51 protein-coding genes are annotated in these 49918 nt (G+C 41.9%); 34 read left to right on the top strand and 17 right to left on the bottom strand.

All coding sequences use genetic code 11. The features are described from left to right. From Q7U33_RS12040 to Q7U33_RS00805, 27 genes are all read left to right on the top strand, one after another. Window positions 1-133, top strand: a 133-nt coding sequence (locus Q7U33_RS12040; protein WP_370651969.1) for an ExbD/TolR family protein, incomplete at its 5' end; no start/stop codon positions are given. Then, window positions 130-837, top strand: a complete 708-nt coding sequence (locus Q7U33_RS00930) for a TonB C-terminal domain-containing protein (protein WP_370651968.1) — start codon at window positions 130-132, stop codon at window positions 835-837. The genes Q7U33_RS12040 and Q7U33_RS00930, both read left to right, overlap by 4 nt. 31 nt (window positions 838-868) lie before the next feature. Beyond that, window positions 869-2599 carry a putative porin gene (locus Q7U33_RS00925; RefSeq protein ID WP_304857636.1) on the top strand — a complete coding sequence of 577 codons (1731 nt, stop codon included), beginning with the start codon at window positions 869-871 and terminating at the stop codon, window positions 2597-2599. Window positions 2600-2615: 16 nt separating this feature from the next. Next, window positions 2616-3290 (top strand): hypothetical protein, encoded by a 675-nt coding sequence (locus Q7U33_RS00920; RefSeq protein WP_304857634.1) that lies wholly within the window; start codon window positions 2616-2618, stop codon window positions 3288-3290. Window positions 3291-3395: 105 nt separating this feature from the next. Beyond that, a complete protein-coding gene (locus tag Q7U33_RS00915; RefSeq protein ID WP_304857632.1) occupies window positions 3396-4070 on the top strand; it encodes a CAAX prenyl protease-related protein in 675 nt (224 codons plus the stop codon). Then, window positions 4070-5263 carry an XrtB/PEP-CTERM-associated polysaccharide biosynthesis outer membrane protein EpsL gene (gene epsL, locus Q7U33_RS00910; RefSeq protein WP_304857630.1) on the top strand — a complete coding sequence of 398 codons (1194 nt, stop codon included), beginning with the start codon at window positions 4070-4072 and terminating at the stop codon, window positions 5261-5263. Before Q7U33_RS00915 ends, epsL begins: the two co-directional genes overlap by 1 nt. A gap of 118 nt (window positions 5264-5381) precedes the next feature. Then, a complete protein-coding gene (locus tag Q7U33_RS00905) occupies window positions 5382-5984 on the top strand; it encodes a PEP-CTERM sorting domain-containing protein (protein ID WP_304857628.1) in 603 nt (200 codons plus the stop codon). A gap of 364 nt (window positions 5985-6348) precedes the next feature. Beyond that, window positions 6349-7365 (top strand): EpsD family peptidyl-prolyl cis-trans isomerase, encoded by a 1017-nt coding sequence (locus Q7U33_RS00900; protein WP_304857626.1) that lies wholly within the window; start codon window positions 6349-6351, stop codon window positions 7363-7365. 51 nt (window positions 7366-7416) lie between these two features. Next, window positions 7417-8487, top strand: a complete 1071-nt coding sequence (locus Q7U33_RS00895; protein ID WP_304857623.1) for an SLBB domain-containing protein — start codon at window positions 7417-7419, stop codon at window positions 8485-8487. 8 nt (window positions 8488-8495) lie between these two features. Then, entirely contained in the window at window positions 8496-9893 is a 1398-nt protein-coding gene (gene epsF / locus Q7U33_RS00890) for a chain length determinant protein EpsF (protein WP_304857621.1), read from the top strand. A gap of 9 nt (window positions 9894-9902) precedes the next feature. Next, window positions 9903-10784, top strand: coding sequence for a chain length determinant protein tyrosine kinase EpsG (gene epsG / locus Q7U33_RS00885; protein WP_304857619.1), 882 nt, complete (start codon window positions 9903-9905; stop codon window positions 10782-10784). 9 nt (window positions 10785-10793) lie between these two features. Further along, window positions 10794-11702, top strand: coding sequence for an exosortase B (gene xrtB, locus Q7U33_RS00880; RefSeq protein WP_304857617.1), 909 nt, complete (start codon window positions 10794-10796; stop codon window positions 11700-11702). Beyond that, entirely contained in the window at window positions 11699-12373 is a 675-nt protein-coding gene (epsI, locus tag Q7U33_RS00875; RefSeq protein ID WP_304857615.1) for an exosortase-associated protein EpsI, B-type, read from the top strand. Before xrtB ends, epsI begins: the two co-directional genes overlap by 4 nt. Window positions 12374-12480: 107 nt before the next feature. Beyond that, the gene (locus tag Q7U33_RS00870) at window positions 12481-13989 is read left to right on the top strand and encodes a hypothetical protein (protein WP_304857613.1); all 1509 of its coding nucleotides are present in this window, start codon (window positions 12481-12483) and stop codon (window positions 13987-13989) included. Then, window positions 13989-15530, top strand: a complete 1542-nt coding sequence (locus tag Q7U33_RS00865; protein WP_304857611.1) for a lipopolysaccharide biosynthesis protein — start codon at window positions 13989-13991, stop codon at window positions 15528-15530. Before Q7U33_RS00870 ends, Q7U33_RS00865 begins: the two co-directional genes overlap by 1 nt. Before the next feature lie 86 nt (window positions 15531-15616). Continuing rightward, window positions 15617-16612, top strand: a complete 996-nt coding sequence (locus Q7U33_RS00860) for a nitroreductase family protein (RefSeq protein ID WP_304857609.1) — start codon at window positions 15617-15619, stop codon at window positions 16610-16612. Further along, complete coding sequence (locus Q7U33_RS00855) at window positions 16613-17125, top strand: serine O-acetyltransferase (protein ID WP_304857607.1); 513 nt, start codon at window positions 16613-16615, stop codon at window positions 17123-17125. Between the two features lie 11 nt (window positions 17126-17136). After that, window positions 17137-18375, top strand: a complete 1239-nt coding sequence (locus tag Q7U33_RS00850; protein WP_304857605.1) for a polysaccharide pyruvyl transferase family protein — start codon at window positions 17137-17139, stop codon at window positions 18373-18375. Beyond that, window positions 18372-19382 (top strand): glycosyltransferase family 2 protein, encoded by a 1011-nt coding sequence (locus Q7U33_RS00845; protein ID WP_304857603.1) that lies wholly within the window; start codon window positions 18372-18374, stop codon window positions 19380-19382. Before Q7U33_RS00850 ends, Q7U33_RS00845 begins: the two co-directional genes overlap by 4 nt. 26 nt (window positions 19383-19408) lie before the next feature. Beyond that, window positions 19409-20512, top strand: a complete 1104-nt coding sequence (locus tag Q7U33_RS00840) for a hypothetical protein (RefSeq protein WP_304857601.1) — start codon at window positions 19409-19411, stop codon at window positions 20510-20512. 11 nt (window positions 20513-20523) lie between these two features. Further along, on the top strand, window positions 20524-21720 hold the full coding sequence (locus tag Q7U33_RS00835; RefSeq protein WP_304857598.1) for a glycosyltransferase family 4 protein: 1197 nt from the start codon (window positions 20524-20526) through the stop codon (window positions 21718-21720). Continuing rightward, on the top strand, window positions 21717-22838 hold the full coding sequence (locus Q7U33_RS00830; protein ID WP_304857596.1) for a glycosyltransferase family 4 protein: 1122 nt from the start codon (window positions 21717-21719) through the stop codon (window positions 22836-22838). The genes Q7U33_RS00835 and Q7U33_RS00830 overlap by 4 nt, the downstream gene beginning before the upstream one ends. After that, complete coding sequence (locus Q7U33_RS00825) at window positions 22831-23130, top strand: hypothetical protein (protein ID WP_304857594.1); 300 nt, start codon at window positions 22831-22833, stop codon at window positions 23128-23130. The genes Q7U33_RS00830 and Q7U33_RS00825 overlap by 8 nt, the downstream gene beginning before the upstream one ends. A 12-nt stretch (window positions 23131-23142) precedes the next feature. Beyond that, on the top strand, window positions 23143-23499 hold the full coding sequence (locus Q7U33_RS00820; protein ID WP_304857591.1) for a VanZ family protein: 357 nt from the start codon (window positions 23143-23145) through the stop codon (window positions 23497-23499). A 125-nt stretch (window positions 23500-23624) separates the two neighbouring features. After that, a complete protein-coding gene (locus tag Q7U33_RS00815) occupies window positions 23625-24803 on the top strand; it encodes a glycosyltransferase family 4 protein (RefSeq protein WP_304857589.1) in 1179 nt (392 codons plus the stop codon). Between the two features lie 434 nt (window positions 24804-25237). Then, complete coding sequence (locus Q7U33_RS00810) at window positions 25238-26737, top strand: choice-of-anchor I family protein (RefSeq protein ID WP_304857587.1); 1500 nt, start codon at window positions 25238-25240, stop codon at window positions 26735-26737. A 243-nt stretch (window positions 26738-26980) separates the two neighbouring features. Beyond that, window positions 26981-27652, top strand: a complete 672-nt coding sequence (locus tag Q7U33_RS00805; protein WP_304857585.1) for a lamin tail domain-containing protein — start codon at window positions 26981-26983, stop codon at window positions 27650-27652. A 377-nt stretch (window positions 27653-28029) separates the two neighbouring features. Here Q7U33_RS00805 and Q7U33_RS00800 read toward each other — a convergent pair whose 3' ends face one another. The 7 genes from Q7U33_RS00800 to gloB form a co-directional block, all read right to left on the bottom strand. Then, window positions 28030-28707, bottom strand: a complete 678-nt coding sequence (locus Q7U33_RS00800; protein WP_304857583.1) for an IS1595 family transposase — start codon at window positions 28705-28707, stop codon at window positions 28030-28032. Window positions 28708-28787: 80 nt separating this feature from the next. Further along, complete coding sequence (locus Q7U33_RS00795; RefSeq protein ID WP_304857581.1) at window positions 28788-29573, bottom strand: enoyl-ACP reductase; 786 nt, start codon at window positions 29571-29573, stop codon at window positions 28788-28790. A gap of 98 nt (window positions 29574-29671) precedes the next feature. Further along, a complete protein-coding gene (locus Q7U33_RS00790; RefSeq protein WP_304857579.1) occupies window positions 29672-30517 on the bottom strand; it encodes an ABC transporter permease in 846 nt (281 codons plus the stop codon). 22 nt (window positions 30518-30539) lie between these two features. Next, entirely contained in the window at window positions 30540-31562 is a 1023-nt protein-coding gene (locus tag Q7U33_RS00785; protein WP_304857577.1) for an ABC transporter permease, read from the bottom strand. 5 nt (window positions 31563-31567) lie between these two features. Next, on the bottom strand, window positions 31568-33226 hold the full coding sequence (locus Q7U33_RS00780; RefSeq protein WP_304857574.1) for a peptide-binding protein: 1659 nt from the start codon (window positions 33224-33226) through the stop codon (window positions 31568-31570). A gap of 63 nt (window positions 33227-33289) precedes the next feature. Continuing rightward, window positions 33290-35044 (bottom strand): LysM peptidoglycan-binding domain-containing protein, encoded by a 1755-nt coding sequence (locus tag Q7U33_RS00775; RefSeq protein ID WP_304857573.1) that lies wholly within the window; start codon window positions 35042-35044, stop codon window positions 33290-33292. A gap of 106 nt (window positions 35045-35150) precedes the next feature. Further along, window positions 35151-35954 (bottom strand): hydroxyacylglutathione hydrolase, encoded by an 804-nt coding sequence (gloB, locus tag Q7U33_RS00770; RefSeq protein ID WP_370651967.1) that lies wholly within the window; start codon window positions 35952-35954, stop codon window positions 35151-35153. Window positions 35955-36021: 67 nt separating this feature from the next. Here gloB and Q7U33_RS00765 point away from each other — a divergent pair, with 67 nt between their 5' ends. Continuing rightward, window positions 36022-36813, top strand: coding sequence for a class I SAM-dependent methyltransferase (locus Q7U33_RS00765; RefSeq protein WP_304857568.1), 792 nt, complete (start codon window positions 36022-36024; stop codon window positions 36811-36813). A 48-nt stretch (window positions 36814-36861) separates the two neighbouring features. On the opposite strand, the gene Q7U33_RS00760 is transcribed toward Q7U33_RS00765, so the two are convergent. The 3 genes from Q7U33_RS00760 to Q7U33_RS00750 form a co-directional block, all read right to left on the bottom strand. Further along, window positions 36862-37878, bottom strand: a complete 1017-nt coding sequence (locus Q7U33_RS00760) for a GTP-binding protein (protein WP_304857566.1) — start codon at window positions 37876-37878, stop codon at window positions 36862-36864. Between the two features lie 240 nt (window positions 37879-38118). Then, a complete protein-coding gene (locus Q7U33_RS00755) occupies window positions 38119-38577 on the bottom strand; it encodes a Fur family transcriptional regulator (RefSeq protein WP_304857564.1) in 459 nt (152 codons plus the stop codon). 9 nt (window positions 38578-38586) lie between these two features. Further along, a complete protein-coding gene (locus Q7U33_RS00750) occupies window positions 38587-40173 on the bottom strand; it encodes a YdiU family protein (RefSeq protein WP_304857561.1) in 1587 nt (528 codons plus the stop codon). Between the two features lie 106 nt (window positions 40174-40279). On the opposite strand from Q7U33_RS00750, the gene Q7U33_RS00745 reads away from it, so the two are divergent. From Q7U33_RS00745 to Q7U33_RS00725, 5 genes are all read left to right on the top strand, one after another. Further along, window positions 40280-42184: a ribonuclease catalytic domain-containing protein gene (locus tag Q7U33_RS00745; protein ID WP_304857558.1), complete on the top strand. Its 1905-nt coding sequence runs from the start codon at window positions 40280-40282 to the stop codon at window positions 42182-42184. Then, window positions 42184-42990 carry a polyamine aminopropyltransferase gene (locus Q7U33_RS00740; RefSeq protein ID WP_304857555.1) on the top strand — a complete coding sequence of 269 codons (807 nt, stop codon included), beginning with the start codon at window positions 42184-42186 and terminating at the stop codon, window positions 42988-42990. The genes Q7U33_RS00745 and Q7U33_RS00740 overlap by 1 nt, the downstream gene beginning before the upstream one ends. A 3-nt stretch (window positions 42991-42993) precedes the next feature. Beyond that, window positions 42994-44229: a class I SAM-dependent RNA methyltransferase gene (locus Q7U33_RS00735; RefSeq protein ID WP_304857552.1), complete on the top strand. Its 1236-nt coding sequence runs from the start codon at window positions 42994-42996 to the stop codon at window positions 44227-44229. Between the two features lie 9 nt (window positions 44230-44238). Continuing rightward, the gene (locus Q7U33_RS00730; protein ID WP_304857549.1) at window positions 44239-44589 is read left to right on the top strand and encodes a nucleotide pyrophosphohydrolase; all 351 of its coding nucleotides are present in this window, start codon (window positions 44239-44241) and stop codon (window positions 44587-44589) included. A 249-nt stretch (window positions 44590-44838) separates the two neighbouring features. After that, on the top strand, window positions 44839-45330 hold the full coding sequence (locus Q7U33_RS00725; protein ID WP_304857546.1) for an aminoacyl-tRNA deacylase: 492 nt from the start codon (window positions 44839-44841) through the stop codon (window positions 45328-45330). Between the two features lie 386 nt (window positions 45331-45716). On the opposite strand, the gene Q7U33_RS00720 is transcribed toward Q7U33_RS00725, so the two are convergent. From Q7U33_RS00720 to Q7U33_RS00695, 6 genes are all read right to left on the bottom strand, one after another. Next, window positions 45717-46139 carry a signal peptide prediction gene (locus Q7U33_RS00720; RefSeq protein ID WP_304857543.1) on the bottom strand — a complete coding sequence of 141 codons (423 nt, stop codon included), beginning with the start codon at window positions 46137-46139 and terminating at the stop codon, window positions 45717-45719. Window positions 46140-46193: 54 nt separating this feature from the next. Further along, window positions 46194-46328 carry a hypothetical protein gene (locus Q7U33_RS00715; protein ID WP_304857541.1) on the bottom strand — a complete coding sequence of 45 codons (135 nt, stop codon included), beginning with the start codon at window positions 46326-46328 and terminating at the stop codon, window positions 46194-46196. Continuing rightward, a complete protein-coding gene (locus tag Q7U33_RS00710; RefSeq protein ID WP_304857539.1) occupies window positions 46303-46809 on the bottom strand; it encodes an HPP family protein in 507 nt (168 codons plus the stop codon). Before Q7U33_RS00710 ends, Q7U33_RS00715 begins: the two co-directional genes overlap by 26 nt. Window positions 46810-47066: 257 nt before the next feature. Then, window positions 47067-47765, bottom strand: coding sequence for a hypothetical protein (locus tag Q7U33_RS00705; RefSeq protein ID WP_304857536.1), 699 nt, complete (start codon window positions 47763-47765; stop codon window positions 47067-47069). A 95-nt stretch (window positions 47766-47860) separates the two neighbouring features. Beyond that, window positions 47861-48175 (bottom strand): hypothetical protein, encoded by a 315-nt coding sequence (locus Q7U33_RS00700; RefSeq protein ID WP_304857533.1) that lies wholly within the window; start codon window positions 48173-48175, stop codon window positions 47861-47863. A gap of 81 nt (window positions 48176-48256) precedes the next feature. Further along, the gene (locus tag Q7U33_RS00695) at window positions 48257-48697 is read right to left on the bottom strand and encodes a tetratricopeptide repeat protein (protein ID WP_304857530.1); all 441 of its coding nucleotides are present in this window, start codon (window positions 48695-48697) and stop codon (window positions 48257-48259) included. Between the two features lie 197 nt (window positions 48698-48894). Between Q7U33_RS00695 and Q7U33_RS00690 the strand changes: the two genes are divergently transcribed. Further along, on the top strand, window positions 48895-49167 hold the full coding sequence (locus Q7U33_RS00690) for a hypothetical protein (protein ID WP_304857527.1): 273 nt from the start codon (window positions 48895-48897) through the stop codon (window positions 49165-49167). A 116-nt stretch (window positions 49168-49283) separates the two neighbouring features. Here the strand turns inward: Q7U33_RS00690 and Q7U33_RS00685 are convergent, their stop codons facing one another. After that, the gene (locus Q7U33_RS00685) at window positions 49284-49781 is read right to left on the bottom strand and encodes a hypothetical protein (RefSeq protein WP_304857524.1); all 498 of its coding nucleotides are present in this window, start codon (window positions 49779-49781) and stop codon (window positions 49284-49286) included. Between the last annotated feature and the right edge of the window lie 137 nt (window positions 49782-49918).

The raw sequence follows: 49918 nt of genomic DNA, 5'->3' as shown, positions 1-49918 counted from the left end.
AGATCCTGAGTTTTCTGTGATGATTCGTGGTGATGCGAACGCATCCTACGCAGGTGTCATCAGCGTGATAGATCTGGTGACAAGAATGGAAATTACAAATGTAGGGCTTGTCACGGGCAAGATTGGTACATGATGCAAAACTTTAATATCAACGAGGATGATGAGCAGAAACCTACGGCAAAATCAATTTGGATTAAGCGAGTTGTAATTTCACTCGTGGCAATCATTGTGTTGGGTGGGCTAGGCTATATGCTAAAAGGCTTATTTTCAGGGGGGTCAACAGGTAAAAAAGCAGTGACGACAATCAAGCTGCTTCCTGACACGCCACCGCCACCACCGCCGCCACCTAAGGAACCTCCAAAAGAGCAACCTAAGGAGCAACCGAACGAAATAAAGGAAGTCCCCCAACCGAAGCCAGAGGAGACACCGCCAGCAGAAGTGTTAAAAATGGAAGGTGCTGCTGGTGATGGACCAAGCCCATTTGCCGCAGGGGCTGTGAGCAATGAATATAAAGGTGGTGATGTCGGTACGAAGATCGGTGGCGGTCCTAGTAAGTACCAGTTTGCTTGGTATACAGATTTAATCAAAAACAAGATTGAAGGCGCAATGGCTAAAGATAAGGTGCTTGCAAATGGCGCATATAAAGTCGTTGTTAAAATTTGGGTGGCATCAAATGGTCGTATCGAGCGATATGAATTGGTGGGTTCAAGCGGTGATCCTGAGAGAGATGTTTTGCTTAAAAAGGCATTGGATAGTATGCCACCATTATCTGATCCTCCGCCAAGTGATATGCCTCAACCAGTCAAATTGAGAGTGACCGCACGAACTGTCGGTTAACGAATACAGCATAAATATTGCGAATGAAATAATGAATTTAATTAAAGATGAAATGGAAATTAACATGATACGAGTCAATCAGTTCACGGATGCGTCTCATCAACAAAAGCGTAATTCAAGTGATGCCTTACATCATGCGCGGATGACCTATAAACCGATTGCTTTGGCCATTGCAACACTTTGTTTTGGCACAATCATGACATCAGCAAGTGCAGGTGAGCGTGAGTCTTTGGAGCAATTACGATCTACTACGGTAAATTTGGTTAATCTTCTTGTAGAAGAGGGTGTGCTCAGTAAAGGAAAAGCTGATGATCTTTTAAAACAAGCAGCACAAGAGGCAGAAAAAGCCAAACAAAAAGACACTATTGCCGCGGAAGCCACTCAAAATGAAGATGCTGTAGATAAAGCCGTTAATGAAAAAATAGTCAGAGTTCAATACGTCCCTGAAATCGTCAAGAAAGAGATGAAGGAAGAAATTAAAAAAGAAGTAATGGCTAAACTTAATTACAAGGCAGGTGAGCGACTTGGTTTGCCTGAGTGGATTGATCGATTTACCTTTGAGGGTGACATACGTCTGCGTTATCAAAACGACAGGTTTGGGGATGATAATCCTTCACTCGTAGATTTTAACAACGCTAATGGTTCCGACAATATATTCAATACCACAGAAGACCGCTCTCGTGCACGTGTTCGCGCACGCTTAGCGACAAAAGTGAAAGTGAATGATTGGATTAATGGAGAAATGCGAATTGTTACTGGTAATTTGAACGACCCAGTATCACCCAACCAAACGCAGGAAACGCGAAGCGCTAAATATACCATTGGTTTGGATAGAGCTTATTTAAGTGCAGATGTAACCCCTTGGTTAAATGTTGTCGGTGGTCGCTTCCCCAACCCTTTCTTTTCAACTGATTTAGTGTGGGATGGCTCTCTACATTTTGATGGCATCGCGGCGAAATTGAAGCCTAAATTTAATAATAGTTGGTCTGGCTTCGCGACCATTGGAGCTTTTCCGCTGGAAGATGTTGAAGGCTCAGATTTGAATAAAGCCAAAAGTAAGTGGATGTATGGTTCGCAGGCAGGCATCAAATGGACATCAGTCAACCGGTCTTCAGCCAAGCTCGGCGTTGCCTTGTACGAGTTTGATAACATTGAAGGTATATCAAATGGCGCGAATACTCAACTCCCGTATAACGCAACAATTCCAGCATTCAGACAGAAGGGTAACTCGGTTTTTGATATAAATCTAGGCGTGCCTGGATCAACAACAGAAAGATTGGGGTTGTTATCAAAGTTTAGGAACCTAAACATCACAGGTGAAGTAGATATTGCGGCTTTTGATCCAGTGCATATTACGTTAACAGGTGATTACGTTAGAAACATTGGCTACGATAAGCAGGAGATTTTAAAAAGAATTGGTTCTGCAAGTATAAATGATTTCGGTTTTGATGAAAAACAAGTGGATGCCTACCATGTGAAACTTGCAGTTGGTATGCCTACGACCACCAAGTTACATGATTGGCAAAGCTTTGTAGCTTACAAACGTTTAGAAGCCGATGCGGTTGTTGACTCCTACACCGACTCAGACTTTCTGCTAGGTGGTACAAATGCAAAAGGCTGGATTTTGGGCGGAAGCTATGGCATAGGTAAAAATACTTGGTTAACGGCAAGATGGTTTAGCGCAGATGAGATCAAGCCAAGAGCTGCTTTAAAACCACTTTCAGTTGATGTGCTGATGTTAGAAATGACGTCTAATTTTTAATTGACTGGAGATGGTAATGAAATTGATAATAAGTCATAAAGTACTGTGGATATTGATTGCATCGCTGGCAATTGGTTTCGCATATCCAGACAATGCGATTGCAGCGGAAAAAAATGATAAGGCTGCTAGGCGTGCTCAGCAGATGCTGCAAAAAGCCAGACAGGATATGGAACAAGAAAAAGTTAACATGCAGACACAGTTTGATTTAGAGAAGAAAGAGCTGGAAGAGCAAATTAAAATAAATGATGAGCAATTAAAAAAGCGCAGTGCTTCTTTAGGTGCAGTCCAGCGTAAACTTGGTCAAATAGAGACTGAAAAAACCGCTTTGGAAAGTAAACTTTTGGAAACTCAAACTCTGTTGGAAATGGCGCAAAAAAATCTGGAAGATTTGACAATACAACATAAGCAAGCGCAATTAGATCTAAAAATTAATGATACTCAGCGTAAAACGTTGACCACAAATCTTGCAAGTACAAACCTTTCACTTCGCACCTGTGAGCAAAAAAATAGCAAATTACATCAATTCAGTACCGATTTGATTAAGATTTATGACAAGCCAAGTATTTACAATTCAGTGATGCGAGATGAGCCTTTTTTTCAACTTAAACGTGTTGAGCTTGAAAATATACTTCAAGATCAGCAAGATAAAGTTGATGATGAGAAGGTTTTTTATAAAAGGTCTGGTACTTAAGGTGAAATTAATGATTATGTTAGCGCTATCTGATTGATCAAATGCGCTTAGAAATAATCCCGTAATATTCAATCCGTATGATGTCATTACCTTAAGAGTAAACACATGACAAATAAATACGCCATCTTTTCAAGAATATTGCCTTTTGCTCTTTACATATTGTTTATAGCTTTAGGCGATTACTTTACCTTACTACTTAATGCTGTTGGTTTAGATGAAAAGTTGGTCTATGGCATCAAAGTTATTTCAGTGCTTGCTTTGTTGTTTTACTTTTGGGGTGCTTACACAGAACTCGCCATTAGACCAAAGCTAATTCAGCTTTTTAATGCGTTTGTCGCAGGTATAGCTGTATTGCTGGTTTGGATATTACCTTACCCCGAGTGGGCTACTTTAGGAGGGGATGTAAAAGGCGTTAATCCATTCCTTACTGGTGATTCATTTTCGGCTTACATTTGGCTATCAATGCGCATATTTGGTGCGGCCATGATTGTTCCTTTAATGGAGGAATTATTCTGGCGTTCTTTTCTGATGCGTTGGTTAGTCAATCAGGACTTTCTCAGTGTGAACCCAGCCAAAATTTCAGCATTTGCGATAATCATAAGTGCATGTGTATTTGCGCTAGAACATCACCTCTGGCTTGCTGGTCTCTTTTCTGGTCTTGTCTATGCGCTGTTGTATAAGATTTATAAAAACTTATGGGTGCCGATTTTTGCCCACGCGGTAACGAATGGATTGCTGGGGTTGTGGATAGTAATGACAGGTAATTGGTGGTACTGGTAATGGTTAATCCCGCATATAAAATTACTATGATTGCGGTTTTGTTCATTTCATCCACGGCACAAGCTGAAGGTATGATTGACATTACTCCCTACGTTGCCGCAAACATTGCTTATGATGACAACGTATTTAGATTCAGCAATTCTGAGCAAGCAAAGGCTGCATTTGGTTCAGATGTGACATCAGATGTCATCAAAAGAGTTGATCTGGGTGTGAATGTTAACGTTAGGTTAAGCAGGCAATTGTTTACGCTAGCTTCGAGCATTAATGAGAGTCGTTATAACAGGTTCGCTATCTTGGATAATACAGGTAAATCAAACCGCGTGGGTTGGAATTGGCGTTTAGGTAATCATTTATATGGAGAGTTGAATGCTAGTGAAAGTGAGGCAATCGCAGGCTTTACTGAAATTAGACAGCCAGTTAAGAACTTAAGAACAACTAGTAGCCAGAATGGCAGTTTGCATTGGAATTTACATCCCGATTGGACTATCGACGCATCAGGTGGACAGAGTAAGATTGAAAATGAATTAAAGAACTTTAATTTTGCAGACAGGGAAGATGAATTTTTAGAAACGGGTGTGCGCTATAAAAATCCACGGGGTACACAGTTAGGCTTAGCCTATCGTATTTTGGATTCAGATTTTCCTAATAGATCATCATCAATTCTGGGCGATGAAAGTACAAGAAAAGATGTGATTATTCAAGCTGCGTGGCAGCCAACTGCAAAAACAAAACTGGCTGTACGCATTTCACATGTGGATATTAAGTTTAAGGATACGCCTCAACGAGACTTTAAAGGTGTGAGTCAGCGCTGGGATCTAGACCACTTATTAACTGGTAAAACGATGATTAATTTTACTGCGTATCAAGATGTTGCTCCTGCCGAGGCTGCGCTTTCCAACTATATAGAATCCAAAGGTTTTGGCGTTAACCCTACTTGGAATCCTACCAGCAAGATTTCTGTACGCGCTGGTTGGGGATATGAAGAGCGAGATTTTCTGGGCAATCCTGGCGTTCTGTTAAATGATAGCAATCGCTACGATGAGTCAAAGATTGCTAATCTATCATTATCGTATCTGCCCACGCGTAAATCATTGATCCAAATTCAGTATCAAGGCCAAAATAGAAAATCTAACGTTACAAATTTCGCTTTTAAATTCAATACTATTAATTTAATGATGCGCTATGACTTTTAGCGGCGCGAAACTTCTACCAGCATTCACTAGTCCGAATGGATTATAGAAATAATACTTCCTGTCACTCCTGTCACCAACAATAGCAACTGTAGAAATTTTATCTGTGAGAGGAAGTATCATGAAAAAAATCGCATTATTATTAGCACTTACATCTTTGCCTATGTTGGCAAATGCTAATTTAGTAACCAATGGCTCTTTTGAGGCTGATGTACAAGCCAATGGCACTTGGGGTATTTATAGCAATTTAACAGGTTGGACAGGGGCTAGTGAAGTCGAATTACGAAACAATGTTGCTGGTATCGCTTCTGAGGGTGTGAACTATGTTGAGCTGGATACAACATCCAATAACTCAATATTCCAAATGATCAGTACAACCGTTGGTGACGTTTACGATTTATCGTTTGATTACTCCCCTCGCATGGGGGTATCAAGCCAGTCCAATCCAATCCAAGCCTTTTGGAATGGTTCATTGTTAACACAAGTGACTGGCAGTGGTGTTGGTAAAACAGGTAATAACTGGTACACACTTAGCTTTTCTGTAATTGGCACTGGTAGTGATAAACTTACATTTTCAGCGGCTGGTATTAGCGATAGTTTTGGCGGTAGTTTAGATAATGTGAATTTGGTGAGTTTGGTTCCAGAGCCTGGTATTTGGAGTTCATTGTCAACAGGTTTGATGTTGATAGGTTTTATGGCATTTCGCCGTAAAAAACCACTTTAATGGTTTTTGTTGCAAAGCTGCTTGAAAACATCAATTGCATGGCTTGGCGGAAACTGCTTAGCCATGCTCTTTTCATTTTGGAGCCGTGCGCGTCTCTAACATATGAGCCAGTCCGTGCAAGAAAGTCTAGGTTAAGTCATGTTCATAAACCTCAAGAATATGCGCTTTGTGGCTGGCATTCGATTTAACTCACCGATTAAATCAACTAATCCATTGATTGTCATTTGATTGATTGTCATTTGATGTTTTCTGTTGCTTTTTTCAATAGAAAATTGCGTATCATAAAAACTACGCATATCTGACATATTAAATTCACATTTCTTTCTTATAGTGATATTTCTTTAGATCTACATGAAAGATAGATATGCATTTCGCAAACAAATACTTGCTACTGCCATTAATAGTGACAACTTCCTTTATCACAGCCTGTGGGAAACAAGATGAGGCTGAAAGCAAAAAACCAGAAACGCAGGTGATAGCGAAAGTAAACGGAGATGAAATATCTATTCATCAGCTTAATTATCAACTTGCACGCATGGGGCAGGCAAGCGAGGAGCAAAGCAAACTAGCTTCAAAGCAAATTCTTGCGCGTCTTGTAGATCAGCAACTGTTGAAGCAGCGGGCACTAGAAGAAAAACTAGATCGTTCCCCAAAGACTCTGCAAGCAATTGAGTCATCTAAAGATGAAATATTGGCACAAGCCTATATGGACCAGCTCATGTCAAAAGCTGCCAAACCTTCCAAAGCGGAAATAGAAGCCTTTTATCAGGATAACCCAGAGTTGTTTGCAAATCGTCGCATTTACCGCTTGCAAGAACTGGTAGTCGATATCAACAAAGATAAGTTTGCAGAAGTACAAGCAGGCCTGAAAGACATTAAAACCATGAATGAAGTTGCTGTCTGGTTAAAGGAAAAAAATCATCCATTTACAGCAAACAGCAATGTTAGAGCAGCTGAGCAGTTGCCTTTAGAAATGTTGAAAAAATTGCATCCAATTAAAGATGGTGAATGGATTGCAGTTCCAACTGAACGCTCTCTTAATATCGTACATTTGGCAGCATCTCAATCAAAACCAATTTCGCGTGATGATGCTACACCATTTATAGAGCAGTATTTCTTAAATCAAAATAAGTCAAAATTGGCAAAAAATGAAATGGAAACACTTAATTCAAATGCAAAAATTGAATATGTTGGTGCCTTTTCCGACATGAAAAAATCCTCAACGGATTCAGCGATTACGATAGATGCAAAAAGTGATCCGTTGCAAGAGAAATCTGAGCAAGTGAAGAAAATGCAAACAGATAAAACCGAAAGTGCAACTCCAAGCACAAAACCATCCACTGATCAGCCAAGCATAGATAAAGGTTTGTCAGGCCTGTAAATTATTGTCACTCATCTGACAGCAACTAAATCTAAGAAAGTTCTACTCGATATGTATAGTGAAAAGCGCTTAGCACCAAGTAAGTACATTAAAAAACTACTTTTTGGCTTGATGTCCATGTTCTTCATTTTAATGGCTCAAATGGCGCTTGCTGAAGAAGCTAACTATCTGCTTGGCCCAGGTGATGTGCTAAAAATCTCTGTTTATAACAATCCAGATTTGACCATTGAGACACGCGTATCTGAAGCTGGAAAGATTAGTTTTCCATTGATTGGTGAAGTAGCAGTAGGAGGCTTTACTTCGACGAATGCGGAGAAAAAAATCGCAGAAATGCTAGAGAGTGGTGGATATGTTAAACAACCTCAGATCAATGTCCTTGTGGTTCAGTTTCAAAGCAAAATGGTGTCAGTATTGGGAAGTGTTTATAAACCAGGCAGATATCCATTAGAACGAGCGACAAATCTTGTTGATTTATTGGCGTTGGTTGGCGGTACGACACAGGATGGATCGGATATTGTCACAATCATCAATCAGTCAGGTAAAACACAATACGATTTGCATCGTATTGTGTTCGAGGGAGATGGTGTACAGAATATCCCACTCAAGGGTGGTGAAATTATTTATGTTCATGCTCGCGACGTAGCTGTTATGGGACAGGTCAATAGACCTGGAAAGTATGCTGTATCTGGCGGTGTTCGTAATGTCGCCGACTTTCTAAGTGTTGCTGGCGGCGCAAATCCTGCTGGGTCTGATACTGCTACCGTTACAACTTTCCGTGATGGAAAAATCAATCGTTTTGAAGTAGATATCGACACTCTATTTAGAACTGGCGACAATAGTTTGAACATCTCCTTGATGAGTGGCGACAGTATTTATGTTCCACGAGCCCCGATGGTCTACATCTACGGAGAGGTGCAGCGTCCTGGTTCTTTCCGCATTGAACGTAACATGTCAGTTATTCAAGTGCTAGCTCAAGGCGGCGGTCTAACTGCACGTGGCTCACAAACCAACATACAACTACACAGAAGAAATGCCAAGGGTGTGGTTGAAAAATTATCGCCAGCGATGACTGACCCTGTAAAACAGGATGACGTATTGTATGTGCAAGAAAGCCTATTCTAGGAATCCATATGAATTTCACTCAACTTCTGCTTATCCTGAAAGCGCGCTCCAAAATTATTCTGATTGCTTTTGGCCTGACAGTATTAACAACGCTTATTGTTAGCTTGTTGCTACCAAAGAGTTATACAGCAACGACATCGTTGGTGCTTAATTATAAAGGAATGGATCCTGTCACTGGTCTGGCGTTGCCTGCACAGTTGATGCCAGGCTATATGGCAACACAAGTTGACATCATTACAAGCAGAAATGTAGCAATAAAAGTTGTAGATCAGCTTAAGTTTACAGAGAGCGAAAAAGCAAAAGAACAATTTAATCAAGCCACTCAAGGGGTAGGTGATATTCGGGCATGGTTTGCTGATTTGCTATTACAAAATCTTAATGTGAAACCTTCTCGTGAAAGTAGCGTGCTAGAGATTTCTTTTAGGGGATCCGACCCAGAGTTTGCTGCGATTGTTGCAAACGCTTTTGCAAAAGCGTACCAACAAACAAATATTGAACTTAAAGTTGAACCTGCTCAGAAGGCATCTGAGTTCTTGGGTGAGCAAACAAGAATGCTTAGAGAAAATCTTGAAGCAGCTCAGGCCAAGCTGTCTAAATACCAGCAAGAAAAAGGATTAACCAGTGTGATGGGCAATCTTGATGTTGAGAGCGCCCGACTAAATGATCTCTCTTCACAGTTAGTAATGGCCCAGTCACAAGCTTATGAAGCCAATTCACGCCAGCAGCGTACGCGTGGCACTGGTGATGATTCTCCAGATGTTGCCGCTAACCCTGTAGTTCAGAACTTAAAGATTGATATTGTTCGGGCTGAATCTAAGCTTTCTGAATTATCGCAGCGTGTGGGTTTAAGTCATCCACACTATCTATCGGCGAACGCAGAATTAAGTAAACTTAAAAGTCAGTTGCTAGAAGAAACCAGTAAAGCTTCTCGAACTATTGGTGGTACAGCACACATTCACCAACAGCGTGAAGCTGAGCTAAGGGCTGCATTGGCAGCACAAAAGGCAAGAGTGCTAGAACTTAATCTATCTCGTGATCAGTTAGCAGTGCAACAACGTGATGTGGAAAATGCACAACGTGCACTCGATGCAGCAAGTCAGCGCCTTACACAGACGACACTTGAAGGCAATGTGAATCACACTGATGTCGCGGTGCTAAACCCTGCTATTCCACCACAAGATCACTCAAGTCCAAAGATTATGTTGAATATGCTGTTGTCAATTTTCCTAGGCACGATGCTTGGTGTTGGTTTTGGATTGTTAGCCGAGATGATGGACAGAAGAGTAAGAAGCCGTGAGGATGTCAGCGAGTTACTTCAAATACCTGTTTTTGCTTTGATTGAAGTTAACCAAGCAAAAAATAAGAAATTTATGTGGCTCTCGCGCAATCTGTTTAAGGTGGCTTAAGGAAAATATATGTTAAATGACACGCAAGTTCAGTCCGACACCACTGTGATAATGAATCCAGCACGCGAGAGTTCAATTGGAAAGCTGCTTCTGCATCTTGGGAAAATAACACCAACCGATGCTGAAAACATATTATTGGCTCAACAAAAGCAAGGTTTACGTTTTGGAGATGCTGCAATAAAGCTTGGTTTAATTACCGAGGCAGACATTCGTCAGGTGCTGGCACTACAATTTGACTATCCGTATCTGCAAGCAGGACATGGCAATTACAGCAACAAGCTAGTTGCTGCTTACCAGCCTTTTACACAGCAGGTAGAGACTTTGCGCGCGCTTCGCAGTCAACTCATGATGCGATGGTTCAGTGAAGGTTACAAATCAATTGCCATTGTAAGTGCGAGTGCTGAAGAAGGCAGTAGTTATCTTGCTGCCAATCTAGCCATTGTCTTTTCTCAATTGGGTGAAAAAACCTTATTGGTAGATGCTAACTTGAGGAGCCCTAGTCAGCACACTATTTTTAAGTTAAAAGAAAATCGTGGTTTGTCAGATATTCTTGCTGGCCGTGCAAGTCTTGACATTGCTACTAAAGTTGACGCTTTTGTTGATCTTTCCGTATTAGGTGCTGGCACACTGCCGCCCAACCCTCAAGAACTGCTAAGTCGTGCAACGTTTACTAGCTTTATGAATCAGGCTATTGCTCAATATGATGTAGTACTCGTAGATAGCACACCTGCCGCCAATACGGCAGATGCGCAGGCTACAGTAGCGCGTTGTGGCGGAGCGCTGTTGGTTTTAAAACTTAACCATACACGCATTACAGATTTATCTGCAATGCGTGATCAATTATCTCTGACTGGTGCTCAGGTGGTTGGTGCTGTCATAAATGATTTCTAGGTTGCAAATATGATCAGCACTTTATTAAAACAGCGTAATGCACTATCAGCCAATTTATCTGAGTGGTGGCCAATTTTACTTGGCTTAATCGCGCTTTACATTCCAACTTATTATGCGCTTAGCAAAAGCCTTTGGAACAATGATGATCAAGCACATGGCCCCATTGTATTAATGGTCGTGCTGTTTTTGTTTTGGCAAAACCGTGAATCTTTAAAGCATAATCTTAACGCAGAAACCAAGCCCATACTGGGTAGCTTGAGTCTTGGTTTTGGCTTGTTATGTTATATGTTAGGTCGTTCACAGGATATATTTATGCTGGATATTGGGTCACAGATTCCAGTGTTAGCTGGCATATTGTTACTTACACGTGGAATGCACGTACTCAAGGCCATGTGGTTTCCATTGTTCTTTATACTTTTTATGATTCCCTTGCCAGGCGTTATTATTGATGCAGTCACCTTACCAATGAAGATGGCTGTTTCTTACGTAGCTGAGAATGTCCTATTTTGGGTAGGTTATCCAATAGCACGGGCTGGCGTAATTTTGCATATAGGGCGATATCAGTTGCTTGTGGCAGATGCATGCGCAGGTATGCATACGCTAATCTCTTTAGAGGCGTTAGGTTTACTTTATCTGAATCTGGTTAAGCATGATTCGCTGTTTCGTAACATTACGCTCGCCTTATTGATAATTCCAATTTCATTTACAGCTAACGTTATACGCGTCATTGTACTCACGCTGGTAACTTACCATTTCGGTGATGAGGCAGGGCAGGGGTTCATTCATGGATTTGCTGGAATGGTCTTGTTTATGGTCGCCTTAATTTTGATTATGAGTGTTGATTCTATTTTGCAATACGTTTCTTCGTATTGGCAAGGACGCAACGTTAACTCATACCGCGGAGTGTTGAATAAATGAATAGCATAATTAGAAATATTATTATAGCTGTGCTTATGTTTATTACATCTGGCGTAGCGCTAGCGTTAAGGCCTACAGAAAGAATTGCTGATGAGGGGCCAGCAGTTGATCTTGAAACTATCATTCCAAAGCAGTTTGGTGATTGGCAAGAAGAGCCGTTAAGAGTATCTCAAATAGTCAACCCGCAGCAAAAACAGGTGCTAGATGAAATATATACACAAATCTTGTCACGTACTTACATAAATAACAAAGGTGAGCGCATTATGCTCTCTATTGCTTATGGTGCAGATCAAAGTGATGCTAAGCAGTTACATTACCCTGAAGTATGCTATCCAGCACAGGGGTTTCAGATTATTTCTTCAAAATATGACGAGGTGATAACAAGTGTTGGAAATGTTCGCGTAAAACGTATGATGGCAATTTTAGGTGATAGGACAGAGCCTGTTACCTATTGGAGTACTGTTGGTAATAAGGTCGTAGTAGGCGGCAAAGAAACCAAGCTTGAGCAGCTGCGTTATGGATTTAAAGGGAAAATTCCTGATGGTCTCTTGTTCAGGGTTTCTTCTATTAATAACGATCCTGCTGAAGGATACATGCTTCAAGATGATTTCTTAAATCAAATTGTCACTTCAATGCCTATCAACAATCGTTTACGTATAGCTGGAATTTAGCTTGCTGCAATGTTAATTAAATTATCTAAATATAATTTGATAATGAAAATCAAGATAAATAATCACTGCCAGATTAGCTATTTATGGTTTTTCATGTCAGGTCGTTCATGATGCAATCATTTCTGAGCGATCAATCAAAAATGAAAGCGGTATTATTTTTTTTGCTTTTAGTAATTCCCATTTCTATCCTGACTGGTTTTATCACTGGGCTAGGTATCAAACAGTTTGATATGTTGTGGATTGCTGCATTAGGCGGCGTTGCATTATTAGCGCTTAGTAATGAGACTTTAATATGGGGTATTACAGTAATTGCCCTATTAGTAGTTGGTCAAGCGATGTATTTTGCAGGATTGAATCAGGCAGTATGGATTCCTTTCGGACTTGGGATGCTATTTTTCCTGAGAATGCCCATGATATATGCTAATAGCCAATTTTCAAGAATAAGCATTACTCCACCATTGGTATTTCCTGTATTAATTTTTATCGGCGCAGTTTTGCTATCGATGTTAATTAATACATCTCAACCTTTCCAAGCATTTCGCGCAGCTAAAAGCTACATATTTTTGTGGAGTGTATTTCTCTTAATTGCCTATTTCGGTGTAAAGCTTGATACGTTAAATAAAATATGGCGTTTTTGTATCTTGGTTGTATTTATCCAATTACCATTGGTACTTTATCAATATTTATTTGTAGCATCTAAAAGAAGCAATCTTGGTGGTTTGCATGGGGTAAGTTGGGATGCAATTGTGGGTGGCTTTGGTGGAGATCCGATGGGTGGTGGGGCATCTGGCACCATGGCGTGGTTTCTAGTTTTTGTCTCGGTGCTTTGCGTTGCACTTTATCGACGAAACCTGATAAGCAAATGGCTACTGGCTGGAGTGCTTGCTATTAGTGCAATTTGCATTGGCTTGGCTGAGGTGAAGGTGGTCGTTTTGCTAATACCACTTGGTATGGCCGCAATTTTTGCTCCCTATCTTAAAAAAAGCCCATTCAAGGTGGGATTAGCACTGTTAGCCAGCATTTTTTCGGCATTTGGCGTGCTTGTGCTCTATAGTTTTTTACGAAGCAAAACTGGCAGCTTTGATTTAGATGTTATTGAAATTTTGAATGATGCTTTCTGGTACAGCCTTGACCCAACTTATATTAACTTTGTTACTGGCGAAATTGGCAGAATGGCCAGTTTCGTTCATTGGTGGCAAGAAAATGGTTTTAGTGACCCATTGCATACTTTATTTGGCCATGGGCCTGGCTCTAGTAGTTCATCTGGTGTTTTTGGTGTGGGAGAAGTTGCACGTAAATATTCGTTTGATATTAACAGATCAACGCTAAGTATTTTTCTTTGGGATATCGGTCTTGTTGGTGTGTTCAGCTACTTATTTATTATATTCAAGGCATTGTATTTTGCCCTAAAGGCATCAAAAGCATTAAATATTGAACCATTTCAGGCTGCTGTATTAGAAGCCGTATTTGGTGGCTTATTGATGGTTTTAATGATGTTGCCTTATGGTAAAGATGTCACAGAAGTTCCTGCACTTGGCGTGCTACTCATGTTTTTTCTTGGGTATGTTTCACAGAGTGTTAGCAAATTAAAGATTGAATCTAAAGTAAGAAAGTGATGATGCAAACTAATCATCCATATAGTGCATACCAAGTTAGAAAAAGTTTAATACACTTTATTTTTGGTAAGGGTGCAACTGCAATTATTGGCATAGCGCTTTTACTTTTTGTGGTTAGAGCTTTGCCAGTTAATGACTACGGTATTTATATTGCGTTGCTTGCTGTATTGGAGATAACCCAGCTTGCAAGTAATTTAGGTCTTTTTGCAGCAGCGTATCGATACGTACCTGAGCTTAGGTCACAAAACAAAGGCGCCGCATTACATAGCTTATTACTTAGGTTATCAGCTTTGCGCTTACTCACATTAATAGCAGCAGTTGCTATTATGGGTTTGTTATCTACACCAATCGTGGCGTTGTTAAACATAAAAACCTATGAGCAGGTATTTGTTTTATACGGCATGGTGATTGTTTCAGAAGGCTTTGCAAGATACTTAGATATTTTGTTTGACTCTTTATTGTTACAAAAATATTCACAAATTTCCTCACTTATTCGTAATGGCTTACGGTTAATTGGCTTGGTTATTTTAATGGCCTCTGTGGTTGGTGATATATCACTAATCAACTGGGTGAAAGTTGAATTGTTAGCAAGCTGTATAGGCGCCATTACTTCAGCATTAATACTTTTTACTTATAGTTTTAATTTAAAGAAAAAGTCACCTGGCCTGAAAGGTGAAAGTGTAAAGCCAAACAAGTATCTGGTATTTGCTGGGCCTAGTTATTTGGCGCAACTAATAGGTTTAGCTTATGGCCCAGAAACTACCAAGTTAATACTCACCAAAATTTCAGGCGTTCTACAAGTGGGTGCTTTTGGTTTTGCAGCATCTTTCAGCGCAATGCTGCAAAGGTATTTACCCGTATTCTTACTGCTAGGCCTAGTCAGGCCATTGTTTGTATCTACTCATAATTTGGCTGATCGCAATATGCGATTGAATCAATTGGCTAATATTGTACTTAAGCTAAATCTATTTGTTTTGTTTCCATTAATAGCATTCATGCTGGCCTCTGGAGATCAGTTAGCGAGCCTACTTTCTGGCGGAAAATTTCCAGATGCGGGTAGCTTTCTTGTTATTTTAATGGTGTTGCTTGTATTTCAAACTTGGCATGCAGTATTGGGATTAGTGACATTGGCATTAGAAGATGGAACCTCAGGATTGTACGGAACTGTACTTGGACTATTAGGACTTTTTGCAGGGGTAGCATTTTTACCTAAATTTGGTGCTTATAGCCTTTGTGTGGGCTTGATAATAAGTGAAATGATGTGGTGCGGGTATGTGCTTTTATCGCTATATAAAAAAGGGATGAAATTAAAAAATGATTGGCTAGGTACTGGCAAGATATTTATTTTCAGCCTCGTTGCTTTACTGGTAGCTGAGTTAAGTCAACAACTATTCCAAGCCCCGCAACTACTTGCGATATGTTCAGATTTAATAATTATTGGTGTGGTTTTTACTTATTTAGCCTATCGAATAAAACCCTTTACCAATGATGAGCGCAACCTCATTAACAAAATACTGCCGCGCCCAGTATTTGTGTGGTGAGGCGTTACTTGATGAAAACATTCACAGCGTTTAATTAGAATATGACTATACGGAAAATTTTAAAGCAAAAACTTACCGAATTTCCAATGGTTTGGAATGCATATCAGGTAGTTAAAACGCAGATTAAGCGGCTGTGGTTGTTAAAGTATTTTTTATGCGACATCTCCAATGTTCATCGTAATATGTATTGGCCTTCAAGCAATCAATCTAATTTACAACTCACTTCTGAGCTTCTTTTTCAGTTTCATAAAATTGAAAAAGGCTTGGTAATGCCTGGCCCAAAGCGCTTCTTTGGACAAGAACCAGCTAGAGCCGTGATTAATTTGCTCAATACATGGCACATGAAGGGGTTGTCAGTAAATGACCCTGTTTATTTAGGCGCCCTTGAAACCTTGCATTCTTATATGGAAAGGTTGCAATCAGAGTTATTAGACAAAGACGACCGAGTTCTGTCGCATATTCGATCATTTTTAAATAACCATACAGCTAGAACTGAATTGCTTGCTACACCGTATTTGCTTGCTAGTATGAACGGAGATATAGCAAGCAATGTGCATCAGTTTGACGGGTTGGTTTCTATACGTAGAAGCGTTCGGTCTTTTACCTCTGTAGCAGTCCCTCTAGAGCTAATTAAGCATGCAGTTGGTTTAGCACAGCAAAGCCCATCGGCCTGTAACAGGCAACCATGTCGCGTTTATTTAGTAACAGAAGAACGTAAAAAAAATGCATTGCTTGCCTTGCAAAATGGCAATAAAGGCTTTGGGCACCTAATACCTACATTAGCCGTTATTACCTCTGATAGCGGCGCATTTTTTGATGCCAGTGAACGGCATGAGCCATACATAGATGGCGGATTGTTTTCAATGACTTTGATGTATGCCTTGTCAGCCCAAGGCTTAGCGACATGCTGTCTTAATTGGTGTGTATCCCCTGATAAAGATGTAGGACTCAGAAATATACTGCCTTTGACTGATAGCGAGCTAGTCATTATGTTGATGGCTATTGGCAATCCTGAACCAAACGTGTTGGTTCCAAGATCACCAAGAAAGCTCACTGAAAATGTTTTGATTGAGGTGTTTTAAATGTCAATGTTCTTCGATGATTTAAAGGTATATAGAGAAGGTCTGTTGGCCCAAGGATTTTGGGCCCTACAAATTTATCGATTTGGGCATGCTAGATTTAAATATGAATCTAAATTAATAAGATGGCCTTGGGGGGCAGCTCACACAGTTTTATCTAAGTTGTCTGAGATTTTTTTTGGGATATTTATTGGAGCGAAAGCAAAAATTGGTCGTAGATTAATTATTGAACATTTTGGGTCAATAATCATTCATGGCTCATGTGAAATCGGCGATGATTGCATTATAAGACAGGCAGTCACTATCGGAAATCGTCAATTAGATCGGCCATTAGATGCACCTAAATTGGGTTCTAGAGTTAATGTTGGGGCAGGTGCAAAAATACTTGGGAGCGTAGTTGTCGGGGATGACGTTGATATTGGGGCAAATGCAGTTGTAATACAAGATATCCCACCGTTTTATATAGCTGTTGGTGTGCCCGCAATAGCTAAACCAAAAAAATCAAAAAATATTTAGGTAATTATTCCATGAAAATCTTTCTTGCAGGGCAAAATAATTTTGGAAACCGTGGTTGTGAAGCATTAGTTAGATCAATCTCAACAATGATTCATTCTAAATTCAAAGACTCAATAGCTTACTGCCCATCTCATCTAATTGAATTGGATAAGAGGCAATGGCCAAACGCCCAATCCTCTGGAATTCAATTCGTTGACGCACCGTCATTTTCTAACAAGCTGAAATGGTGGGCACGAGCCTGTAAAGTAAGTCCTACTATAGAGTCGTTATACCGACCTAAATTTCCAATTGAGCAAAATAGTAAAATATTAATTGATCAGTCAAATGCTCTGATTATGACTGGTGGTGATGTAATCTCGCTAGATTACGGGGTAGCCTCTTTGTATTTTTGGGCAAATTTTGTTGATCGTACTATAGACTCAGGTAAGCCTGCAATTCTATGGGCTGCCTCAGTAGGCCCTTTCACGGCTAAACCTGCCGTAGAACGTGAGATGGTTAAGCATTTAAAACGCTATGCGGCAATCACTGTGCGCGAGTCTGCGAGTTATGAATATTTACAAGGGCTAGGCGTAAGTGGCGTTACACAGGTTGCCGACCCAGCTTTTACAATGTCGCCAGAAGTATTTGATGTTACTGACCTGACCTTTGGCAATAATTCAAATATTCTGGGTTTGAATGTCAGTCCGTTGGTAAGGGGATATAGAAAAGATGAGGCATCTAGGGCGCAACTTGATCGAGATGTGGTGGACTTCATTAAAGATGTTGTGACCAAAACTGATATGTCTGTGCTTTTGGTACCACACGTGGACCCATTAGATGGCTCTTCGGTCAACTCAGATTCATCATACATGCAAGGGTTACTGGCGCAATTGTCGCAGTATAGCGGTCGTGTCAAATTAGCGCCTCGTAACCTAAATGCAGCGCAGCTAAAGTATTTAATATCTCATTGCCGATTTTTTATCGGTGCTAGAACGCATGCCACTATTGGCGCCTTTTCAACGGGTGTACCTACCATATCAATTGCATATAGTGTTAAAGCAAAAGGTATTAACAAAGATTTGTTTGGTGATACTCGCTTTGTATTAGATACACCATTAGTAACAAGAGACACGCTGCATGACTCATTGAATTTACTTATTCAGGAGGAAGTTGCAACTAGGTCTTTGTTGCAAGATCGCATTCCAGTATTTCGTGAAAATGCCTATAAATCTGTAGATGCGTTGGCTTCAGTTTTGAAAGATTCCAGATGAGCACTAAGGTTAGCATCGTTATTAAGGCATTAAATGAGCAAGCTAATATAGCGCGAGTGTTACGCTCAGCCATAGCCGCTGCAAATGCTGTCAGTGGCGAAGTCATTCTTGCGGATTCATTTTCAACTGACGAAACAGTGGAAATTGCTAAAAACTTCGCAATTAAAATTGTTCAATTAATCGACCCTAATCAACGCTCATGCGGCATTGGTGCTCAGTTGGGGTATCAATATGCACAAGGTGAGTATGTTTACATACTCGATGCTGACATGGAGATTGAAATAGACTTTTTACGTCAGGCTATAGAACTGATGAATCAAGATAAGAGTTTAGGCGGAGTTGGCGGATTAGTTAAAGAAATGCACTTGGATGGGTTGGAATTTAAAGCTAGAGTCCAAAGAGCAGCTGATGATATGAGTGATGGAGTGGTCGATCACCTTGCTATGGGTGGCCTTTATAGGAGAGAGGCAATTAATCAAGTTGGCTACTTAACCAACAGGAATCTTCATTCCTACGAAGAGTTTGAATTAGGAATACGCTTAAGAACTGCTGGATGGCGATTGGTGAGGTTGCCTATCGTTTCCGTGAAGCACTATGGACACACTATGCCAGCATATCGCCTACTTAAAAGACGCTGGAAATCTCGCTATTCCCAAGGCTTAGGTGAGCTGATCAGAGCTTCTTTTGGAAAAGCTCACATGTCGTTGCTAATGAGGGAAATGACTGACATAAAACTATATGTGGTTGTCATATTTTGGTGGATAGCGTTATTAATGATACTTGCGGTGGTGCGACCTTGGTCAATCATGATGACGCTGTTTGTATCACTTTTAGCCTTGCCATTTTTCGCTATGGTCATTAAAAAGAGAGACTTTTCTCTTGGTGTTTATTCTGTAGTGGCTTGGCAATATCTCTCGGCAGGGATGATTCTTGGGTTGATGCAAAAGCAAACAAACCCAATAGAGCCAATTGCTAGTAATGAAATTAATTTAAAGCGAAATTCATAATTAAGCACTGAAATGTTGAAAAAAATATGAAAGTTTACTTGCTCATAATAATGTCGCTTTTTTTATGCTTTAAAGTTAGTGCAAATTCAGATGCTCTTGTTTTAAACTCTCCAAGCAAAGTGAATGTGTCTACTGTTGGTGTTAAGTGGCATCCTGGACATTATATTTCTCTTTATCCTAACCAAAAAGAGCCATACTATTTTCATTCTGTAATGATTGATTTACGCGGCAATCCTGGCTTTAAAGGGTTGCAAAAAAAATACTTTTGGAACAAGTTAGAACCAAGCTATGGCGTGTACGATTTTTCTGAAATTAGGTCTGATTTAGCTAACCTAGCAAGAATCAATAAGCGTTTGATAATAACGATTCAGGCTGAATCGTTTATTACTTCAGAAAAACTTGTACCAGCATATTTGCTTGCTGATGAATATGAAGGAGGAGTTTATCCCATTAATAGTGGCAAAGGTTTTAATGTTGCTTACTACAACTCAAATGTGCAAAACCGTATGGTTTTATTGCTCGAAGCACTTGGTAATGAATTTGATACTCATCCAAATCTTGAAGCGGTTAATTTAGAGGAGACTTCTCCAAGTAGAACAGAGCCAGAGTGGCACCGTCAATATATAAAAAAACATATTAACGGTATGCTTCGTGTTGCTGAAGCGGCAAAGAAATACTTTCCTACCACGGTTGTTATTCAATACGTTAACTATCCAGAATCATCACTTCCTTTAATTGTAAGTACGCTTAAGTCTTCTGAAATTGGTATGGGCGGGCCAGATACTTATCAAAATAATACGCATTTGGCTAAAGGAGTTTACGCCTATTATCCTCATCTAGCTGGGGTCATTCCTATTGGCATGGGGGTTGATTATCACAACTATCAATCTTCAGTTGGCGGTGGTGGGCCACTAGACAAACCCTCAATAGCGTCTATTCACCAGTTTGCAGTGACTAAGTTAAAACCAAATTATATGTTTTGGCTAAGGCGTACTAAAGAACCTGCCAACGGAACAAATTATTGGCAAGATGTACTAGATTATTTTAAAAAATCTGATTGGAAGCATGACCCATTTGGTGGTTTAAGTAACACTTGCCCAAGCGCAATTGCACCATGTAACGAAAATTGAAAGCATCTCATATGATATTCAGCTCTCTTGTTGTAGTTGTGCCTGAGTTGCTACCAGTTCCGCCAGTTAAAGGTGGCGCAGTAGAGCACTGGGTGGATGAGGCTAGTCGCCATATGAAAGCTACTGGCTGCAGGCTGGCAATTGTTTCACGCCCAGCAGGGGCAGAGGGATACGATGGGGTCGAATATATAGGTATTCCATGGACTAAAACAGAACGCTTTTTTAATAGAATTAAAGAGCGCGTCACTTGGAAAAACCCACTACGATATCTGGCTAAGATTCAGAATGTCTATTCTTACGGTCAGCGCGTGGCGAAAGCTGTGTATGATTTTGATGTGGTTTATCTACATAACGAGCCAAACATCCTCTTGTTTCTTAGTAAACGTCCGAGGCAAAAAATCGTGTTGCATATGCACAATGATCATCTCTCAATACGTCTCTTTCGACCATTTTATCGCCTTGCTTTGGCAAAGGTAGACCGTGTGATTTGCGTTAGTGACTATATTCGCCGTCAGGCGGTTTCACACTTTCCTGAATATGCTGACAAGTTTTGTGTGGTATTTAATGCGACGAATCCCGATGTATTCAAGCCATATGGCGATGAGGCTTCACGCCAATTTGAGGGTGTTATTCAAATAGATCCGAGTATGAAGTATTTGCTATACGTTGGAAGATTAAATCCTGTTAAGGGTGTGCATGTGTTGATTGAAGCTTTTCGTGAGGTTCACCGTAGGATGCCAAACGTACGCCTGATTATCACAGGATCGTCATTCTTTGGTGGTGCTGCTAAAACAGCATATGAACAGCAATTGGTCGATCTGGCAGAGCCTATAAATAACGCAATTGTTTTTACTGGATATCTACCGCACGAAAAACTGAAATATTTGTACTCTATAGTAGATTTGATTGTGCTTCCGTCCGTCTGGCAAGACCCATGTCCTTTAGTAGTGTTAGAGGCAATGTCGTCTGGAACTTGTTTGGTGAGTACAGCAGTTGGGGGAGTACCAGAAGTAATGAGAAGCGGACAAACTGGAGTTCTTGTTGAGCCTGACAATGCAGATATTCTTGCTGAGGCGATTTGTAATACGTTAGGTGATGCAGAAGGTCGTTGTGAAATGGAAATAAATGCTAGGGAAAAAATTATTAAGGGATATACATGGAATCGCCTAGTAGGTGAGCTCAATAGTATATTCGGGTCGCTTAAATGATTGCTATTGTCTATCCTCAGTTCTATGGTGTAGGCGGCATAGCACGATACTTGGACTCGTTTCTTTCTAACTTACCGATTGATCACCCACAGGTCTATTTGATTACTGGAGACGAACATCGTGTCCCGCGCACTTACTCAGGTGTAGAAATTATTCACATACCTTTCAGTTCTGGGCGCTTAAACCTTTTTACTTGGGGACTTCAGGCACGCAAGCAGTTAATTAAAATGCATGCAGAAGGCAAGATTCAGTGGATTAATCTACACTTTCCGCCGCTAATTCCAGGTTTATTCCTGCCGCGCTATATCCCTGTTGTGCTCACTGCGCATACTACCTATCTTGGGATGTCTGGCCAGTTTTATGAAACGAAGCATTTTGATAGCCAATGGAGCAATACTTCTTTGGCAATAAAGTCCTGGATGGAGCAGCGTATTTTCAGCTTGACTAGCAAAGTTATTACGCTGACTGAGCAGGGTCGCCAAGAAGTCCTATCTTATGGATTCAAAGGCCCTATAACAGTGATACCTAATGGCGCTGACGTAAAAACATTTACGCCAGACGCCAGTATTGACAAAGATATCGATGTTTTATTTTGCGGTCGCATTGAGTTTCGTAAGGGTAGTCGCCCGATGATAGAGATTTGTCGTCAGTTAATTGCAAAGAAACCTGATATTCGGATTGCAATTGTTGGATACGGTGACGATGATGTTTGGGTAAATGAGGCTTTGGCACCTTACAGTAAGAATGTGTTGTTAACAGGCAAGGTGCCATTTTCTGAAACAATTAACTACTATAACCGCAGCCATGTTTATGCTTCAACTTCATATTATGAGGGGTTGCCAGGAACATGTCTTGAAGCTATGGCAATGGAATTGCCAGCTGTGGTATGGGATTTTCTTTTTTACCGTGGATTGGTGATCGAAGATAGCACAGGCTATTTAGTTGCTCCCAATGATTTTGGTGCTATGACAGATAAAATTCTCAATTTGTTAACCCATTCTGATCTTGCAACTGCAATGGGACAAAAAGGGCGGGGCTTGCTCGAGTCTGAATACAGTTGGTCAAAATTAGCTCTTAATGTTCTAGGCGTTTTTTCGAACGAAGGCAAAGATGAATAGACCAAGTCGTGTCACGATGTTGGGTTTGCTCGGCGTCTTAGATGTACAGGGAGAGGTTGAAAGGCACGCAGAATACTTACACCCTCGATTAGCTAATTTAGAAGTAGGCTTACTTTATACGAGTTACTTTAGGCTGGGCAATATTGAAGAGTTATCATCAAGGCTAGTTGAAATAACAAAAAATCGTTACAGCTCAAGCTTGCGACAAGGGCTCCGTGATTGGGTGGCTTCCAGATATGATTGGGACAAGGTTGCAATTGATACTTTAAATGCTTTACATAAAATCAATTAATAAGACGAATATATGATTGCTGATAAATTGGTGAAACACTGGATACCAAGCCTAGCTACTTTTTGTATGTTGTTGGCATTATTTATTGGGGGAGCTCAGGATGGTGCAGGCTCTTTATTTGCTAACCCTTGGGATAAGCTGGCACATATTGTCTTTTTCTTCTGCTTTACTATTTTTTTATCAGCAGGATTTAATTTAAGTATTGTAACCACGGTTATTCTGGCCTTGCTGATAGGTGCTCTAGATGAGTTTCATCAGATTTTGTTGCCGAACCGATTCGCGGGTGTTGATGATTGGCTTGCTGATGTTTTTGGAGTAGTGCTTGCTGTTGGATTCATTCTTTCCAGAATTAAGATGAATAAAAAATAGTCTGTTAGGACTATACGTCATAAGGTCCAAATAATCATGGTGTCATAGTGCTAAATTACGATGTCCTTAATTTGGTAGGGAGTTAATTACCTCTAAATTAACTTTTTCACTTTAAGGGTATTTTGATGAAAATCTCCATGATCTCAACGGCACGTCCGATGCGTGTCATGCTGTTAGGTTTACGCGGCTTCCCTGAAGTGCAAGGTGGTGTAGAAACCCATGCTGAACATCTCTGTCCTCGTCTGGTGAAGTTGGGTTGCGAAGTAACAGTATTGGCAAGGGCCCCATATCAGCCAAAGGAAGTTGGAAATGAGTGGAATGGAGTTAAATTTGTATCACTTTGGGCGCCTAAATCTAAAGGGCTTGAAGCAATTTTACACAGTTTGATAGGTGTACTATATGCCGCAATAAAGCGGCCAGATGTTCTGCATATTCAGGCTATTGGGCCATCGATTATGACGCTTCTTGCAAGGTTGCTAGGGTTGCGTGTTGTGGTTACGCATCATGGGCCAGATTACGATAGAGAGAAGTGGGGGCATTTTGCTCGTTCTGTGCTCAAACTTGGTGAGCGCTTCGGGATGTGCTTGTCCAACAGGCGGATTGTTATTTCAAAGGTGATTGCCGATATTGTAAGAGATAAATATGGCTTAGAATCGGATCTGATTCCCAATGGAGTGGTATTGCCCGAAATGCAACAAGGTATTGGTACGTTAGTAGAACACGACTTGATCAGTGGTAAATACGTGTTGTTAGTGGGGCGTTTGGTTGAAGAAAAACGGCATCAGGATCTAATAGAGGCTTTTAATCGTGCTGCAATTCCAGAATGGAAGTTAGTGATTGTCGGTGCGTCTGATCATCCTGATGCGTATACAAGAAAAGTAATCAATTTAGCAGAGCAAAGCCCCAATGTTGTGATGACTGGGTACCTAAAAGGATTGCCACTCCATCAACTGTATTCACATGCAGGTGTTTTTGTTTTACCATCGTCACATGAAGGTTTACCTATCGCGCTACTGGAGGCGTTGAGTTACGGATTACCCGTTCTAGCCAGTGATATACCAGCTAATGTAGAATTAGGTTTGGCAGCATCTAGCTATTTCAATGTTGGTAATATTGATGAGTTAGCATCAAAGCTTTTAGATGTAACTAAAATGCCATACAGCGTAAATGAGCGTAAATCAAGGCGTAACCTAGTGGCTTACAAATACAATTGGGATAAAATTGCTTCAGATACATTGTCTGTTTACGCAAAATCTATCTATAAAGATACTAGCGCGATTGCAACTGATTTGGTAAAAAGTTGACTGCCAACGTTAGCTGTTTTTATGTCAGTTGCATTTCTTGTCGGTGGTGCGCCTGATGTAGCAGGAACTTCATTTATTACCATCTCGGATAGTCAGTATATGACGTCTTTTTAAAATTTTCCACTGTTTTTTAATTTGCTGAATTTAGTTTGTTTTTTTTAAATCATTATTATTCCAGTATTCCTGGTAGGCAGTCTAGCTAAGCTTTTTGAGCCAATTAGAGGGTGTTGATAATTGGTCGCTGATGCAATATAGGCTAAGTCTTGCAGCTCAATCTAATCTTCTCAGAAGAACATCAATAAAAAATTAGTCTATTCGGCCTATATTCTTACTTAACGAAATATTCAAGATGTAATGCTGCTAAATTACGATGTCCTTAATTAGAAAGTACTTAGTAATTTCTATATTAATTTCTATACATTAAGGATGATTTGATGAAAAACACCATGATAGCTGTATTTATTTCAGCACTATTTGTACCAGCAGTTGCATCGGCAGATACAACTTTTGCTAGCCTTACAAAGCAATGGACTTACAACCATACTTTATCAGGTGTAACTGGATACACTGCTGAGATTTCAGCGTTTGATAGTTTGACTAACTCGTTGTGGGTGGCTGGTGTATCAGGCGTAGATGTATTAAATGCATCAAATGGCAGTTTGATTCAACACATTGACACCACATCGTTCGGCAGCATCAATAGTGTTGCTATTCATAATGGTATTGCTGCATTTGCAATGGAATCAAACACACGCACAGATGCTGGCACAATCAAATTTTTCGACACCACTACTAGAACGCTTAGTTCGGGTATTAATTCTGTTACTGTTGGCGCTTTGCCTGACATGATTACCTTTACCAAAGACGGCAGCAAATTGTTAGTTGCAAACGAAGGTACGCCTTTGGTATATGATAACCCAGCGCTTGATCCAGCAGGCAGTGTCAGCATTATTAACATGAGTACACGTACAGTTGAAGCTACTGTTGGTTTTGCAGGCGTTGCGCAAACAGGCAGTTATCTTCGCACAAATACTGGCATGGATTTCGAGCCAGAATATATTGCAGTGAATGCAACTGGTACTAAAGCTTACGTTTCTCTGCAAGAAGCAAATGCAATGGCCGTGCTCGACCTAACGACTAATACGTTCTCTAGTGTCATTGGTCTTGGCGCCAAAGACTTTAGTGCAACAGGCAATTACATCGATCCTAATGACCGTGACTATATCTCTGGATCATCTGGTCCGACTAAGTCAATACTTCGTGCTAGCTCAGTGGTAGGTTTGTATCAGCCTGATGGAATGGTAGCGTATGAGGCAAATGGACAAACATTTATTGTGATGGCTAATGAAGGTGACACTCGTGAGGATGATGGTGACAAGGTTCGCGCGTCTTCTTTAAGCGGCACCCCGACTGATCTTAGGCGTTTAAATATTTCTTCAACAGATTCTACACCAGGCAACCTAGTGACTTTTGGTGCCCGCTCATTCTCAATTCGCGATGAGTCTGGCAATATTGTATTTGATAGTGGCAGTATTTTAGATGCTAAGGCGATTGAGTTGGGTATTTACGATGACACTCGAAGTGATGATAAAGGCGTGGAGCCTGAGGGGGTGGAGCTAATGGTAATTGGCAATCGTACCTATGCATTTATTGGTCTTGAACGTACAACCAAGGCGGCGGTTGCCATATTTGATGTGACTAACCCTGCAAACGCAAGCTTCATCGATATGATCGTTACTGATGGAGATGTAGCACCAGAAGGTTTATTAGGCTTCCAAATGGGTGGTATACACTACCTTGCAATAGCAAATGAAGTGTCAAATACAACAAGTGTATATAGTTTAGCTCCAGTTCCTGAGCCTGAAACTTATGCCATGTTGTTGGCTGGACTTGGTTTGTTAGGATTTACTGCACGTCGCCGTAAATCTTTATAAGTTTTAAAGCGTTCTAAACAGCCCATTGCCCTACAAGGGGTAATGGGCTTTTAACATTTGCACTTAATCGAGCAGTTGTTTACAAGCATAAATATGGTTAATCACCAAATTTTGCCATACTATAAATTATCTTGTTAAATCTAATCCGTCTGGACTAGACATGTCTCTTCAGTAGTAACAATCGTTCTTTATTCTAAAAGCACTTGAATTGTTATTTAATTTATTTACCCATTGGAGAACGTTATGAAAAAAACTTTGCCACTTATTATGGCTGCACTACTTGCTACAATTTCTTTTCAAGCCAACGCAGCGATTGCGATTACCGAAGTCGCACCTTGGGGTAGTGGTGATGCACCCTATGCCTCTGACTGGTTTGAATTGACTAATACAGGTGCCACAACCATTGACATTTCTGGTTGGAAAGTGGATGACAGTTCAAATTCTTTTGCTGCTGCTTTAGCGCTAAAAGGTGTAACGAATATTGCTGCTGGCCAGTCTGTGATTTTTATTGAGAGTGCTGACGGTGCTGCTATTCCTTCATTTATCAGCACATGGTTTAGTAGCAATACAGCGCCATTAGTTGGTTACTACAGTGGCTCTGGCATTGGCCTAAGTACTGCCGGAGATGCTGTGAATATTTTCAATGCGGCTGGCATTCGTCAAGCAAATGTGAGCTTCGGAGCATCAGATAATATTGCCCCCTTTCAAACATTTGATAATTCATCTGGTATCAACGGTGTGATTTCAAAGTTGAGTGTAGTCGGTGAGAATGGTGCGTTTGTAGCAGTCAACGATACATTAGAAATTGGCTCGCCTGGCACCATTGCCGCAGTACCAGAACCAGAAAACTATGCCATGCTGTTAGCTGGCTTAGGCCTGATCGGTTTCACCTTACGTAAACGCCATTCGAAGTAAATACGCTATTAATTCAACGCTTGCACCATACCCGTTCAGCTATATGGTGCAAGCATTATAGTCTCATCCTAGTACACTTCAAGATTCGCGTAGCACTCCATCGCTACAACTCAACCACAAGCATTGACAGCTATCCAAAGCCAATACAAGTAATCGGGTAACTATTTAAACTTAGTTAATTAAGAGAAAGATATAAAGGATTTTTCCTAGGTCAAAGTTATAGATATTTAGATGCTGAAATTCTAAAAGATGTTCAAGGGAAAAGTAGCGAAACCTAAAATGAATGCTAAACAGTATCTGATGAATTAACCAACCGTTGAGTTAAATCTTTTGTTAAAACATGTACACATTCATTATTTAATATGGGTCTTAAGAAGCTAAAGCGGTTTATTTCGTAAAAGTTTAAGTATCTCAAGGTAAATGTTATCACGTCGATGATTAAATCTATATTCAGTCTCTTTCAGGTGCAGATAGAACGTATGCTTAGGGATACCGTTAAACTTTGCCATGCGCCGTTTAGCGTAGCTCCAAAAGGACTCAATGCCATTGATATGCCTATCTCCATTGGCAAATTCATTTTCACCGTGATGCACCCTAAAGTGCTTATCAAAGCCAATATCAACCAAACCATCGTAACCGCGCCAGCCATCAGAGTGAATTACCGTATTCGGCTCGACACGACCTCTGATAATACCTTGCAGCGTTGCTCTGGAACAATCTGGCACGATTTCCGTATAAACCTTTCCGTGGCGTTTAAGCAAGCCAAACACAATAGTTTTGCCATAAGCACCTCGTCCACGCTTGCCTCTGACACGATGAGCGCCAAAGTAAGATTCATCCACTTCTACCGCACCTTGAAGCGGAGAATCCTGCTCACAAGATTCTGCCAATCTTTGACGAATCTTAAGGTAAATCGTATTCACAGATCGCACCGAAACACCAACCAATTCGGCGGTGCTGCTGGCAGTAAAATCCAGGGCAAAACAGCGCACAAGCTGCCTGAATTTAGCCTCTGTGATTTTAGAACGGCTGTAGTATCTATTTTTATTAACCATTTCAGGAAGTTATCACACTTTAATTAGTGCTTTGCTTCCTAAGACCCAACTTAATTAATATGACTTAATAGTACCTTAACTTAATCAATAGTACCTGCAGCAGTGATGTTCATACCACCGTCTACATAAGTGATTTCACCTGTAATGCCAGAAGCAAGGTCACTACATAGGAAAGCAGAAGCGTTGCCTACTTCTTCGATAGTGACGTTTCGACGTAGTGCGGCATGCTTCTCGTTGAAGCCAATCATCTTATCAAAGTCAGCAATACCTGACGCTGCAAGCGTTTTAATAGGGCCTGCAGACACGGCGTTAACGCGGATGCCACGAGGGCCTAGGCTTTGTGCTAAATAGCGTACATTGGCTTCTAAACTTGCTTTAGCAACACCCATTACGTTGTAGTTTGGCATGGTGCGTTCTGCACCTAGGTAGCTAAGTGTTAATAGGCTACCTTTACGGCCTTCCATCATTGGATAAGCTGCTTTTGCAAGGGCAGAAAAACTGTATGAGCTAATATCGTGTGCAATACGGAAATGTTCGCGGTTCACAGCATCGAGATAGTCACCGTCTAATGCGACTTTAGGCACAAAAGCTAAAGAGTGTACTAATGAATCTAAACCATCCCAGTGTTTAGCGAGTGCTGGGAATAGCGCATCAATTTGTGCATCTTCTGCAACATCACATGGCAACACAATTTTTGAATCAAAATCTGCGGCTAAGTCTGCTACGCGCTTTTCATGTTTGTCGAGTTGATAAGTGAAAGCAAGTTCAGCGCCTTCTCTTTTCATTGCAGCGGCAATGCCGTAAGCGATTGAGCGGTTACTTAATAAGCCCGCGATGAGTACTTTTTTACCAGCTAAGAATCCCATAGTTATTTCCTATTTACTTGTCATTAGAGGAAGGGGTGGTTTAGCACCTGCTAAACTCAATTTTTGCGAGATGGCTTGAATTAGACTGAAGTGTGGAATTAATGATTCGTTCCGCTACGTGGGTCTAGAGCATCACGCAAACCCTCACCGAGGAGATTATAACCTAACACAGTAATTAAAATCGCTAATCCAGGAAACAAGGATAGCCACCAAGCGAATTGAATGTATTCTTTGCCGTCAGTTAATATATTGCCCCATGAGGCCTGTGGCGCTTGTACACCTAAACCTAAAAAGCTTAGCCCTGATTCCATCAGCACGGCACCCGCTACTCCTAGTACGGCGCTTACAATGATAGGGGTCAAGCTGTTAGGTAGTAAGTGTGTAAAAATGAGTCGGCTATTTTTGGCGCCTAATGTGCGTGAGGCCATCACGAACTCGCGTTCACTTAAACTTAAAAATTCTGCACGGACTAGCCTTGTAACGCCCATCCAAGAGGTCAGACCAATGACAATCATAATGTTGATAATAGATGGCGTTAAAAATGCGATGACGGCTAGGATCAGAAAAAAGCTAGGGATGGAGAGCATTACGTCAACGATACGCATAATGAGTGTGTCCACCCAACCACGATAAAACCCAGCAAGCGCACCAAGTAATATACCAATAGCTGTAGAAATGCCGACTGCTACGAGGCCAACGAGTAGCGAAATACGGCCACCATAAAGCATTCGGCTGAGTACATCACGTCCTAATCCATCTGTCCCCATCCAATGTTGTATAGAGGGTTCGAGTAATATTGCTTTTACATCAATATAGTTAGGGTCGTATGGCGCAACGATAGGGGCGAGCATGGATAACACAAACACACATACGATAATGATGAAACCTGCTAACGAGAGCGGGTTAGATAATGCTTTTTGTAAGAGACTTGTTTGCGTATTCATCTTTATTAAACCTTAAATACGGTTAAGCCTTAGCTACGCCACGACGTACACGCGGGTCTGCCCATGCGTAAGCGACATCTGCAAGTAAGTTACCGACTAGTGTTAATGCGGAACCTATCGTCAGTATGCCCATGACCACTGGGAAGTCTCGCATGAGTACCGCATCGTAGAATAACTTACCCATACCTGGAATCGCGAAGATGGTCTCCGCAATGACAGAGCCGCCAATAAGACCTGGGATGGATAACCCGATAATCGTGATAAGAGGCAGTAGTGCATTACGTAAAGCATGTGTGTAAACCACCTTGTGTTCACCTAAGCCTTTAGCGCGAGCCGTGGTGATGTAATCTTGCTGTAGTACATCTAGCATGCCATTTTTTACAAACAAAGTGATACCTGCAAGTCCCGTGATGGATGGGATGACAACAGGTAAGAATAAATGACTGAATGTGTCTTTAATTTTGTCCCAAGTATCTAATGAGTCGTAATTTAGACTGTGCATACCTGAGATTGGAAACCAGTTGTTAACTACGCCAAGCCAGTACATCAGCAACAGCGATAGCCAGAAACCTGGAATTGAGAAGCCAATAAAATTAAATAAGGTAATTGATCTATCTTGCCAGCCCTGATATTTACGCGCGGCGATAATCCCTAGCGGTATTGCCAAGGATAAGGTAATAGTAAGCCCTAGCAGATTAATCATGAGTGTAATCGGTAAAGCTTGCTGTATAAGCCCCTCTGTTACATTGCCATCAGCATCTGTTGTTTGCCAAAACACTGGTTTTTGATGCGAAGCGAATGATTTACCAAAATCTAGCGTCATCATGCGTTTTAACCATAATCCATACTGAACGATGATTGGTTTATCTAGGTTGTACATCTCACGTAGTTTTTGACGTGATTCTTCACTGGCTTTTGGATTAAAAGAAGCCTCATTGTTTGTGATGTCGCCAGGAGCTAGGTGCATGATGAAAAATGAGATTAGGCTGATGCCAATCAGCATCGGAATCATCCACAAAACACGTTTGATTAGATATTTAAACATAATGATTAATGGGCGCTAATTTCGTTTCTTCTTAAAGACTTTGGAATATACCAATCTTGTGAGTTATGACCGATGCCCGCAGGTGGGGCAGGGTCATCAATGCCTTTGACGCGCTTATGGATGGCGGTTAGGCCATAACCTGCTGATAAATAGATAATCGGGCTATCTTCTAATAATGTTGCTGAAAATTGATGGTAAACTTCCATTCGTCTATCTGGGTTGAGTTCTAGTCTGCCTTGTTCCAGTAGCTTGTCAACTTTAGGGTTGTTGTAGCCAATAAAGTTAAACTGACCAGGTGCTTGTTGGCTCGAGTGCCAGATATTATATTGGTCAGGATCTAAACCTAAGCCCCAGCCCAGTACTACAACATCAAAATCACCCGTTTTAATAAATCGACTAATGAAGCTGGCCCATTCTATGGCGCGGATTTGGACATCAATACCTACTTCTTTAAGTCTACGTTGAATCAATACTGCAGATTTTTCACGTTCTTTGTTCTGGTTGGTAATGATTTCAAAACTAAACGGTTTGCCATCACGTTCTAATATGCCATCGCCATTGCTATCTGTAAAACCAGCCTCTTTCAGCAGTGAACGTGCTTTAGCTGGGTCGTAAGGGTAGGGGGTAAGCGCAGGATTGCTCCAGCGCGTCCCTGGTTTATAAGGGGAGGCAATGTTGATACCTAGCCCTAAATAAACGCCATCAATAATTTCCTGTTTGTCGATGGCGTAATTGATGGCGCGGCGTACGCGCACGTCATCAAAGGGTTTGTGCTTGAGATTAAATCCCATGTAGGTATAGCTATTGCCAAGCTCTTTGTACAGTGCGAGTTTTTTTTGCAATTCTGGGCGAGCGGGGATGATTCTTGAATACTTAATTGGGTCTAAACCCATGAGATCGATGTTGTCTGCCATTAGCTCTAGGAATTGTGCAGAATTGTCAGGAATAATGCGTGTCACCAGATTGTCTATTTGGGCTGGGCCAAGTACGGAATTAGCATTTTTTGATAGTTTTAGGTGCTCGCCATGCTTCCAGCTATCTAATTGATAATAGTGGCTACCTATTGGCTTGCGCGCGAATGCAGTGGTGTGGAGGTCTTTGCCTTCAAGCAGGTGTTTTGGCAATATTTGTAACCCCGCCCAACTATCTAATGCTGGGGCATAGGCTTGTTCATAAGTAACACGAAATGTTTGTGCATCAGGGGTTTCTGCTTTTTTAACAAGCAAAAAGTCTGATGCGTATGGGCTGGCATTTTTTTCATTGGTCACAGCTTGCCATGTGAAAAGTACATCTGCGCTAGTGAGTGGATTGTTGTCTGCCCATTTTAAATTTGGCTTAAGCTTAAAGGTAATCGTTTTTTGGTCTGTAGAAATTTCCCAATGTGCGACAAGATCACCTTCTAGCTCAAGGTTTTTGTCATATTTTAGTAGGCTATTAAAAATGTTGCTACTGATCGCTGATGAGGCTGACTCTCCCGCAATCATTGAGATTAAGCCACTAGGCTCACCTGTCATTGCATTAATCAGTGTGCCGCCTGAAACTTGTGGAAACTGGGTGGTGTAATCAATCTGGTATTGTTTCTCGTTTGGAGCGTTGCAACCTGCAACAAGTAGAGTAAGTGATAGGCAGATTGCTGTGTTTAGATTTAATAATAATGGAGACATTGGCTGTATTTGTTTATGGCTATGTTTGTCTATAACAGTGTTTGTCTATTCAATATCATGCCATTATTGGATGATAAGTTTTGCACCAGGCATAATATGGCTAGATGACTTTTTGTTCCAACGTTTAAGGTCAGCCACTGCAACATTAAATTTATCTGCAATACTGTGTAGTGTGTCACCATGTTTAACGGTATAAGTTTTTTGCATATTTGATGTTTTACTCTTGTTGGCAGCTTTTTTAGCGCGGCTAAGCTCATTGGTGTCTGCAAGTTCAATATTTAATAGCTGCCCAGCTTTTACCTGGCTATTTTTCAGTGAGTTAGCTGCCAATATTTGCTTAACACTTACGCCGTAGTGTTTGGCAATAGCCTGCATGACCTCACCTTTTTTAACCTTGTGTGTGACGGTTTGCTTTGATGATGGTTCAACCTCGATTTCATTTTCTTCTATCACAGTGAGGGCTGAGTTATCATTAGCGTCTGATTTAGGTACCAATAAAGTGGTGCTCTTGTTCATTTTTTCTTGCGAAGATAAGGCATTGACGTTTCTAAGTTGAGCCAAGTTCATCCCAAATTTACTAGCAATTTTATCAATACGCTCACCGCGTTTTGCCTGATAAGTTTGCCAGTTAACCAAAGGTTTTTCATAGTTAGCTAAGTTTGTTCTAAAGGTTTGTGCTGCCATGATCGGTAGTAATAGCTCGAGCGTCTCTTGTTCGCTATTAATCAGCAGACGATCGTAACTAGGATTTAGCGCAATAAATTCTTCATGGTTAATTTCAGCAAGTTTAGCAACGAGGTGCGTGTCGATACGTGCAGGGGCGGTTACTTTTGCAAAATAAGGGGTATTGGCTATGGTTGGAATCTCAAGACCATAATTGCTCGGATGCGTCATTAAGTTCTTAATTGCTTGTAATTTTGGTACGTAGTTTCTGGTTTCGTCAGGCAGGTTTAAACTTTCGTAATCAGTGGGTAGACCGAGTTTACGGTTACGCTCAATAGCACGACCAACAGTACCTTCACCAGCATTATATGCTGCAAGTGCTAAATCCCAAGCGCCAAACATGGCATGTAGTTTTTGCAGATAGCTAAGGGCGGCATCGGTAGCTAAGATGATGTTACGTCTATTATCTACCCACCAGTTTTGTTTTAAGCCAAAATGCTTACCAGTTGAGGGAATAAATTGCCAAATGCCAGAGGCGCTACTTTTTGAGTACGCTTTTGGGTTGTAAGCACTTTCAATCATCGGCAGTAGTGCAATTTCAGTAGGCATGCCGCGATTTTCAACTTCTTCTACAATATGAAATAGGTAGCGTTGGCTACGTTCTACCATACGTTGTATATAGTCTGGGCGGGCGCTATACCAATTTTCATGTTTGGTTGTGAGTATAGATGTTGAGTCAGGCATTGCGTAGCCATCTTTAATACGTTGCCAAAGATCATCATGTTGTGTTGCTTGCTGGTCGAGTGGTGGCGTTATGCTGGAGTCTTCAGCAGTATTGATGTTGTTATCTTTGATTGTGATTTCTAAGTTATCAGTGAGACGCCCACCACGGGTATTTTTCTGGCCCTGTAGCTCTTTATTGGATTCTGACTTACTGCCTAAGTCTCTGATTGCTGGTTTGAATGTGTCATCTGAGAAAATAATAATTTCATCGCCTGCGACATTAGAGATGACGTGTTGTTCTGCAAGTGATGCAGTGCTAAAGATTGTTAGCGTGGTAAAAATGCTAATAAATAGCGTGGAATAAAAAGCGCGTGATAAACCGTTAGAAGTTTTGATGGATTGACCAATGCGTAAAAAAAATTGAGTACCCATAAAAACGCTCTTGTTCATCATAATGCAACATAGTAACGAACGTGTGCTTGATTAGTCAAGTAAAAATCACCGTAAATTACTTTATGAATATTCTCTATCTTCATGATTAATATGAGTTTCTAAGCTCTCTTGTTTTGGTGAAAGTTTGTAGTTCAGTTGGCTTTTCAAGGAGTAAAGCTGATTGAATTTCCACTACGTCGCTGCGCAGAAAAGGGTTGGTTGCAAGCTCTAGTGCAATGGTTGAAGGTAGCGTAGGCAAACCTAGTTTGATTAATTCTGTTGCATCTCGTTGGCGCTTAATAAGCGCTTTGTTAGTGGGTTCTAGTGAGAGTGCAAAGTTAATATTGTGCAATGTATACTCATGCGTACAGTACACTTGCGTACTGACTGGCAGTGCCGCAAGTATTTGTAATGAGGCCATCATTTGTGCCGGCGTTCCTTCAAATAATCTACCGCAGCCAGCACCAAATAATGTATCACCGCAAAATAGCCATTGTTGTTGCTGATGTTCATTTTGCTGGTGCTCAATGTAATAAGCGATATGGCCTAGTGTATGACCTGGTACATCAATAACCTTTGCAGTGCTTATCCAATCTCCTAAGTAAACATTATCTGGCTCGCTTACAGGTTTGTGTATAAATGCATATTGTTCTAGTTTAGGGGCAAAAATTTTTACATCAGGATATGTTTCTAACAGTATGTCAACGCCACCAATATGATCTTGATGGTGGTGGGTAATTAAGATTGTTTGTAAATCTAGATTAAGTTTTTGTAGGGTATTAATGACTGGTATTGCATCGCCAGGGTCAACGGCAATGGCTTTGTGACTGTTATGTATCAGCCAAACATAATTATCCTTAAAAACTGGAATTGGAATAATTTGTAATTGGTGTTGCATATGGTCTATCATCTGTTTAAGTATATTACTTAAATAAAGTTTAGTTAAATTTTAATGCAATTAAAATGAGATCAACGCCATGAGTCAGCAATCGAATAGATCCGTATCGTTGCATCCAGAGCATCAATGGCTAGATTCATCACTTGGGCGTTATTTACAGCAAGAAGAGCAGGCGTTGTACGATAAGGCTGTTGTTGATTTGTTTGGATTTAACGCATTACAAGTGGGTTGTTTGCAAATGGACTTACTGTGTAATTCGCGCATTGCTCATCGATTCAAATCTACAGAATATGTTTCGTCTCCTGAAGTTACACATTTGTATTGCTGTGATGATTTTCTTCCTATTGCTGACGCTAGTTTGGATTTATTGATATTGCCGCATCGACTTGAATTTAGTGAGCGGCCGCATCAAACGCTTCGCGAAGCAGAGCGCGTCATGATGCCTGAAGGCTATTTATTGATATCAGGCTTTAACCCATTGAGTTTATGGGGCGTGACGTTATTCTTTAGAAATTTATTACATAGACAGGACTCCATTGATAAGCCGTTTCCATGGAGTGGCAGTTTTATTGGATTAGGACGATTGAAAGACTGGCTGGCGTTGCTAGGCTTTGAGGTGGTTTCGGTTGAGATGTGTTGCCATATTCCTCCATTTGAACAAGCGTCGTGGCATCAACGCTTCAGCTTTATGCATCAATTAGGCGCAAAATGGCTCTCTGCGATTGGTGGTGTGTATTTTGTTGTTGCAAAAAAACGTGTGGCTGGGATGACGCCGCTTAAACCTAACTGGAAGGCTGCACCTCTGAAGTCACCTTTAATTGCGCGCCCTACACAGCGTAAGCCAAGTCAACGTGGGCGTTCAAAGCAGTAGCGGCTACCCAATATCAATGGTTTAAGTCTGCGTGTTGTTAAGCTTCAGTCAAACTTGCATGAGTGCTTTTCTGATTTCACTTTCATCTATCTCTTTGCCGATAATTACAATCCGAGAAATAGCTTCATCTTCATCCCAGCCTTCGAGTAACGTAGGTGGGTAGGGAGTAAAGTGCACTGCATGAATGGCGAGCGGTGCGGGCTGATCTTCCGCATGAATAATGCCTTTTAGGCGCAGTAATTTGCTGCCGTGAGTTTGACATAATTTCAGAATGACAGGTTTAAGATCAAGCCAATTCAGTGGTTTTGGCATGGTGACGGTAAAGCTGGTAATGCCATCTTGATGTGCTTTTTGTGGCAGTGTTCCTTTAGGTTGGCTAGTTTTGCTAGGCGCGCGCAGCCAGCGTTGTGGGCTTGCATTTTTGCCTGTTGGGTCAAATAAGCCAACATCAATGATGCTGTCTGGGTTAATTTTGCCATGTTGAATTAAATGCTGGCTAGCGCCAGGGTTCATTTCAGCGAGCTTATCTTGAAGTGCTTTAATTTCATCACTGTCTGCGATATCTGTTTTAGTGAGTAGCAATACATCTGCAACAGCGGCTTGTCTAAGTGCTTCTGCGTTTTCTTGCAATTGTTTTAAGCCATAAACACTATCAATGGTGACCACTACCGCATCTAACCTGAACGTTGATTCAATCACAGGCTCGTTCATTAAGTTACCCAAAATAGGGCCAGGGTCGGCCATACCTGTCGTTTCTATGACCAAGCGGTTAAACTGCGGAATTGCCTGCAATGCGCGCTTGAAAAATAAGTCGCGCATGGTGTCTGCTAGCTCATTTTTAAGGCTACAGCAGATGCAACCAGAGTTTAATAATACGGTGTTGTCAGCGATATGCTCGCTTTCTACCTGCGTTGCTAAAATATGATCTAAGCCTGTTTCACCTAGCTCATTAATGATGACTGCTGAGTCATGCATTTTGGGGTCGCTGAGCAATTGATTGAGTAGCGTTGTTTTGCCTGAGCCTAAAAAACCAGTGAGTAATGTAACGGGAATGCGTTTATCCATGTTTATTTATCTTTAGAGTGCTCTTTGAGCGTTTATTGATGATAGTGATGAAGCTAAGCACTAAAAGTGCTACGAAACGCAAAATGTTATTAAACTTAAGAAGCTTTACTTAATTTCTTATGGTTAACTTCTGTTCGCATCACATCAATTGGATGTCATTTATCAACTAAAATATATTCGACGTTGATTTTATTGATTAAGCAACTTAAATGCAACTTAATTGCATTTTTATCAGCACATCTAATGTGGATGATTGCAGTCTGAGCATAGGCCTTTGATATTGATATCAATAGATTCAACATGATATTGTGCTAAAACCTGCTTGGAAAATTGTGGTTTTAATTCATGTATACAAGTCACTTTTCCGCAGGATGTGCAGTGTAAGTGGGCATGCTGATGCAAGTTTGCTAGAAATTGCTTCTTATCAGAATCTGGTTCTATCGGTGTATAGCGGCTTTGCGAGAATTGAAATTTCCATGCACGATTTTCACCAGAGATTTTATGGATTAAATGATGCTCAGTGAGCCAATCTAATACGCGGTAAATCGTGACACGGTCAAACTCTTTTTGGCTGGACATTTGCTCCAGAATTTCAGAGTGGCTTAATGCACTGTTTGCGTTTGTCAGTACATTTAAGACAGCAATGCGTGCTTTGGTCGACCTTAGTCCAGCATCAGTAAAAATTTGTTGTATTTTCATGGACTATTATTATGAGCTACATGAGAGCATGGAACAACCAGCTTTATGTCTTGCCCAGTCTGGGCGTTTTTCTTCAAACTTTTCCATACCAGTTTGTTTGGTATAAGGGTCTTGCAATAATTTAAGCAGTGTTTCTATCATGCTTGTATCGCCTTGCTCGGCTAAATCGATTGCTTCTTGTGCAAGATAATTGCGCAATACATAGCGTGGGTTAATGCTTGCCATGCGGACATGTCTTGTTTCTGGTGATTCATTGCTTTGCAAAACGCGCTTGGCGTATTGTGCTAACCAGTCATTAAAATCTTGCTCAAAATTCAAATAGCCTTGTTCTGTGTAAAACGCGACTTTCAAGTCTGCGATGTTAGGCTTTGCTAAATTCAGATTTGGTAAATGTGTAAAAAACAGTGTCATGTCTACTTCCGCTCGCGTCATCAGTTCAAAGCAGCGGTTAATTAATTCGCCATCGTCATCTTGCCAAGACTCAAAGCCAAACTTTCCTACTAGTGAATCCATTAAGCTTTGCGTGTAAACTGCTTCGTACTGATCTAATGCGTGATTTAGGCCTACTGCATCAGGCATTAGGGTAGATAGTGCGTCAGCAAGGCGCTCTAAATTCCAGCGGCCAATGTCATGTTGTCTGCCAAAGCAATAACGTCTGCCTTGTGCATCGGTGGTGTTTGGCGTCCAGCCTGGGTCAAAATTATCAACCCAGCCGTAAGGGCCGTAATCAATTGTTAAACCAAGAATCGACATATTGTCGGTGTTCATTACGCCGTGCACAAAGCCCACGCGCATCCAGTGCGCAATCATGCGTGCTGTGCGTTCGCATATCTCTGTGAACCATGCTTCAATTAACTCAGTAGAAGGTTCGTCAATTGATAATGTGAGTGATTGTTGTTGAAGCCAGTCGGTAAAGTCTCGGTCTATCGTAAAGCCGATCATTTTTTTTAATAGCGCTTGCTCGCCACGGCTGGCAAGTAACTCGAAATGTCCAAAACGTGTAAATGACGGTGCCACACGACATACAATCCCGCCTTGTTCCATTTGGGGGTTGCCGTCATAAAACATATCACGTACCACTTGGTCGCCAGTGCAGACAAGGCTTAATGCGCGCGTTGTTGGCACACCTAAGTAATGCATGGCTTCACTGCATAAAAATTCCCGCAATGACGATCTTAAAACAGCACGGCCATCGGCACGGCGTGAATATGGCGTTTCACCGGCGCCTTTGAGTTGTAACTCAAAACGTTTGTCATTATGGATAAGCTCACCTAGCAATATTGCGCGACCATCGCCTAATTGACCTGCCCAATTACCAAATTGGTGACCGCCGTAGCAGGTTGCGTAAGATTGCATACCATCTAACAGTTGATTGCCACCTAGCGTATTAATCATGTCGGGGTGGCGCATATCTGCATCAGTCAAGCCTAGCATTTCAGCCACTGAACTTGAATAAGCCATGAGTGCAGGTGCCTTGACAGGGGTAGGCATCACGCTAGACCAAAGCGCACCTTTTACTTGGCGCGTGTAGTTCGTGGTGACAGGGTCACTAGGGAGTTCTCTGCAAAAGCGGTTATCAAAATTCAGTTTTCTCATAAGGTACATTTTAGATGTTTTAGCTTACTTAAAGTTACAATTTTTGCAGTAAATCATGGTCTGCCTCATGTATCATTGCGGTTATATTTGGAATAGAAAAAATTGAATGAACGTATTTTACGAAGAAGACGGTAGTTTTAAAGTTGCAAGCATCATGAGCGAGGCTGAAAGCTCGATGCAAATTGAGTCAGTGAGCGGTAAGCGTAGCAAAATTAAAGCGGCTAATGTGCTGCTGCGTTTTGAGGCGCCATTGTCAGGGTTTTTAGAAACCGCACAAGCTGAAGCCGAGAAGCTGGAGCTTGATTTTTTGTGGGAATGTTGCGGTGAATCAGAGTTTAATTTTGAAGACTTCGCCCAAGAGTATTACGGTAAAAAACCTACGCATTTAGAGGCCGCTGCAATTGCGATTCGCTTACATAGCGCTCCTGTATATTTTAACCGTAAAGGTAAAGGGCGCTATAAAGCAGCGCCAGCGGATATCTTAAAAGCAGCTTTGGCTGGGCTTGAGAAGAAGCGCTTGTTAGCAGAAAAAATGGCAGGGTATGTAGAGCAATTAAAAGCGCTCACCATGCCTGAAGAGTTAATGCAAAAACGCGACATGCTCTTATACGAGCCTGATAAAAACGCGTTTGAGTACAAGGTGCTAGATACCGCCGCTGGGGCATTGCATTTAAGCCACCTTAAACTTTTGCATGCATGTGGTGCCATTCCATCTGTGCATGATTATCACTTAGGTGCATTTTTGCGAGAGTATTTTGCCAAAGGCACTGACTTTACTGACGAGCAAATGTCGGCCATGTCTGCGGATATCAGCTTTGATTTACCTATGGCAGAAGCTGAAGCCTTTAGTATTGATGACAGCACGACCACGGAAATTGATGATGCGTTTTCTATGCGCCAGCTTGATGGTGGTGTGATGTGTGTGGGTATTCATATTGCAGCACCAGCATTGGGTATTGCGATTGATAGCGAGCTAGACGTAGCAGCCATGCACCGCTTATCAACGGTTTATATGCCAGGCCACAAAATCACCATGTTGCCTGAGTCTGCAATTAGGCCATTCAGTTTGGATGCAGGGCAGATTAAGCCAGTATTGTCGATGTATCTGCATGTGAATCCAGATTTTACGATTGCACAGCGGCACAGCAAAGTAGAGCTGATTAAAGTAGCTGAGAATTTACGTCATGATGCATTAGAGCCTTACTTTAATGAAACTACGTTAGCGGCCGATAGCGGTCATCCATATTGGTCTAAATTATTATTTCTATTCAACTTGGCTGAATCATTAGAAAAAGCGCGTGGCAAGTATGACCCAACAAAACCACCACAAGTGGATTACAATTTTTATGTGGATGATGGCAAGGTAAGCATTGTGGGGCGTCATCGTGGCTCACCCATGGATAAGCTAGTAGCAGAGTTGATGATTGAGGCTAACAGCCAATGGGGCGCGTTATTAGCAAGTAGTCAGGTGCCAGGTTTGTATCGTGCGCAAAGTGGCGGTAAAGTGTATATGACCACCAAAGCCGAGCCGCATCAAGGCTTAGGCGTTGCTCAGTACTCATGGAGTACCTCTCCATTACGTCGTGCGGTTGATTTAATTAATCAGCGCCAAATTATCAGTGTGGTGCAAAATGAGCCGCCAGTTTATCCGCAAAATAGTGATGCACTCACCACGCACATGCGTAACTTTGAGCTCACTTACAAAGCGTATAGTGAGTTCCAGATTCGTATGGAGCGCTATTGGTGCTTACAGTATTTAATTCAAGAAAATGTGCAAGAGATTCATGCCACAGTATGGCGAGAAAACTTAGTACGTTTAGACAACCTACCTTATATGACCAAAGTGTATGGCCTGCCAGAGTTAAAAACAGGCACACGCGTGAGTTTACAAGTGCAAGAGGTTGATACGCTGATGATGGATTTACGTACTAAGTTCTTGCAAGTGCTAGAAAATGAAGCCGTAGTAACAGATGTCGTTGCAGATGATGAAAACGAAGTGGAGGCAGCTTAGTGTTTAGTGCGGCTAAAAAAATGCTGCGTGGGTTAGCGAATGCAGCTTTGAGCGATGCAGTGGATGTGAGTGAACTTAATGGTGTACGCGCATTACATTTAGGTTCTGCCACTGTGCAAAGTGCCATGCGAATTAGAGAGCCATTTGAGTTAGAGCTCACTTATACGCGGGCTATTATGTGTTTTTTATTGTTTCACCGTAACGTTAAACACATGCTTACTATTGGCTTGGGTGGAGGCTCGGTGGCTAAATATGTGTATGCACATTGCCCTGAGATTATCGGCAAAGTAGTGGAGATTAACCCTAGAATCATTCAAGTCGCTAGAAATCAATTTTTCGTACCAGAAAATGATGATAGATTTGAAGTGATAGAAGCCGATGGTTTGGTTTATTTAGATGAGCATATAAATGTTGCTGATGTGTTGTTTATTGATGCGTTTGATAGCAATGGCATCCCCCCCAATTTTTGCAGTCAAGATTTTTTTGATCAATGCGCTAACACCTTAAAAGATGATGGTGTGTTTGTGATTAACCTATGGGGTAGTGACAAAAAGTTTGATGTCTATTTAGCAAGAATCGAACAGAGTTTTAACAACAAAGTATTGATACTACGCACAGGCAAGCCAGGCAATATTGCTGTATTTGGCTTTAAACAAGGCGTTGCAGATTTACGACTCAATATCTTGCGTGATCATGCAAAACTATTAGAAAAAACCCACAAAATTGAATTTTTGCAGTTTGTAGAAAAACTAGCAGACAATAACAACAGTACCAACAACCGAATATTTATGAAAAGCGATCGTTAATTTATGACAGTTAATCAACAAAATGCGCGTGAACAGTCCGCACCCAAAGCCCTGTCTGGCAAAAGCCAAACAAGCAAACAAGCGCCAAATCGATACTTTGCCACATGCCCACGAGGTTTAGAGCAACTGCTTGCAGATGAGCTTAAACAAGTCAGCGCAAAAGTAGTGAATGTGACCGATGGCGGAGTGAGCTTTGATGGGGATTGGTCAGTGTGTTATGCCGCTAATTTATACTCGCGTATCGCAACACGCATTTTGTGGCAGGTGGGCCGTGGTAAGTATTTGAACGAAGAGGATTTGTTTGATGCTGCCTATAAAATGAACTGGCCACAATGGTTTGATGTTAGGCATGATTTTATGGTGAAAGTAACGGGCGTTAAGTGCCCGTTAAAAAGCCTAGAGTTTGCCACGCTAAAAATTAAAGATGCCGTATGTGATAAGTTCCGATTGGCGGTAGGTAGTCGCCCATATATCGACACCAAAACACCAGTTGTGCGTATCCATGCCTATTTAACGACAGATGAGTATCAATATTATGTTGATACCTCTGGCGCGGCACTTTATCAACGTGGTAATCGCGGTGCAAGTATTGAAGCACCATTGCGTGAAAACTTAGCAGCAGGCATTTTAAAGCTGACAGGTTGGCAAGCAGGCCAACCACTACTAGACCCAATGTGCGGTAGCGGTACCTTTCTGTTAGAAGCCGCCATGGTCGCTCTAGACATGGCACCTGGCATTAAACGTGAGTTTGGCTTTGAGAAGCTAAAAACGTTTGAATCTGATACTTGGAAGAAAATCAAAAACCAAGCATTGAGCAAAGTGAAGAAAGTCAGCTTCCAAAAAATCTACGGCTCGGATATGGATTTACGCGCAGTGCGTGTCACTAAGCAAAACCTAGAATCAGCTGGCTTGTTAGAGGCAGTGCAAGTGTCACATGTTGACATGTTAGACGTTGTACCACCAGCCGATAACGGCGTGTTAGTAGCTAACCCGCCATATGGTGTGCGTATTGGTGAAGATGAAGAGCTTACATTGCTATACCCAAAAATGGGTGAAACGCTTAAACGTAAATTTGCAGGGTGGAATGCCTATTTCCTCACTAACGATTTACGCATGCCTAAGCTTATGCGCCTTGCACCGAGCAAAAAAACACCATTATTTAATGGTCCACTAGAGTGCCGTTTATTTGAAATTAAAATGGTGGCAGGTTCAAACCGTAAAGACAAACCAGACGCGTAAGGAAATCACATGGCAGACTCATTGGATGCACTAAGGGCCAGAGTAAACAACTTTGTGACTGAACGTGATTGGGCACAGTTTCACTCTCCCAAGAACCTTGCCATGGCCATGATTGTAGAAGCGGGCGAAGTAGTAGAGCATTTTCAATGGATGACAGAGCAGGAAAGTCGCCAGTTAGATGCGCAAACGAAAGAGCAGGTAGGGCAAGAGTTATCTGACACTTTAGTCTATCTGCTACGGATTGCAGAAGTTTGCGGTATTGATTTAATTGAAGCCGCAAATAAAAAAATAGATTTAAATGCGCAAAAATACCCAGTAGAAAAATGTAAGGGTAGCAACGCTAAATATACGAGTTATTAATTTTATACCACAGGCGCTCCGATTTGCTAAGTGCTGAGCCAGCATTTGGCTTGCCCATGGAATATGTGCAGTAAACTGCACTATTCACATGTCAAAGCACTTGCAAACTCGTATGTAGGAGCGGCTAGTAGCCGCGAACAAACCTGCCAAACTGATGCATTGTTGGATGATTAAATTGTCAGATGAAATTTCACCATTGCTTTCGCGGTCGATGACCGCTCCTACCAATCGCCAAATTAAGGAGCTAATATGGCTGATATTAATTCCCCTGTTACAGATTTACTGCAATCTAAAAACATTGCGTTTGAAGTGATTGAAATCCCACTGAGTGAGGACAGTAAACCTATCCGTGATTTAGAAACGCTACTCTCTGCTAAAGGCCTAGACCCAACTTCTGTAGTGCGTAGTGTGGTTTTCAAAGCAGACTCTGGCAAATACACCTTATTGGCAGTGGCAGGTGGCGGCCGTGCCGATTGGGGCATGCTGCGCAAACATCTGGACGAACGTAAGTTGCGCATGGCAGAGTATGACGAAGTGCCAGAAGCCACAGGTTATGTGGTGGGTGCAGTACCGCCTATTGCATTACCTGAAACATTACGTGTGTTGGTTGATAAAAGCGTACGAAATTATCAAGCAGTGGTCATAGGCAGTGGTGTATTAGGGTATGCAATAGCGCTCAAAGGGCAAGACTTGCTAGCTTTATTGGAAAGTGCAGATGAAGGCGAGTTTGTAAAGGTTTAAGCTAGTTAGTTAATGAAGTCGCTTAACGTGTTAATAACAAACTCTAATTTCTAATTAACTATAGCCGTCACTTACCCGGGCGTCCAAGTGTTTTGCAATGCGCGTCTTTATACGGGCCATCTAACTTTATCCAACCTTCACCAGGTAGGGTTTGTGTGCACCACACATTGTTATTCAGTTTACTTTTCCATAAGTACCAAGGAGCGGGCGCTGCAGTCACTGAAAACGAAACCAATAACCCAATCGTTACAAATGTTATGCTCTTTATCATCGTTTCTGCCATTTCACAGCTAAACTGTATAGAAAAATTTAATGCTAGAGTTACGCTTGTTAAGCTTTAACTAAGCAGCTACTAGCGCCGTTAGTTTTTTAGTTGATCTACTAGACTATAACTTTTGCTTATCATCCTCTCTATACGCCTGCCTTTCAAAGAAGTTATTGCTGTATCCGTTACGACCATGAAGTATTTCCCACAGACTAGACAACGCGTAAGCAGGCAAAAAGAATACGCCCCATTGCTCATATTGCTTAACATGCACATGTTCGTGTGCTCGTAATGCACAGAGTTCCTTGTGGCATGTACCTAAAATCACATGACCAAGTGTGACAGCACCAAAGCAAAATGGGGGAGGGCGTGATGCAAAGAAGTTTCCCACATGCCCGCCATGAAACTCAGCGACGCCAGCCACGATATGCACTTTGCCGCCTAGGACGAGCATTACAAGCCCAAGTAATATGCCAAGTGCTGTGTTTGGTAAAGTCCAAGCATAATCAATAAGCTTAAAAATAGGTGTGCGATAAGTGTGCATTTTAAGGTGTTAAATTGAGTAGGGTAGGGTTTCTACTCAGCATAAGAAGCTTGTTTATAAGCGACTGTATTCTGTGAGGAAGCCAAATACTGGCTTAACCCCACGCGGTAGTGACAGATAAAGATATTGCAATGCATGGGTCACAAATGCCCACGCTACTTGGCTACCAGTATTTTGGGTACTTTGCATCACGGGTTACATTGTTATAAACCAGAGCAACAGCTACCAACACCAAGGCACCTACCAATGTTGGGAACAGTAAAAAGCCCCAAGTTGGCTGCATTAAAAAGACGATCACTGGGTTTGACCCAGCAGGCGGATGCACTGTGCGAGTGAGCATCATCAGCGCGATTGCTGTACCCACAGCGAGCGCGACAGACCACCAATGCGGGCCGAAGGCAAAAAGAAATACAAGGCCAACGAGAGAGCTGATGAAATGGCCAGCAACTACATTTCTTGGTTGAGAAAACGGCACGTCAGGATAGCCAAAAACTAATACACATGATGCGCCAAACGACCCAAGCACCAACGCAACTGAAAGAAAATCATTCAGTGAGGCAACTGCGGCAATGGCTAGAAAACCGCCCAACCACGCAAGCGCAACCGCTTTTGTTGATGGCTGAGGAGGTAGCGGTGCGTTGTCGCCTTTGAGTTTGCTTAGAAAAGACATGGTAACTCCCTAATTGTAAATTATTGTTTGAGATGATTGGCTGATAGCATCATTGAAACCTATGTTATTAAAATTGTAACATCGATGAACATTTTCGTTAGTATGCGTAACTTGCGTAGGGTAGGGTTTTCACTCAGCATAAGAAGCTTGTTTATAAACGACTATATTCTGTGGGGAAGCCAAATACTGGCTTAACCCCACGCGGCAGTGATACGTAGGAGTTGTAACGCGTGGGTCAAGTGCCCCACCCTACATGGCTACGCGCGACGAGGATAGGTTTTCCCAGTCTGAGCCTCCCATTCAGCAATCTTTTTTTCCATGGCCGGAGCGATTTCCTGTTCAAGTATTTCGCTCATGCTCCTTGCTGTGATAGGAGGGAGCGCCGATTCCGGGGCTGATGACCCCATCCAGCCACCCATGGTAGGTAAAAAATTGGAATAGATGATTTCGCCTTTTACAGCGCGAGCAATTTCGACAAGTCTGTCCGCTGGGCTTAAGGGCTGATCACTCAGGTTGGGTATAACCTGAGGCGACTCGAAGGAACCAGCATCAGAAACTGTTGCAACGAGTTTTCCATTGACGATCACTTGGCCAATGGGCTGATACTGATGAGCTTTGGCGTAATTGAAATTGACATTCTCGCGTGCCTTCTCTTGTTGTTCCCTGAGCTTGACCTCATTGATCTGGGCTTCCGTCATTTTTACGGCAATGAGCGGCCTACCTTTGCTCTTCACCATGTCTTCAATGCTATAGACTGGCCCCTCTATTCGATACAGAACGGTGGTATGTGAATTGAGGTCACTCGCGTTTTCAACAGCGAGGCGCTCCTGAGCCACTTGTGAAATAGTCGTTGTGTCGGCAGCTTTTTCCACTAAAGGGGCGACCGTTTGCCGTTTGAAGAAAAGATTGTCCGTTACCGATGTTGCGAACGTTGCTTTGGATTGTTGAATGATCATGATTTTACCTCTCAGATGAGTACCAACCGTGGGCCTGACGTTTGAATTAAGGGGCGCCGTTAGGCGTCCCGCTTGAATGATGGGTTATGCGTAGTTTATAGCCCATTAGCAATTGCCTGTTTGATTATAGGGGCTACTGATTTTTCTGTAATTTCACGCTCTTTGCAATATTTTGACTGCAACCATACAGAAAGCTGTTTCTGTCCTTTACTGGCGTTACACCCACAGCAGCAGAGGGCAATGTTTTCTCTTGTGATTATTTTTTCATCATTGATTATATGTTCCCAACTTGCTGCTGACTTTTTCGAGATTTTGGAAAGAGTGAATGGTGTACCGCAATAGACACAGTCCTTGTCTCTAGCACGAATCTCAGCTTCAAACCAAGCAGGGATGTTCCAGTTATTCGCCATGGCAATCTTTTTTATGCATAACGTTTGACATGAGGGGCGGCCGAGGGCGATAGCCCTTGGACGTCCCTCTCGATGGAAGGGTTAGGCGTCGGTGTTGGCATTGAGAAGGTCTTTCGCTGCCGGGTGCCCCTGATTTGCGGCGAGTTTCAGCCACTTCACAGCCTCTTCGCGCGAACCCCGCTGCGAAAGAAGATGCTGCCCTAGTTTCCACTGCGAAGCGTCGAACCCACCTTCTGCTGACCTTCGGAAGAGTTTCAGTGCTTCTTCGATATCTTGCGATATGCCGATGCCGAAGTACAAGTGACTTGCCAGGTAGTGAACTCCAGGTTCGTAGCCGCCTGCGGCGGACTTCTTGAACCAGGCGACAGCGCCTTCATCGTCTCGCGGGTTCTCCTCTGCGCACAGTTGGCCTAGATAGAACTGTGCGACAGGGTTGCCGGCAGTTGCTTCTGGCAGCAACAGATCGCGAGCCTTGTTTGGTTCTTCGTCGTCGTAGATTGATTCGATTTGCTCGGGGGTCATTTGCGACGCCTAACGTTTGACATGAGGGGCGGCCGAGGGCGATAGCCCTTGGACGTCCCTCTCGATGGAAGGGTTAGGCATCACTCGCGGTGCAGACGAAGTGCGATTGGCTGCCGCTCCGTAAGCGCCACAAAGACGTAGCCACGTTCTCCTGGGACGGTACGTTGGACGTGCCTGCATAGCGCGAACGCGCTGTTATGAACACACGTCATGATTACAGCGGACAGATCGTCAGCGGGAAAGAACCGTTTGAAGTCGGCTTCTGTCGACTCCTGAAGTCGGCAACCGCCTTCGCACGTGACGTCAAGCCAAGTGCCATCTGGCTGCTTGTCTTCGATCCGCCAAGCGCCAGCGCCACCTGCAAGACGAAACACCTTCTGCGTTGGCTCGTTCTTGACGCTCATGACCCGATAGGTTGCAACGTCAGTGGCGTCAATCGCAAGAGCATTGACGGACCAAAGGGCCAATAGAGCGAGTGCAGCGAAACGGGTGTGCATGTGATGCCTAACGTAGAGCTAAGCCGACCGCTGGAGCGTAGCGGAAGCGGGTCGGCTTGAGCGCCATGTTAGGCTGATGTAGTTGATGGTTAATATTTCCATGTGCAATAACTGGGAAAAGATGACAACTCTTCAACAGCGTTGGGATTCCCTTCCAATGCTTGTTTTGCGAGTTTTCCACACTTCGAGCTTGGCTTTTTCGTATAGTGTTGCGCTACATTGTCTGCACAAGCACTACACAACCCCATTTCTTCGAATTTCTGCCTTGAATAACCGTAGCTTTTTCCGGTATCAGAGCGGTTGTCTATCCCGAGGACTTCTTTAATGGCCTCAACTTCAGATTTCTTTACAAATCCGCTATCAATTGAACTTTTAATCCCTTTTGCATTACCTTTGCACAAATCGCTTACAACATCTTCATGATACCTGCTGTAGTAATTATCAGGCAATCTGGCTAACTTAGCCAATTCTTCCATTTTCTCATGATAGTTTTCATTTCCGTATTTAACATCGCTGCATTTGACTCCTGCATTTGCAGAAAATGGAAGAAATCCAAATAAAATGACGAATAACAGAACTCTCTTCATTGCAACTCCTTATTTTCAAAAGCGGTCTAACGTATGAGTTAAGGGGCGCCGTTAGGCGTCCCGCTTGAATGATGGGTTGGGCTTACTCAAACTTAACAGGAGATAAACCACCATTTTTTGCTCTTATAACAACAGTG

Origin of the sequence: Methylotenera sp., assembly GCF_030653755.1 — a bacterium.
Taxonomy (GTDB): domain Bacteria; phylum Pseudomonadota; class Gammaproteobacteria; order Burkholderiales; family Methylophilaceae; genus Methylotenera.
The sequence above is the reverse complement of the archived record's forward strand: the minus strand, read 5'-3'. Positions and strand labels throughout refer to the sequence as shown.

What these genes read in the sequence shown, in the direction of transcription:
- Q7U33_RS00930 (WP_370651968.1), top strand. Translation starts at nt 130, where the DNA reads ATGATGCAAAACTTTAATATCAACGAGGATGATGAGCAGAAACCTACG.
- Q7U33_RS00925 (WP_304857636.1), top strand. Translation starts at nt 869, where the DNA reads ATGAATTTAATTAAAGATGAAATGGAAATTAACATGATACGAGTCAAT.
- Q7U33_RS00920 (WP_304857634.1), top strand. Translation starts at nt 2,616, where the DNA reads ATGAAATTGATAATAAGTCATAAAGTACTGTGGATATTGATTGCATCG.
- Q7U33_RS00915 (WP_304857632.1), top strand. Translation starts at nt 3,396, where the DNA reads ATGACAAATAAATACGCCATCTTTTCAAGAATATTGCCTTTTGCTCTT.
- epsL (WP_304857630.1), top strand. Translation starts at nt 4,070, where the DNA reads ATGGTTAATCCCGCATATAAAATTACTATGATTGCGGTTTTGTTCATT.
- Q7U33_RS00905 (WP_304857628.1), top strand. Translation starts at nt 5,382, where the DNA reads ATGAAAAAAATCGCATTATTATTAGCACTTACATCTTTGCCTATGTTG.
- Q7U33_RS00900 (WP_304857626.1), top strand. Translation starts at nt 6,349, where the DNA reads ATGCATTTCGCAAACAAATACTTGCTACTGCCATTAATAGTGACAACT.
- Q7U33_RS00895 (WP_304857623.1), top strand. Translation starts at nt 7,417, where the DNA reads ATGTATAGTGAAAAGCGCTTAGCACCAAGTAAGTACATTAAAAAACTA.
- epsF (WP_304857621.1), top strand. Translation starts at nt 8,496, where the DNA reads ATGAATTTCACTCAACTTCTGCTTATCCTGAAAGCGCGCTCCAAAATT.
- epsG (WP_304857619.1), top strand. Translation starts at nt 9,903, where the DNA reads ATGTTAAATGACACGCAAGTTCAGTCCGACACCACTGTGATAATGAAT.
- xrtB (WP_304857617.1), top strand. Translation starts at nt 10,794, where the DNA reads ATGATCAGCACTTTATTAAAACAGCGTAATGCACTATCAGCCAATTTA.
- epsI (WP_304857615.1), top strand. Translation starts at nt 11,699, where the DNA reads ATGAATAGCATAATTAGAAATATTATTATAGCTGTGCTTATGTTTATT.
- Q7U33_RS00870 (WP_304857613.1), top strand. Translation starts at nt 12,481, where the DNA reads ATGATGCAATCATTTCTGAGCGATCAATCAAAAATGAAAGCGGTATTA.
- Q7U33_RS00865 (WP_304857611.1), top strand. Translation starts at nt 13,989, where the DNA reads ATGATGCAAACTAATCATCCATATAGTGCATACCAAGTTAGAAAAAGT.
- Q7U33_RS00860 (WP_304857609.1), top strand. Translation starts at nt 15,617, where the DNA reads ATGGTTTGGAATGCATATCAGGTAGTTAAAACGCAGATTAAGCGGCTG.
- Q7U33_RS00855 (WP_304857607.1), top strand. Translation starts at nt 16,613, where the DNA reads ATGTCAATGTTCTTCGATGATTTAAAGGTATATAGAGAAGGTCTGTTG.
- Q7U33_RS00850 (WP_304857605.1), top strand. Translation starts at nt 17,137, where the DNA reads ATGAAAATCTTTCTTGCAGGGCAAAATAATTTTGGAAACCGTGGTTGT.
- Q7U33_RS00845 (WP_304857603.1), top strand. Translation starts at nt 18,372, where the DNA reads ATGAGCACTAAGGTTAGCATCGTTATTAAGGCATTAAATGAGCAAGCT.
- Q7U33_RS00840 (WP_304857601.1), top strand. Translation starts at nt 19,409, where the DNA reads ATGAAAGTTTACTTGCTCATAATAATGTCGCTTTTTTTATGCTTTAAA.
- Q7U33_RS00835 (WP_304857598.1), top strand. Translation starts at nt 20,524, where the DNA reads ATGATATTCAGCTCTCTTGTTGTAGTTGTGCCTGAGTTGCTACCAGTT.
- Q7U33_RS00830 (WP_304857596.1), top strand. Translation starts at nt 21,717, where the DNA reads ATGATTGCTATTGTCTATCCTCAGTTCTATGGTGTAGGCGGCATAGCA.
- Q7U33_RS00825 (WP_304857594.1), top strand. Translation starts at nt 22,831, where the DNA reads ATGAATAGACCAAGTCGTGTCACGATGTTGGGTTTGCTCGGCGTCTTA.
- Q7U33_RS00820 (WP_304857591.1), top strand. Translation starts at nt 23,143, where the DNA reads ATGATTGCTGATAAATTGGTGAAACACTGGATACCAAGCCTAGCTACT.
- Q7U33_RS00815 (WP_304857589.1), top strand. Translation starts at nt 23,625, where the DNA reads ATGAAAATCTCCATGATCTCAACGGCACGTCCGATGCGTGTCATGCTG.
- Q7U33_RS00810 (WP_304857587.1), top strand. Translation starts at nt 25,238, where the DNA reads ATGAAAAACACCATGATAGCTGTATTTATTTCAGCACTATTTGTACCA.
- Q7U33_RS00805 (WP_304857585.1), top strand. Translation starts at nt 26,981, where the DNA reads ATGAAAAAAACTTTGCCACTTATTATGGCTGCACTACTTGCTACAATT.
- Q7U33_RS00800 (WP_304857583.1), bottom strand. Translation starts at nt 28,707, where the DNA reads ATGGTTAATAAAAATAGATACTACAGCCGTTCTAAAATCACAGAGGCT.
- Q7U33_RS00795 (WP_304857581.1), bottom strand. Translation starts at nt 29,573, where the DNA reads ATGGGATTCTTAGCTGGTAAAAAAGTACTCATCGCGGGCTTATTAAGT.
- Q7U33_RS00790 (WP_304857579.1), bottom strand. Translation starts at nt 30,517, where the DNA reads ATGAATACGCAAACAAGTCTCTTACAAAAAGCATTATCTAACCCGCTC.
- Q7U33_RS00785 (WP_304857577.1), bottom strand. Translation starts at nt 31,562, where the DNA reads ATGTTTAAATATCTAATCAAACGTGTTTTGTGGATGATTCCGATGCTG.
- Q7U33_RS00780 (WP_304857574.1), bottom strand. Translation starts at nt 33,226, where the DNA reads ATGTCTCCATTATTATTAAATCTAAACACAGCAATCTGCCTATCACTT.
- Q7U33_RS00775 (WP_304857573.1), bottom strand. Translation starts at nt 35,044, where the DNA reads ATGGGTACTCAATTTTTTTTACGCATTGGTCAATCCATCAAAACTTCT.
- gloB (WP_370651967.1), bottom strand. Translation starts at nt 35,954, where the DNA reads ATGATAGACCATATGCAACACCAATTACAAATTATTCCAATTCCAGTT.
- Q7U33_RS00765 (WP_304857568.1), top strand. Translation starts at nt 36,022, where the DNA reads ATGAGTCAGCAATCGAATAGATCCGTATCGTTGCATCCAGAGCATCAA.
- Q7U33_RS00760 (WP_304857566.1), bottom strand. Translation starts at nt 37,878, where the DNA reads ATGGATAAACGCATTCCCGTTACATTACTCACTGGTTTTTTAGGCTCA.
- Q7U33_RS00755 (WP_304857564.1), bottom strand. Translation starts at nt 38,577, where the DNA reads ATGAAAATACAACAAATTTTTACTGATGCTGGACTAAGGTCGACCAAA.
- Q7U33_RS00750 (WP_304857561.1), bottom strand. Translation starts at nt 40,173, where the DNA reads ATGAGAAAACTGAATTTTGATAACCGCTTTTGCAGAGAACTCCCTAGT.
- Q7U33_RS00745 (WP_304857558.1), top strand. Translation starts at nt 40,280, where the DNA reads ATGAACGTATTTTACGAAGAAGACGGTAGTTTTAAAGTTGCAAGCATC.
- Q7U33_RS00735 (WP_304857552.1), top strand. Translation starts at nt 42,994, where the DNA reads ATGACAGTTAATCAACAAAATGCGCGTGAACAGTCCGCACCCAAAGCC.
- Q7U33_RS00730 (WP_304857549.1), top strand. Translation starts at nt 44,239, where the DNA reads ATGGCAGACTCATTGGATGCACTAAGGGCCAGAGTAAACAACTTTGTG.
- Q7U33_RS00725 (WP_304857546.1), top strand. Translation starts at nt 44,839, where the DNA reads ATGGCTGATATTAATTCCCCTGTTACAGATTTACTGCAATCTAAAAAC.
- Q7U33_RS00720 (WP_304857543.1), bottom strand. Translation starts at nt 46,139, where the DNA reads ATGCACACTTATCGCACACCTATTTTTAAGCTTATTGATTATGCTTGG.
- Q7U33_RS00715 (WP_304857541.1), bottom strand. Translation starts at nt 46,328, where the DNA reads ATGCAAAGTACCCAAAATACTGGTAGCCAAGTAGCGTGGGCATTTGTG.
- Q7U33_RS00710 (WP_304857539.1), bottom strand. Translation starts at nt 46,809, where the DNA reads ATGTCTTTTCTAAGCAAACTCAAAGGCGACAACGCACCGCTACCTCCT.
- Q7U33_RS00705 (WP_304857536.1), bottom strand. Translation starts at nt 47,765, where the DNA reads ATGATCATTCAACAATCCAAAGCAACGTTCGCAACATCGGTAACGGAC.
- Q7U33_RS00700 (WP_304857533.1), bottom strand. Translation starts at nt 48,175, where the DNA reads ATGGCGAATAACTGGAACATCCCTGCTTGGTTTGAAGCTGAGATTCGT.
- Q7U33_RS00695 (WP_304857530.1), bottom strand. Translation starts at nt 48,697, where the DNA reads ATGACCCCCGAGCAAATCGAATCAATCTACGACGACGAAGAACCAAAC.
- Q7U33_RS00690 (WP_304857527.1), top strand. Translation starts at nt 48,895, where the DNA reads ATGAACACACGTCATGATTACAGCGGACAGATCGTCAGCGGGAAAGAA.
- Q7U33_RS00685 (WP_304857524.1), bottom strand. Translation starts at nt 49,781, where the DNA reads ATGAAGAGAGTTCTGTTATTCGTCATTTTATTTGGATTTCTTCCATTT.